General features: G+C 71.9%; 51 protein-coding genes, 1 tRNA gene and 1 pseudogene (1 of these 53 running past the window's edge). 18 read left to right on the top strand and 35 right to left on the bottom strand.

The genetic code is table 11. The features are described from left to right. Positions 1–482: 482 nt before the first annotated feature. The 15 genes from tyrS to infC form a co-directional block, all read right to left on the bottom strand. A complete protein-coding gene (gene tyrS, locus ACIPYW_RS14835; protein WP_400414848.1) occupies positions 483–1,796 on the bottom strand; it encodes a tyrosine--tRNA ligase in 1,314 nt (437 codons plus the stop codon). A 39-nt stretch (positions 1,797–1,835) separates the two neighbouring features. Beyond that, on the bottom strand, positions 1,836–2,516 hold the full coding sequence (locus tag ACIPYW_RS14840) for a DNA-3-methyladenine glycosylase (RefSeq protein ID WP_400414850.1): 681 nt from the start codon (positions 2,514–2,516) through the stop codon (positions 1,836–1,838). Then, on the bottom strand, positions 2,513–3,961 hold the full coding sequence (argH, locus tag ACIPYW_RS14845) for an argininosuccinate lyase (RefSeq protein ID WP_400414853.1): 1,449 nt from the start codon (positions 3,959–3,961) through the stop codon (positions 2,513–2,515). The genes ACIPYW_RS14840 and argH overlap by 4 nt, the downstream gene beginning before the upstream one ends. A gap of 302 nt (positions 3,962–4,263) precedes the next feature. After that, positions 4,264–5,460: an argininosuccinate synthase gene (locus ACIPYW_RS14850; RefSeq protein ID WP_400414855.1), complete on the bottom strand. Its 1,197-nt coding sequence runs from the start codon at positions 5,458–5,460 to the stop codon at positions 4,264–4,266. A gap of 26 nt (positions 5,461–5,486) precedes the next feature. Beyond that, positions 5,487–6,494, bottom strand: coding sequence for an ornithine carbamoyltransferase (gene argF / locus ACIPYW_RS14855; protein ID WP_400414857.1), 1,008 nt, complete (start codon positions 6,492–6,494; stop codon positions 5,487–5,489). Further along, the gene (locus ACIPYW_RS14860) at positions 6,491–7,675 is read right to left on the bottom strand and encodes an acetylornithine transaminase (protein WP_400415246.1); all 1,185 of its coding nucleotides are present in this window, start codon (positions 7,673–7,675) and stop codon (positions 6,491–6,493) included. Before ACIPYW_RS14860 ends, argF begins: the two co-directional genes overlap by 4 nt. 50 nt (positions 7,676–7,725) lie before the next feature. After that, on the bottom strand, positions 7,726–8,799 hold the full coding sequence (gene argB, locus ACIPYW_RS14865) for an acetylglutamate kinase (RefSeq protein ID WP_400414859.1): 1,074 nt from the start codon (positions 8,797–8,799) through the stop codon (positions 7,726–7,728). Further along, the gene (gene argJ, locus ACIPYW_RS14870) at positions 8,799–10,031 is read right to left on the bottom strand and encodes a bifunctional glutamate N-acetyltransferase/amino-acid acetyltransferase ArgJ (protein WP_400414862.1); all 1,233 of its coding nucleotides are present in this window, start codon (positions 10,029–10,031) and stop codon (positions 8,799–8,801) included. Before argJ ends, argB begins: the two co-directional genes overlap by 1 nt. Next, positions 10,028–11,125: an N-acetyl-gamma-glutamyl-phosphate reductase gene (locus ACIPYW_RS14875; RefSeq protein WP_400414864.1), complete on the bottom strand. Its 1,098-nt coding sequence runs from the start codon at positions 11,123–11,125 to the stop codon at positions 10,028–10,030. The genes argJ and ACIPYW_RS14875 overlap by 4 nt, the downstream gene beginning before the upstream one ends. A gap of 73 nt (positions 11,126–11,198) precedes the next feature. Further along, positions 11,199–13,691, bottom strand: coding sequence for a phenylalanine--tRNA ligase subunit beta (gene pheT, locus ACIPYW_RS14880; protein ID WP_400414866.1), 2,493 nt, complete (start codon positions 13,689–13,691; stop codon positions 11,199–11,201). Further along, positions 13,691–14,731 (bottom strand): phenylalanine--tRNA ligase subunit alpha, encoded by a 1,041-nt coding sequence (gene pheS, locus ACIPYW_RS14885; RefSeq protein ID WP_400414868.1) that lies wholly within the window; start codon positions 14,729–14,731, stop codon positions 13,691–13,693. The genes pheT and pheS overlap by 1 nt, the downstream gene beginning before the upstream one ends. Positions 14,732–14,802: 71 nt before the next feature. Then, positions 14,803–15,699 (bottom strand): TrmH family RNA methyltransferase, encoded by an 897-nt coding sequence (locus ACIPYW_RS14890; RefSeq protein WP_400414870.1) that lies wholly within the window; start codon positions 15,697–15,699, stop codon positions 14,803–14,805. A 74-nt stretch (positions 15,700–15,773) separates the two neighbouring features. Continuing rightward, positions 15,774–16,157 (bottom strand): 50S ribosomal protein L20, encoded by a 384-nt coding sequence (gene rplT / locus ACIPYW_RS14895; RefSeq protein ID WP_058726112.1) that lies wholly within the window; start codon positions 16,155–16,157, stop codon positions 15,774–15,776. Positions 16,158–16,184: 27 nt separating this feature from the next. Next, the gene (rpmI, locus tag ACIPYW_RS14900) at positions 16,185–16,379 is read right to left on the bottom strand and encodes a 50S ribosomal protein L35 (protein ID WP_022903519.1); all 195 of its coding nucleotides are present in this window, start codon (positions 16,377–16,379) and stop codon (positions 16,185–16,187) included. Positions 16,380–16,441: 62 nt separating this feature from the next. Next, positions 16,442–17,098 carry a translation initiation factor IF-3 gene (gene infC, locus ACIPYW_RS14905; RefSeq protein WP_290133788.1) on the bottom strand — a complete coding sequence of 219 codons (657 nt, stop codon included), beginning with the start codon at positions 17,096–17,098 and terminating at the stop codon, positions 16,442–16,444. 274 nt (positions 17,099–17,372) lie between these two features. Here infC and ACIPYW_RS14910 point away from each other — a divergent pair, with 274 nt between their 5' ends. Then, positions 17,373–17,726, top strand: a complete 354-nt coding sequence (locus tag ACIPYW_RS14910; protein WP_058726113.1) for a DUF1844 domain-containing protein — start codon at positions 17,373–17,375, stop codon at positions 17,724–17,726. A gap of 97 nt (positions 17,727–17,823) precedes the next feature. On the opposite strand, the gene ACIPYW_RS14915 is transcribed toward ACIPYW_RS14910, so the two are convergent. Then, positions 17,824–19,071 (bottom strand): phosphotransferase, encoded by a 1,248-nt coding sequence (locus ACIPYW_RS14915; protein ID WP_400414873.1) that lies wholly within the window; start codon positions 19,069–19,071, stop codon positions 17,824–17,826. Positions 19,072–19,168: 97 nt separating this feature from the next. Between ACIPYW_RS14915 and ACIPYW_RS14920 the strand changes: the two genes are divergently transcribed. The 3 genes from ACIPYW_RS14920 (at position 19,169) to ACIPYW_RS14930 (ending at position 22,848) form a co-directional block, all read left to right on the top strand. Next, positions 19,169–19,624, top strand: a complete 456-nt coding sequence (locus ACIPYW_RS14920; RefSeq protein WP_400414875.1) for a MaoC/PaaZ C-terminal domain-containing protein — start codon at positions 19,169–19,171, stop codon at positions 19,622–19,624. A gap of 70 nt (positions 19,625–19,694) precedes the next feature. After that, a complete protein-coding gene (locus ACIPYW_RS14925) occupies positions 19,695–21,551 on the top strand; it encodes a glycoside hydrolase family 2 protein (protein ID WP_400414877.1) in 1,857 nt (618 codons plus the stop codon). A 91-nt stretch (positions 21,552–21,642) separates the two neighbouring features. Then, entirely contained in the window at positions 21,643–22,848 is a 1,206-nt protein-coding gene (locus tag ACIPYW_RS14930) for a hypothetical protein (protein WP_400414878.1), read from the top strand. Between the two features lie 172 nt (positions 22,849–23,020). On the opposite strand, the gene ACIPYW_RS14935 is transcribed toward ACIPYW_RS14930, so the two are convergent. Further along, the gene (locus ACIPYW_RS14935; RefSeq protein ID WP_400414880.1) at positions 23,021–24,067 is read right to left on the bottom strand and encodes an amidase domain-containing protein; all 1,047 of its coding nucleotides are present in this window, start codon (positions 24,065–24,067) and stop codon (positions 23,021–23,023) included. A 109-nt stretch (positions 24,068–24,176) separates the two neighbouring features. Between ACIPYW_RS14935 and ACIPYW_RS14940 the strand changes: the two genes are divergently transcribed. Together ACIPYW_RS14940 and ACIPYW_RS14945 are read left to right on the top strand one after the other, a co-directional pair. Beyond that, positions 24,177–24,560, top strand: a complete 384-nt coding sequence (locus tag ACIPYW_RS14940; RefSeq protein ID WP_400414882.1) for a hypothetical protein — start codon at positions 24,177–24,179, stop codon at positions 24,558–24,560. Positions 24,561–24,826: 266 nt separating this feature from the next. After that, a complete protein-coding gene (locus tag ACIPYW_RS14945) occupies positions 24,827–26,326 on the top strand; it encodes a hypothetical protein (RefSeq protein ID WP_400414885.1) in 1,500 nt (499 codons plus the stop codon). Positions 26,327–26,333: 7 nt separating this feature from the next. On the opposite strand, the gene ACIPYW_RS14950 is transcribed toward ACIPYW_RS14945, so the two are convergent. The 5 genes from ACIPYW_RS14950 to galU form a co-directional block, all read right to left on the bottom strand. Beyond that, entirely contained in the window at positions 26,334–28,196 is a 1,863-nt protein-coding gene (locus ACIPYW_RS14950) for a hypothetical protein (protein ID WP_400414887.1), read from the bottom strand. Positions 28,197–28,322: 126 nt separating this feature from the next. Continuing rightward, positions 28,323–28,398 (bottom strand) — tRNA-Ala (locus ACIPYW_RS14955). 78 nt (positions 28,399–28,476) lie between these two features. After that, complete coding sequence (locus ACIPYW_RS14960; protein WP_400414889.1) at positions 28,477–29,583, bottom strand: hypothetical protein; 1,107 nt, start codon at positions 29,581–29,583, stop codon at positions 28,477–28,479. 109 nt (positions 29,584–29,692) lie between these two features. After that, a complete protein-coding gene (locus tag ACIPYW_RS14965; RefSeq protein ID WP_290133779.1) occupies positions 29,693–30,352 on the bottom strand; it encodes a GNAT family N-acetyltransferase in 660 nt (219 codons plus the stop codon). Between the two features lie 71 nt (positions 30,353–30,423). After that, on the bottom strand, positions 30,424–31,314 hold the full coding sequence (gene galU / locus ACIPYW_RS14970; protein ID WP_290133778.1) for a UTP--glucose-1-phosphate uridylyltransferase GalU: 891 nt from the start codon (positions 31,312–31,314) through the stop codon (positions 30,424–30,426). 114 nt (positions 31,315–31,428) lie between these two features. Here galU and ACIPYW_RS14975 point away from each other — a divergent pair, with 114 nt between their 5' ends. The 3 genes from ACIPYW_RS14975 to mscL are packed head-to-tail and all read left to right on the top strand — an operon-like array spanning position 31,429 to position 32,891. Then, complete coding sequence (locus tag ACIPYW_RS14975; protein ID WP_290133777.1) at positions 31,429–32,013, top strand: 5-formyltetrahydrofolate cyclo-ligase; 585 nt, start codon at positions 31,429–31,431, stop codon at positions 32,011–32,013. A 1-nt stretch (position 32,014) separates the two neighbouring features. Beyond that, complete coding sequence (locus tag ACIPYW_RS14980) at positions 32,015–32,335, top strand: FmdB family zinc ribbon protein (RefSeq protein WP_400414892.1); 321 nt, start codon at positions 32,015–32,017, stop codon at positions 32,333–32,335. A gap of 55 nt (positions 32,336–32,390) precedes the next feature. Continuing rightward, a complete protein-coding gene (mscL, locus tag ACIPYW_RS14985) occupies positions 32,391–32,891 on the top strand; it encodes a large conductance mechanosensitive channel protein MscL (RefSeq protein ID WP_400414894.1) in 501 nt (166 codons plus the stop codon). Between the two features lie 143 nt (positions 32,892–33,034). On the opposite strand, the gene ACIPYW_RS14990 is transcribed toward mscL, so the two are convergent. Together ACIPYW_RS14990 and ACIPYW_RS14995 are read right to left on the bottom strand one after the other, a co-directional pair. Continuing rightward, positions 33,035–33,622: a CDP-alcohol phosphatidyltransferase family protein gene (locus ACIPYW_RS14990; RefSeq protein WP_400414897.1), complete on the bottom strand. Its 588-nt coding sequence runs from the start codon at positions 33,620–33,622 to the stop codon at positions 33,035–33,037. A 376-nt stretch (positions 33,623–33,998) separates the two neighbouring features. Continuing rightward, positions 33,999–37,697 carry an AAA family ATPase gene (locus ACIPYW_RS14995; protein ID WP_400415248.1) on the bottom strand — a complete coding sequence of 1,233 codons (3,699 nt, stop codon included), beginning with the start codon at positions 37,695–37,697 and terminating at the stop codon, positions 33,999–34,001. 316 nt (positions 37,698–38,013) lie between these two features. Between ACIPYW_RS14995 and ACIPYW_RS15000 the strand changes: the two genes are divergently transcribed. The 4 genes and pseudogenes from ACIPYW_RS15000 (at position 38,014) to ACIPYW_RS15015 (ending at position 41,718) form a co-directional block, all read left to right on the top strand. Next, positions 38,014–38,886: an HpcH/HpaI aldolase/citrate lyase family protein gene (locus ACIPYW_RS15000; RefSeq protein ID WP_400414900.1), complete on the top strand. Its 873-nt coding sequence runs from the start codon at positions 38,014–38,016 to the stop codon at positions 38,884–38,886. A gap of 1 nt (position 38,887) precedes the next feature. Next, positions 38,888–39,358: pseudogene (locus tag ACIPYW_RS15005) on the top strand (DUF6264 family protein); the annotation flags it as partial. 76 nt (positions 39,359–39,434) lie between these two features. Further along, positions 39,435–40,682, top strand: a complete 1,248-nt coding sequence (locus ACIPYW_RS15010) for an FAD-dependent oxidoreductase (RefSeq protein WP_400414901.1) — start codon at positions 39,435–39,437, stop codon at positions 40,680–40,682. A gap of 160 nt (positions 40,683–40,842) precedes the next feature. Beyond that, a complete protein-coding gene (locus tag ACIPYW_RS15015) occupies positions 40,843–41,718 on the top strand; it encodes an aldo/keto reductase (protein ID WP_400414903.1) in 876 nt (291 codons plus the stop codon). Between the two features lie 69 nt (positions 41,719–41,787). On the opposite strand, the gene ACIPYW_RS15020 is transcribed toward ACIPYW_RS15015, so the two are convergent. After that, positions 41,788–42,264 (bottom strand): hypothetical protein, encoded by a 477-nt coding sequence (locus ACIPYW_RS15020; protein ID WP_400414905.1) that lies wholly within the window; start codon positions 42,262–42,264, stop codon positions 41,788–41,790. 103 nt (positions 42,265–42,367) lie between these two features. Continuing rightward, positions 42,368–43,261 carry a polysaccharide pyruvyl transferase family protein gene (locus ACIPYW_RS15025; RefSeq protein ID WP_400414907.1) on the bottom strand — a complete coding sequence of 298 codons (894 nt, stop codon included), beginning with the start codon at positions 43,259–43,261 and terminating at the stop codon, positions 42,368–42,370. Between the two features lie 85 nt (positions 43,262–43,346). Here ACIPYW_RS15025 and ACIPYW_RS15030 point away from each other — a divergent pair, with 85 nt between their 5' ends. Next, entirely contained in the window at positions 43,347–44,312 is a 966-nt protein-coding gene (locus tag ACIPYW_RS15030) for an NAD(P)H-quinone oxidoreductase (RefSeq protein WP_400414910.1), read from the top strand. 220 nt (positions 44,313–44,532) lie between these two features. On the opposite strand, the gene ACIPYW_RS15035 is transcribed toward ACIPYW_RS15030, so the two are convergent. From ACIPYW_RS15035 to ACIPYW_RS15060, 6 genes are all read right to left on the bottom strand, one after another. Beyond that, positions 44,533–45,249, bottom strand: coding sequence for an amino acid ABC transporter ATP-binding protein (locus ACIPYW_RS15035; RefSeq protein ID WP_400415250.1), 717 nt, complete (start codon positions 45,247–45,249; stop codon positions 44,533–44,535). A 155-nt stretch (positions 45,250–45,404) separates the two neighbouring features. Next, a complete protein-coding gene (locus tag ACIPYW_RS15040; RefSeq protein ID WP_400414912.1) occupies positions 45,405–46,283 on the bottom strand; it encodes an amino acid ABC transporter permease in 879 nt (292 codons plus the stop codon). Positions 46,284–46,288: 5 nt separating this feature from the next. Next, complete coding sequence (locus tag ACIPYW_RS15045) at positions 46,289–47,110, bottom strand: ABC transporter substrate-binding protein (protein ID WP_400414915.1); 822 nt, start codon at positions 47,108–47,110, stop codon at positions 46,289–46,291. A gap of 315 nt (positions 47,111–47,425) precedes the next feature. Further along, positions 47,426–47,929, bottom strand: a complete 504-nt coding sequence (locus tag ACIPYW_RS15050; protein ID WP_400414917.1) for a cupin domain-containing protein — start codon at positions 47,927–47,929, stop codon at positions 47,426–47,428. Next, positions 47,926–49,374, bottom strand: coding sequence for an amidohydrolase family protein (locus ACIPYW_RS15055; protein ID WP_400414920.1), 1,449 nt, complete (start codon positions 49,372–49,374; stop codon positions 47,926–47,928). Before ACIPYW_RS15055 ends, ACIPYW_RS15050 begins: the two co-directional genes overlap by 4 nt. After that, positions 49,371–51,056, bottom strand: a complete 1,686-nt coding sequence (locus ACIPYW_RS15060) for an adenosylhomocysteinase (RefSeq protein ID WP_400414921.1) — start codon at positions 51,054–51,056, stop codon at positions 49,371–49,373. The genes ACIPYW_RS15055 and ACIPYW_RS15060 overlap by 4 nt, the downstream gene beginning before the upstream one ends. A gap of 180 nt (positions 51,057–51,236) precedes the next feature. Here ACIPYW_RS15060 and ACIPYW_RS15065 point away from each other — a divergent pair, with 180 nt between their 5' ends. Together ACIPYW_RS15065 and ACIPYW_RS15070 are read left to right on the top strand one after the other, a co-directional pair. Next, complete coding sequence (locus tag ACIPYW_RS15065; RefSeq protein WP_290133759.1) at positions 51,237–51,500, top strand: glutaredoxin family protein; 264 nt, start codon at positions 51,237–51,239, stop codon at positions 51,498–51,500. Positions 51,501–51,613: 113 nt separating this feature from the next. Further along, on the top strand, positions 51,614–51,892 hold the full coding sequence (locus ACIPYW_RS15070; protein ID WP_290133758.1) for a GlsB/YeaQ/YmgE family stress response membrane protein: 279 nt from the start codon (positions 51,614–51,616) through the stop codon (positions 51,890–51,892). Between the two features lie 69 nt (positions 51,893–51,961). On the opposite strand, the gene ACIPYW_RS15075 is transcribed toward ACIPYW_RS15070, so the two are convergent. Then, on the bottom strand, positions 51,962–52,600 hold the full coding sequence (locus ACIPYW_RS15075) for a TetR family transcriptional regulator (protein WP_400414924.1): 639 nt from the start codon (positions 52,598–52,600) through the stop codon (positions 51,962–51,964). Then, positions 52,572–54,737: an MDR family MFS transporter gene (locus ACIPYW_RS15080; protein ID WP_400414928.1), complete on the bottom strand. Its 2,166-nt coding sequence runs from the start codon at positions 54,735–54,737 to the stop codon at positions 52,572–52,574. Before ACIPYW_RS15080 ends, ACIPYW_RS15075 begins: the two co-directional genes overlap by 29 nt. Before the next feature lie 119 nt (positions 54,738–54,856). Between ACIPYW_RS15080 and ACIPYW_RS15085 the strand changes: the two genes are divergently transcribed. Together ACIPYW_RS15085 and ACIPYW_RS15090 are read left to right on the top strand one after the other, a co-directional pair. Further along, complete coding sequence (locus tag ACIPYW_RS15085; RefSeq protein ID WP_400414929.1) at positions 54,857–55,801, top strand: phosphotransferase; 945 nt, start codon at positions 54,857–54,859, stop codon at positions 55,799–55,801. 57 nt (positions 55,802–55,858) lie between these two features. Beyond that, complete coding sequence (locus ACIPYW_RS15090) at positions 55,859–56,260, top strand: hypothetical protein (protein WP_400414931.1); 402 nt, start codon at positions 55,859–55,861, stop codon at positions 56,258–56,260. Positions 56,261–56,284: 24 nt separating this feature from the next. Here ACIPYW_RS15090 and ACIPYW_RS15095 read toward each other — a convergent pair whose 3' ends face one another. After that, positions 56,285–57,101, bottom strand: partial view of an SPFH domain-containing protein gene (locus ACIPYW_RS15095; RefSeq protein ID WP_400414933.1) — the 3' portion only. 638 nt of this gene lie beyond the right edge of the window; only the last 817 of its 1,455 coding nucleotides appear in the window; its start codon lies beyond the right edge, outside the window; the stop codon is at positions 56,285–56,287.

The raw sequence follows: 57,101 nt of genomic DNA on the forward strand, positions 1-57,101 counted from the left end.
TTGTCTCCGAACCGAGCAAGCTCGGCCACGGGGTCAATAAATTGGCATTGACAATGTGCACGCTGTTGAGTTCTCAAGGACCAGACGCACTCCCCGCTCCACCCCGAACACGAGGCTTCGCCAGAGAGGCTTTCGATCTTGGTTTGACCACCGATGTGTCGTCGGACCAGGAGGCCCAGTGGCTCATCCCTGACGGGAGAGAACCGGTGGAGTAGTCATCCTAGGCGTCGAAGCGATCCAGCGCAAGGCCAGTTCTGAACTTCAGTGGAGGATGGTCCCGCTTGAGGCCGGCAGGCTCTGGGCTCTCGCTCCAGCCGCTCCGCCGCACCTTTGGGGTGACGAGTAAGAACTCTACGTGCGGACCGTGGGGAGCGCCAACCGGCCGCGCTTCCCGGGCGTGTCGCGTTCTGCAACACCTGGCCCCGGAACGCAGCGACGCCCGGCTCCCACAGGGGGAACCGGGCGTCGGCGTTCTCGGGCGATCAGCTGATCGACACACCCGCGAGGGTCTTCTTGCCACGACGGAGCACGAGCACTCCCCCCGGCAGCACGAGGTCCCCCACCGGTGCGGTCGGGTCCTCGGCCCGGGCATTGTTCACGTACACCCCGCCCTGGTCGATCGCTCGCCGGGCTTCGCCGAGGGACTTCACGAGACCGGTCTCGACGAGGGCGCGCGCGACATCGGCATCGCCGGGCAACGTCGTCGACCCCGGGAGCTCGGCGATCGCGGACCGGAGGGTCTGCTCGTCGAGGGTCGTCAGGTCGCCGTTGCCGAACAGGGCAGCGGCGGCGTCGATCGCGGCCTGGGTCGCCTCGACCCCGTGCACCACCGCAGTCACCTCGAACGCGAGGGCGCGCTGCGCCTCACGGCGGAACGGTTCGTCCGCGACGGCCTGCGCGAGTCGTTCGACCTCTGCCCGCGACAGGAACGTGAACTGCCGGAGACGCTCGACCACGTCGGCGTCCGAGGTGTTGAGCCAGAACTGGTAGAAGGCGTACGGCGACGTCATCTCCGGGTCGAGCCAGATGGCGTTGCCCTCGCTCTTGCCGAACTTCGTGCCGTCGGAGTTCACGATCAGGGGCGTCCCGAGCGCGTGCACGGCAGCGCCCTCGGTACGCCGGATCAGCTCTGTCCCCGAGGTCAGGTTGCCCCACTGGTCGGAGCCGCCGGTCTGCAGGGTGCACCCGTACTGCCGGAAGAGCTCCCGGTAGTCGAGGCCCTGGAGGATCTGGTAGCTGAACTCGGTGTAGCTGATCCCTGCGTCCGAGTTGAGGCGCGCGGCGACGGCGTCCTTCTTGAGCATCGAGTTGACGCGGAAGTACTTGCCGACGTCCCGCAGGAAGTCGATCGCGGACAGCGGTGCCGTCCAGTCGAGGTTGTTCACCAGCCGGACGCCGTTGTCACCCTCCGGGCTGAGGAACCGCGACACCTGGGCACGGAGACGGTCGACCCAGTCGGCGACGGTCTCCGGGGTGTTCAGCGTGCGCTCGGCGGTCGGGCGCGGATCGCCGATCAGGCCGGTCGAACCGCCGACGAGCGCCAGCGGCTTGTGCCCCGCCAGCTGGATCCGGCGCAGGGTCAACAGCTGCAGCAGGTTGCCGCAGTGCAGTGAGGGCGCGGTCGGGTCGAAGCCGCAGTAGTAGGTGATCGGCTCGCCGTCGAGGGCCTCCTTGAGTGCGGTCTCGTCGGTCGAGACGTGCACCAGACCACGCCAGCGCAGTTCGTCCCACACCGAGGCGAAGGTGGGGTCGTTCTGCTGGCGCGTCAGGACATCGAGCGCGGTATCACTGGACACCCGGCAATCGTAGCGGCCGGGAGGAGCGGCGCGGCTCCGCTAGTCGAGGGCACCCTTGTGCCGTCGGTACGTCGAGACCGTCGGGTCGCCCGTCAGCCAGAAGCGCCAGGGGAACCGCGCGCCGCCGGCGATGCCGCCGACGCCGGTGCGCGGTCCTCGCGAGATGCGGGGCACGCCTGCGGCGTCCCGCTCCGCCAGGAGCGCCTCGACGACCGCGGCCGGCGGGGCCGAGGCGAGCCGTGCCTCCAGGCCGGGTGCCAGCGTGAGTACGAACGGACCGGACCCGTCCAGGAGCGACGTGCCGTCGTCCGTGCCGAGGACGGCGCCGAGCGCGACGCCGAGGTTGCCCGGTCCGCGGGCGAGCGCGACGTCGGCGGGACGCGGTCCGCGGCGTTCGCGGGCGGTGTCACTCCCCGCGACGACCTCGCCGCCCCGGAGGAGTGATCCGGCTGACGTGCCCTCCGGGCCGCTGACGACGTTGACGCACGTGTGGATGCCGTACGAGCGGTAGGCGTAGAGCGTGCCCGGTGGGCCGAAGAGGTGGCGGTTGCGCTCGGTCATCCCGCGGTGGCCGTGGGAACCCGGATCGGTCGGGCCGTGGTAGGCCTCCACCTCGGTGATGCGGATCGCGACGCCGCGGCCGACGATCGTCGCGCCGAGCAGGGCCGGGGCGGAGATCGGAGCGGGCTCGGCGAGCAGTGCCCGCAGCGCGTCGGTCATCGGGTGAAGGGGGCGCCCTCCGCCAGCTCGCGGACGCGCTGGGTCAGGGACGTGAGCTGCTCCGCCACACGGTCCGGTGCGGTGCCGCCGGCTCCCGTGCGGGAGGCGACGCTGCCCTCGATCGTGAGGACCGAACGGACCTCGGGCGTGAGGTGCTCCGACACGGACCGGTACTCGTCGTCGGTCGGTTCGTCGAGCTCGATGCCGCGCTCCTCACAGTGGCGGACGAGGGCGCCGGAGACCTCGTGGGCGTCACGGAAGGGCACGCCCTGCCGGACGAGCCACTCGGCGACGTCGGTCGCGAGCGAGAAGCCCTGCGGCGCGAGCTCGGCCATCCGCCCGGTGTCGAAGGTCAGCGTCGCGATCATGCCGGTGAACGCCGGGAGCAGGACCTCGAGCTGCTCGACCGAGTCGAACACGGGTTCCTTGTCCTCCTGCAGGTCTCGGTTGTACGCCAGCGGCAGGCCCTTGAACGTCGCGAGCAGGCCGGTGAGGTTGCCGAGGAGCCGCCCGGACTTGCCGCGCGCGAGTTCGGCGATGTCCGGGTTCTTCTTCTGCGGCATGATGCTCGACCCCGTCGAGAACGCGTCGTGCAACCGGACGAAGCCGAACTCCTTCGTGTTCCAGAGGATGACCTCCTCGGCCAGGCGCGAGACGTCGATGCCGATCTGGGCGAGGACGAACGCGAACTCCGCCACGACGTCACGGCCGGCGGTCGCGTCGATCGAGTTCTCGGCCGGCCGGGCGAACCCCAGCTCGTGCGCGATCGCCGTCGGGTCGAGTCCGAGCGAGCTGCCGGCGAGGGCACCGGCGCCGTACGGGCTCACGCCAGCGCGGGCCGACCAGTCGCGGAGCCGCTCGAGGTCACGCACGAGCGGCCAGGCGTGCGCGAGCAGGTGGTGCGCGAGGAGCACGGGCTGCGCGTGCTGGAGGTGCGTGCGGCCCGGCATGATCGCGCCGGGGTGCTCGTTCGCCTGCTGGCTGAGGGCGTCCACGAGGTCGATCACGAGGTGGCCGATGCGCCGACCGTGGTCGAGCATGTGCATGCGGCCGAGCGTGGCGATCTGGTCGTTGCGGCTCCGGCCGGCGCGGAGCTTCCCGCCGAGTTCCGGACCGAGGTCGGCGATGAGCAGCCGTTCGAGCGCGCCGTGGACGTCCTCGTCGGAGTCGTCGGGCTGCAGCTCGCCCGTCGCGTGCGCGTCGGCCAGGCGGTCGAGGCCGGCGAGCATGCGCTCCAGCTCGTCCTCGGTCAGGTAGCCCGCGGCCTGCAGTGCCCGCGCGTGGGCGCGGGACCCGGCGATGTCGTAGGGCGCGAGCTGCCAATCGAAGTGCGTCGACTTCGAGAGGGCGGCCAGCTCGGCGCTCGGGCCGTCCGCGAAGCGGCCGCCCCAGAGGGCGCCGGTGTTGGTGGCGTCGGTCTTGGCGTGCGGGGCTGCGTCGGTCATGTCGTCCTGCGTCGTGTGGGTTCGTTCTGGGTGGTGGTCCGAGGGAGGCGACCGGCGGGTCGGACGCGGGTCGTGCCTCCAGGCCGGTGGTGGGACGGGGTCGGCCGATGGTGGGGCGGGGTCGGCCGGCGGTGGGGCGGGGTCGGCCGGCGGGGGGGGGGGGGGGGGGCGGGGGCCCCCCCCCCCCCGGGGGGGGGGGGGGGGGGGGGGGGGGGGGGGGGGGGGGGGGGGGGGGGGGGGGGGGGGGGGGGGGGGGGGGGGGGGGGGGGGGCCCCGGGCGGGCCCCCCCCCACCGGGGTCGCCTAGTTGGCGGCGTCGCGCCGGGCCGAGATCTTCGACGGCAGCGACCACAGCTCGATGAAGCCCTTCGAGAGGGACTGGTCGAACGTGTCGCCCGTGTCGTAGGTCGCGAGGTCGAAGTCGTAGAGGCTCTGCTCCGACTTCCGGCCCGTGACCGTCGCACGACCACCGTGCAGCTGCAGGCGGATGTCGCCCGACACGTGCTGCTGAGTGTGGTCGATGAACGCGTCCAGGCTGCGCTTCAGGCCGCCGAACCACAGGCCGTCGTAGACCAGGTCGGCCCACTCCGACTCGATGCCGCGCTTGTAGCGGTTCACGTCGCGCTCGAGGGTCAGGCTCTCGAGCTCCTCGTGCGCGGCGATGAGCGCCATCGCCGCGGGGGCCTCGTAGACCTCGCGCGACTTGATGCCGACGAGGCGGTCCTCGACGACGTCGATGCGGCCGACGCCGTGCTTGCCGGCGAGGGCGTTGAGCTCCTGCACGATGCGGAGGACGCTGAAGCGCTGGCCGTCGATCGCGACCGGCACACCCTGCTCGAACGTGATCGTGACCTCGTCGGCGTCACGCGGGACCGAGGGGTCCTGCGTGTACGAGTAGAGGTCCTCGATGGGAGCGTTCCACGGGTCCTCGAGGAAGCCGGTCTCGACCGCGCGGCCCCAGACGTTCTGGTCGACCGAGTACGGCGACTTCTTCGACTGCTCGATGGGCAGGTCGTGCTCGTTCGCGTAGACGATCGCCTTGTCGCGGGTGAGCGCGAGGTCGCGGACGGGCGCGACGCTCGTCAGGTCGGGCGCGATCGCGGCGACGGCGGCCTCGAAGCGGACCTGGTCGTTGCCCTTGCCGGTGCAGCCGTGCGCGACGCTGTCGGCACCGAGCTGCTTCGCGGTGAGGGCGAGGTGCTTCGCGATGAGCGGACGGCTCAGCGCGGACACGAGCGGGTAGCGCTTCTGGTAGAGCGCGTTCGCCTTGAGGGCGGGCACGAGGTAGTCGTCGGCGAACTCGTCCTTCGCGTCGACGACGACCGATTCCACCGCGCCGCAGTCGAGCGCGCGCTGGCGGATGGCGTCCATGTCCTCGCCGCCCTGGCCGACGTCGACCGCCAGTGCGACGACGTCCTTGCCGGTGGCGTCCTTGAGCCAGCCGATGCCGACGGAGGTGTCGAGGCCTCCGGAGTACGCCAGTACGACGCGGTCTGCCATGTGGTTTCTCCTTGGGGGTGGGGGTGTCAGTTGGTGGGGGCCGCGGCCGGTTCGACCGTGTTCGCGGCCGCGGCCGGTTCGACCGTGTTCGCGGCCGCGGCCGGTTCGGCCGCGTTCGCGGCCAGGAGCCAGGCGAGGAGCGCCTTCTGGGCGTGGAGGCGGTTCTCCGCCTCGTCCCAGATGATGCTGCGCGGGCCGTCGATGACCTCCGCCGTGACCTCGAAGCCACGGTCGGCGGGCAGGCAGTGCATGAACACGGCGTCGTCGGCGGCGTGCGCCATCAGCTCGTCGTCCACGCGGTAGCCGGCGAATGTGTCGAGCCGCGCCTGCTTCTCGTCCTCCTTGCCCATCGAGACCCAGGTGTCGGTGACGACGACATCCGCGCCGGAGACGGCAGCGACCGGGTCGGTGACCACGAGGACGGAGCCCCCCGTGACCGCGGCGCGCTGCTCGGCGTCCGACACGACCGACGCTGCGGGCGCGAAGGACTCCGGCGCGGCCACGCGGACGTGCATGCCCGCGGTCGCCCCGGCCAGCAGGTACGACTGCGCCATGTTGCTCGCGCCGTCACCGACGAACGCCACGGTCTGACCCGCGAGCGTGCCGCGGTGCTCGCGGATGGTGAGGAGGTCGGCGAGGAGCTGGCATGGGTGGAAGTCGTCCGAGAGGGCGTTCACCACGGGGACACGGGTGCCGGCCGCCATCTCCTCGAGACCCGACTGGGCGTAGGTGCGCCACACGATCGCGGACACCATGCGCTCGAGCACGCGTGCCGTGTCCGACGGGGTCTCCTTGCCGCCGAGCTGGCTGTTCGCCGTCGTGATGACGAGCGGGCTGCCGCCGAGGTCGGAGATGCCGACGTGGAACGAGACGCGGGTGCGGGTGGAGGACTTGTCGAAGATGACCGCCACGGACTGCGGCCCGGCGAGGGGCTTCGCGGCCCAGCGGTCGGCCTTCATCTGCGCCGCGAGGTCGAGGATCGCGGACTGCTCGGCCTGGCTCAGGTCGTCGTCGCGGAGGAAGTGGCGGGTCATGCGGAGGTCTCCTGGTCGGCGGTGCCCTGCTCGGCCGCGACCGCGGCCAGACTCTCACCGAGGATCGACACGAACTCGTCGATCTCGGCGTCGGACACGACGAGCGGCGGCGCGATGCGCAGACTCGACTCGTTCGGGGCGTTGATGATGAGGCCACGGTCGAGCGCGGCCTGGTTGACGGCGGGGCCGACCGGACCGGTCAGCCCGACGCCGATGAGCAGGCCGGTGCCCCGGACCTCCTGCACGAGCGGCGAACCGATCGACGCGATGCCCGCACGGATCCGCTCGCCCTTCGTCACCGCACCGGCGACGAGGTCCGCACGCTCGATCTCCTCGAGCACGGCGTTCGCGACACGGGTGCCGAGCGGGTTGCCGCCGAACGTCGAACCGTGCTGGCCGGCCGAGAAGAGGTCGGACGCCCAGCCGAACGTGACGAGGGCGCCGATCGGGAAGCCGCCGGCGATGCCCTTCGCGATGGTGATCGCGTCGGGGGTGAAGCCGTGCCCCTGGTAGGTGAACCAGTTGCCCGTGCGACCGACACCGGTCTGGATCTCGTCGAGGATGAGCAGCGCGCCGTGCGCCTCGGTCAGGCGGCGTGCCGCGAGCAGGAAGCCCTCGGGCAGGTCAACCACACCGGCCTCGCCCTTGATCGGCTCGAGGATGAGCGCGGCGACGTGGTCGTCGAACGCGGACTCGAGCGCCTCGACGGTGGAGTCGACGTGCTCGACACCCGGGACCATCGGCAGGAAGTCCTGCTGCAGCGCGGGCTTGCCGGTGAGTGCGAGCGCGCCCATGGTCCGGCCGTGGAAGCCCTGCTTCAGTGCGAGGATCCGGGTCTTGCTCCCGTCAGCGCCCTTGTTCAGGCGCGCGAGCTTGAACGCGGCCTCGTTCGCCTCGGCGCCCGAGTTGCCGAAGTACACGCGACCGGCGTCCCCGGCACCCGTGATGCGCTTCAGGCGCTCCGCGAGCTCGAGCTGCGGCGGCGTCGCGAAGTAGTTCGAGACGTGCACGAGCTTCGCGGCCTGGTCGGCGACGGCCTCCACGAGCGCCGGGTGCGCGTGCCCGAGCGAGTTCACCGCGATGCCGGCGAGGAAGTCGAGGTACTCGTTGCCGTCGACGTCCCACACCCGACAGCCCTCGCCACGCTCGAGCATGATCTTCGGCGGGGTCAGGGATCGCATGAGCGACGCCCCGAACCGGTCGTTCCAGGTCTCGGTCTGCGTCTCGGTGCTCACTGCTCGTGCCCCTTCTCGGTCGTGGCTTCGTGCTTGCCCGCGGTGCGGTCCGCGGCGCTGGACGTGGTGGTGCCGTGGTCCGTCGCGCTCGACGACGCGGACGCTGCGACGCGGCGGCCGATCTCGGCGTGGGTCATCTGGTTCTCCGTGCGTCGGCTCGGGTCCGGGATCACCTCGGTGCCCGCGCCGCGGAGCGTGAAGACCTCGAGCAGGATCGAGTGCGGGATGCGGCCGTCGATGATCGTCGCCCCGCCGACCCCGCCGACCACGGCGTCGAGGCACGCGGTCATCTTCGGGATCATGCCGGACTCGAGCGACGGCAGGAGCTCGCGGAGTTCCTCGACCGCGATGAGGTCGACGATGGAGTCGCGGTCCGGCCAGTTCCGGTACAACCCGGGGACGTCCGTGAGCATCATCAGCTTCGCGGCCTTGAGCGCGATGGCGAGCGCGCCAGCGGCGGCGTCCGCGTTCACGTTGAGCGCCTGGTCCGGGTGGGCGTCGTCGATCGCGATGCTCGAGACGACCGGGATCCGGCCGGCCTCGATCGCTGCGAGGACGCCGGACGGGTCGACGTGCGTGATGTCGCCCACGTGGCCGAGGTCGAAGTGCTCGCCGTCGACGACGACGCCCTTCTTCTCGCCCGTGAACAGGGAACCGCCGTCGCCGAACACGCCGACCGCGAGGCCGTCGCCGTGCTCGTTCACCAGCTCGACGATCTCGCGGTTGACTTCGCCGGCCAGGACGTCACGGACGACGGTGATCGCCTCGGTGGTGGTGACGCGGTACCCGCCGCGGAACTCGGACTCGATGCCCTGCTCCTTGAGCGCAGCCGAGATCTGCGGCCCGCCGCCGTGCACGACGACCGGGTGCAACCCTGCGTAGCGCAGGTACACCATGTCCTCGGCGAAGGCCCGCTTGAGGTCCTCGTTGATCATCGCGTTGCCGCCGAACTTGACGACGACGACCTTGCCCGAGAACCGCTTCAGCCAGGGCAGGGACTCGATGAGCGTCGCGGCCTTGACGGCGGCGAGCTCGTGCTCTTCTTCCTTGGTGAGGTCGTGGTCGCTCATCAGCTGGAGTACGCGCTGTTCTCGTGGACGTAGTCGTGCGTCAGGTCGTTCGTCAGGATCGTCGCCATGTGCGGCCCCACCCCGAGGTCGATGAGCACGTGGGTCTCCCGGCCGGTCAGGTCGACGGAGTCGCTCGGCTCGTCCGGCGCGCCCGCGTGGCACACCCGGACGCCGTTCATGCTCACGTCGACCGCGTACGGGTCGAAGTCGGCGTCGGTCGTGCCGATGGCCGCGAGCACGCGGCCCCAGTTGGGGTCGTTGCCGAACACGGCGGCCTTGAAGAGGTTGTTCCGCGCGACGCTCCGGCCGACGGTGACGGCGTCGTCCTCGCTCGCGGCGCCGACGACCTCGATCGCGATGTCGTGGCTCGCGCCCTCGGCGTCCTGCTGCAGCTGCTTCGCGAGGTCGGCGCAGACCGCGGTCAGGGCCTCCTGGAAGTCGCCGACCTCCGGGGTGGTCCCGCTCGCCCCGGAGGACATCAGGACCACGGTGTCGTTCGTCGACATGCAGCCGTCCGAGTCGACGCGGTCGAAGGTCACGCGGGTGGCCGCGCGGAGCGCCTGGTCGAGTTCGTCAGCGGGCAGCAGGGCGTCCGTGGTGATGACGACGAGCATCGTCGCGAGGCCGGGCGCGAGCATCCCGGCGCCCTTCGCCATGCCGCCGACGGTCCAGCCGTCCTCGGTCACGACCGACTGCTTCGGCTTCGTGTCGGTCGTCATGATGGCCGTGGCCGCGTCGTGCCCGCCCGTCGCGGACAGCGCCGCGGACGCGAGGTCGACGCCCTTCAGGACGTTGTCACGGAAGGTCTGGTCCCCGACGCCGATGAGGCCGGTCGAGCAGACGACGACGTCCCCTGCGCCGAGGCCCAGGGAGTCGGCGACCGCCTCGGCGGTGAGGTGGGTCGTCTGGAAGCCGAACGGACCCGTGAAGCAGTTCGCGCCTCCCGAGTTGAGGACGACCGCCCGGGCCACACCGTCGCCGACCACCTGGCGCGACCAGATGACGGGGTGCGCCTGGGCGCGGTTGCTCGTGAAGACGGCGGCGACCGCCGCCTCGGGGCCGTCGTTGACGACGAGCGCCACGTCCGGCTTGCCGCTCGCCTTGAGACCGGCGGTCACACCGGCGGCGCGGAAGCCCGCGGCCGCGGTGACGCCCTGTCCGGACGACCCTGCCTGGAGGCCCGGCTCGGTTCCGACAGGCTGACCTGCGTCGTGCTGGTTCGCGTCGGTCACGGTGCGACTCCGTCCACGCTGAGGCCGAGGGTCTCGGGGAAGCCCAGGGCGATGTTGGTGGACTGGACCGCTGCCCCGGCGGTGCCCTTCGCGAGGTTGTCGAGCGCGCTCACCGCGACGACGCGACCGGCTGCTTCGTCGACGACGATGCCGACGAGGCACGTGTTCGCCCCGATCGTGTCGGCGACCCGCGGGAACTCGCCCTCGGGCAGGAGGTGCACGAACGGCTCGTCGGCGTACGCCTGCTCCCACGCGAGCCGGACGTCACGGGCACTGACCCCGGGCGCGAGCTTCGCCGTCGTCGTCGCGAGGATCCCGCGGGACATCGGGACGAGCACCGGGGTGAACGAGATCGTCACGTCCGAGGCGCCGGCGACCTGCAGGTTCTGCTGGATCTCCGGGATGTGCCGGTGCTTCCCCCCGACCTGGTAGGCGCTCGCGGAGCCCATGATCTCGGAGGCGAGGTACGTCGTCGCGAGCTTCTTGCCGGCACCGCTCGGCCCGACGGCGAGCACCGCGACGATGTCGTCCGACTCGACGAGCCCGGCCTGGATGCCCGGCTGGATCCCGAGCGTCACCGCGGTGACGTTGCACCCCGGGACCGCGATCCGCTTCGTGCCGGCCAGTTCCGTGCGCTGCCGGCCCTGGGAGGCGATGTCGTCCTCGTCGCGCCACTCCTCCGCGGAGCCGGGCGCGGGTGCCGCGTGCAGGAGTTCCGGGAGCCCGTACGTCCACGCACCGAACCAGTCGCCGCCGTAGAAGGCCTCCCACGCCGCCGGGTCCGTCAGCCGGTGGTCAGCGCCGCAGTCGACGACGAGGGTGTCGTCGTCGAGCTCGACGGTGATCGCCCCGGACTGCCCGTGCGGCAGGGCGAGGAACACCACGTCGTGTCCGCGGAGGTTCTCGGCCGTCGTCTCCGCGAGCGTCAGGTGCGCCAGCGAGCGCAGGTGCGGCTGCGTGGCGATGAGCGGCTGTCCGGCGTTCGAGAACGCAGTCACCGTCCTGACGTCGAACTCGGGATGGGCGGAGAGCACGCGCAGGAGCTCACCGCCCGCGTAGCCGGAGGCTCCCGCCACGGCGACGGATACGGACATGGGATTCCACCTTTGGGTCGGACTGGTCGTCGAGAGAGTCGGAGGCGGCGGCCCCGGGCGGTGATCCTGTGGATCAGTCGCGCAGGGTCGCCCCGAATCGCTCGCCGGCACGTCGGACAGCGCCGTCACGGGCCTCGGAGGCCTCGGCAGCGGTCAGCGTGCGGTCCGTGGCACGGAAGCGCAGCGCGAACGTCAGGGACTTCTGTCCCTCGCTCACGCCGGTGCCCCGGTAGTCGTCCACGAGGCGAGCATACTCCAACAGCTCGCCGGCACCAGAGCGGACGACGTCGAGGACGTCACCGGCCGGAACGTCCGCGTCGACCACGAGGGAGAGGTCCTGCGTCGCCGCCGGGTAGGACTCGATCGGGGTGACCGACACGAGCTCCGGGGCCGCCGCGCCCAGGGCGTCGAGGTCGAGCTCGAGCACGGCGACCACGCGGGGCAGCACCGCGGCCTCGCTCAGCTCCGGCAGCAACTCGCCCGCGACGCCCACGACGGAGTCGCCGACGAGGAGCGACGCCGCGCGCCCCGGGTGCAGCGACGGGTGGGTCGTCTGGGCCACCGTCAGCTCGACGCCGACGGCCCAGGCGACCTCGTGGGCGGCGTCGAGCGCGTCCGCGATGCCGTACGGCTCCGCTGCGGCGCCCGGCTGCTTCGCGACCCGGTTGCCCGTGAGGAGCGCCGAGACGTGGAACGGCTGCGCCGGCAGGGACGCGTCGAGGGCGGCGAGGGTCTCGCGGTCCGGGAGCGCGGCGCCCGCGGGGACGTCGACGGTGCCGAGCTCGTGCCCGTCCGTCGGGAGGAAGACCCGGGAGGTCTCGTACACCGCGACGTCGACGAGTCCGCGCGACACGTTGCGCCGCGCGACGTCGACGAGTGCCGGCAGACCGCTGCGGCGGAGTCGGTTCTGCTCGCTGTCGAGGGCGTTGGCGAGCACGACGCTCGGACCGCCGTCGCCGTCGATGCCCGGGTAGGCGTCCTGCGTGGCGGCCGAGACGAACGGTGCGGTGACGACCTCGACCAGGCCGGCGGCGGCCAGGGCGTTCGCGACCCGGCGACGAGCCTGCTGGTGGCCGGTGAGTCCGCGGCCGGGCGGGGCGACGGGCAGGACGCTCGGGATGCGGCCGTAGCCGACGATCCGGGCGATCTCCTCGACCAGGGTGGTGTCGTCGCCGAGGTCCGGGCGCCACGTGGGCGGCGTGACCGCGAGCAGCTCGCCGTCGACCTCGACCGTGGCGCCGATCGCACGCAGGGTGTCGATGACCTCGGCGTCGGTGTACTCCACACCGATCAGCTCCGCCGGGCGCCCGATCCGCATCGCGATGGTCGGTCGGGGCGTCGAGTCGACGAGGGTCGAGCCGAGCGGGTCCGCGCTGCCCCCGGCGAGCTCGACGAGGAGCTCCACGGCGCGGTTCGCGGCCGCCTCGGACACGAGCGGGTCGACGCCGCGCTCGAACCGGCGGGACGCCTCACTCGGGAGCTTGTGGCGACGAGCGGTCCGGGCGATCGACACCTGGTCGAACACGGCCGCCTCGATGAGGACGTCGGTGGTCGTGTCGGAGATCTCCGTCCGGGCACCGCCCATGACGCCCGCGAGGCCGACCGGGCCGTCGCCGTCGGTGATGACGAGGTCTTCCGGGTCGAGCCTCCGCGTGACGTCGTCGAGCGTGACGAGGGTCTCCCCCGTGTGCGCACGCCGGACGCCGAGCCCGCCGACGACCTTCGCGAGGTCGTACCCGTGCAGCGGCTGGCCGAGCTCGAACATGACGTAGTTCGTGACGTCGACGGGGAGCGAGATCGAGCGCACACCGGCGAGTGCCAGGCGCGACACCATCCACGCCGGTGTCTTCACGGTCGGGTCGATGCCGCGGACGACCCGGGTCACGAAGGTCGTCGCGCCCTGACGGCCACGGATCGGCGCCTGGTCGTCGATGGCCACCGGGAAGCCCTCGGCGGCGCGGGGCGTCACGCGGTCGACCGGGTCGCGGAACGAGGCTCCGGTGGCGTGCGCGTACTCGCGGGCGACACCGCGCATGCTCATGGCGTAACCGCGGTCCGGGGTGACGTTGATCTCGACCGCGGCGTCGTCGAGGCCGAGCAGGGCGATGGCGTCCGCTCCGACCTCGGGCTCCATCCCGAGGTCGGCGAAGCGCAGGATGCCGTCGTGCTCGTCGCCGAGGCCGAGCTCGCGCGCCGAGGCGATCATGCCGTCGGACACGTGGCCGTACGTCTTGCGGGCGGCGATCGGGAACGGGCCGGGCAGCACGGCGCCGGGCAGCGTCACGACGACGAGGTCACCGGCGACGAAGTTGTGCGCGCCGCAGACGATGCCGCGGGGCTCCGGCTCGCCGACGTCCACCTGGCACCAGTTGATCGTCTTGCCGTTCTTCTGCGGCTCCGGCTCGAGCGACAGCACCCGGCCGACCACGATCGGGCCGGTCAGGTCGTAGGTGTGGACGTCCTCTTCCTCGAAGCCCACCGACACGAGCGCCGCGTGGACGTGCTCGAGGGTGGCGTCTTCGGGGAGGTCGACCGACTCACCGAGCCAACGAAGTGGGACGCGCATCAGACCACCGTTCCGAACTGCTGCGAGAAGCGGATGTCGCCCTCGAGGAAGTCACGCATGTCGTTCAGGCCGTTGCGGAACTGCAGCGTCCGCTCGATGCCCATGCCGAACGCGAAGCCCTGGTACTCGTCCGGGTCGATGCCGGCGGCGCGCAGGACGTTCGGGTTGACCATGCCGCAGCCACCCCACTCGACCCACCGGGCGCCACCCTTGGCGTTCGGCTGCCAGACGTCCATCTCGGCGCTCGGCTCGGTGAACGGGAAGTAGTTCGGGCGGAGACGGATCTGCGCCTCGGCGCCGAACATCTGCCGGGCGAAGTGCTCGAGCGTGCCGCGCAGGTGCGCCATCGTCAGGCCCTTGTCGATCGCGATGCCCTCGACCTGGGTGAAGACCGGCAGGTGCGTGGCGTCGAGCTCGTCGGCCCGGTACACGCGCCCGGGCGCGATGACGTACAGCGGCAGTTCTCGGGAGAGCAGGGAGCGGACCTGCACGGGCGACGTGTGCGTCCGCATGAGCAGGTGCCGTTCGACGGGCTCGACGAAGACGGTGTCGGCCATCGCTCGGGCCGGGTGGTCCTGGTCGAAGTTCAGCGCGTCGAAGTTGAACCACTCGTGCTCGAGCTCGGGGCCCTCCGCGACTTCCCACCCCATGCCGACGAAGATGTCCGCGACGGCGTCGTTCAGGAGCGACAGCGGATGACGCGACCCCGGTGTGCGACGCGACGGCAGGGCCGTGACGTCGACCCGCTCGGACTCGAGCCGTGCGCGCTCCTCGGCCTCGGCCAGGACGGACTCCTGCTCGGCGACGGCCTGGTTGACGCGACCGCGGGCCTGGCCGACGAGCTTGCCCGCCGCGGCCTTCTGCTCCGGCGGCACACTGCGCATCGACGCGTTCATCCGCGCCAACGGCGACTGCTCACCGGTGTGCTCGGCCCTGGCCTGCTTCAGCTCGGCGACGGTCGTCGCAGCGCGGACGGCCGCGAGGGCGGCGTCCACGGCGGCGCTGACGGCCGGTTCGCTGATCTCGAGGTGTTCTGACACGAGGCCCAAGCCTACCGGCCGATGGGATACCGCCGTCCTGTACCCGTCGGACGGTGGAGGGAGACGACGCGTCAGCCGGCTGTGGAGGAAGCAGCCGCGGCCCGCTGCGCGAACGCGCTCTCGTACAGGCACACCGAGGCCGCCGTGGCGAGGTTCATCGACTCCGCCTGCCCGTAGATCGGCACCTTGACGGCACGGTCGACGAGCGCGAGGTCCTCGTCGGTCAGCCCGCGGGCCTCGTTGCCGAAGACCCACGCCGTCGGTCCGTCGAGCATCCCGTCGGCACGGACCTCCGGGAGGTCGTCGCCCGATACGTCCGCCGCGAGCACCGTGTAGCCGAGGGCTTTCGCCCGCCCGACCGCGTCGGCGAGCGTCACACCGACCGAGACCGGCACGTGGAACAGCGAGCCCGTGGTCGAGCGGACCACCTTCGGGTTGTACGGGTCCACCGAGCGCCCGGTGAGGACGACCGCGTCGGCGCCGGCGGAGTCGGCGGCGCGGATGATCGTGCCGGCGTTGCCGGGGTCCCGCACCTGCTCGAGGATCGCGACCAGCCCGGGGAGGGAACCCTCCGTCGCGGAGTCGCCACGAGCCTCCAGGCCGTCCGACGGGTCGACGGGAGCCACGTCGACGGAGGCCGGATCCGGGAAGACCGACCGCACCGACGTCGGGAACTGCTGGCAGACGGCGACGACGCCCTGCGGCGTGACCGTGTCGGCCATGGAGTCGAGCACCTGCTCGGTCACGAACCAGGTGTCGACCGGCGCGTCGTCGAGCGCGTAGCGCGCGGCCGCGGTCGGCGTCACGTAGAGCTCACGGAGGAGCTCCGGGCGGTACTCGAGCGCCTCCCGGACGGCCTGCGGCCCCTCGAGCAGGAACAGTCCGGTGTCGGCGCGGACGTCCTTCTTGGCGAGGGCGGCCACGGCACGGACACGGCCGGCCTTCGGGTTCTCGAGGAGATCGCTCACGGGCACCAGTCTAGGAACGCACGAAGCCCCCGCTCCGCGGACGGAACGGGGGCTTCGTGGTGCAGCTGGCGTGACTACGCGGCCTTCGGGGCCGAGGTGTCGGCCGGCAGGGCCTTCTTCGCGGTCTCGACGAGCGCCGCGAACGTGTCGGGGTTGTTCACCGCGAGGTCCGCGAGGATGCGACGGTCGACCTCGACGCCGGCCAGGTTCAGACCCTGGATGAGGCGGTTGTAGGTCAGGCCGTTCGCACGCGACGCAGCGTTGATGCGCTGGATCCAGAGGCGACGGAACTCGCCCTTCTTGGCGTGACGGTCGCGGTACGCGTAGACGAGGGAGTGGGTGACCTGCTCCTTGGCCTTGCGGTACAGACGCGAACGCTGACCGCGGTAGCCCTCGGCGCGCTCGAGAACGACGCGGCGCTTCTTGGCGGCGTTGACCGCTCTCTTTACTCGTGCCATTGATCTATTCCTTTACGTTCCGCCGGCTCAGTGGCCGAGAAGCTTCTTGACGTTCTTCGCGTCGGCCTTCGCGAGGACCTGGTCCTCGTTGAGGCGGGCCTTGCGCTTGGCGCTCTTGACCTCGAGGTTGTGACGCATACCGGCCTGCTGCTTCATGATCTTGCCGCTGCCGGTGACCTTGAAGCGCTTCTTCGACCCGGAGTGGGTCTTCTGCTTGGGCATGGAGTGCCTTTCCGTGGGATGGGTGTGGGGAGCCGCGTCGTCGCGGGTTCGGTCGGGGAGACCTACTCGGCCGGAGCGGCCTGCTGCTCGGAAGCGGCGGGGGACTCCTCGCCGTTCTTCGCGGCGTGCTCCGACGCGCGACGCTCGGCCTTCTGTGCAGCACGCTTGGCGTTCTGCTCGCCCTTGACGTCGGACTTGTTCTTCAGCGGAGCGATGATCATCGTCATGTTGCGGCCGTCCTGGGTCGGACGCGACTCGACGACACCGAACTCGGCGATCTCCTCGGCGAACCGCTGCAGGAGGCGGACGCCCTGCTCCGGGCGCGACTGCTCGCGACCGCGGAAGAGGATCATGGCCTTCACCTTGTCGCCACCGAGGAGGAAGCCCTCGGCGCGCTTGCGCTTGGTCTCGTAGTCGTGCTTGTCGATCTTCAGGCGGAACCGGACCTCCTTCAGGTCCGTGTTCACCTGGTTGCGACGCGCTTCCTTGGCCTTCTGCGCAGCCTCGTACTTGAACTTGCCGTAGTCCATGATCTTGGCCACGGGCGGCTTCGAGTTCGGGGCGACCTCGACCAGATCCAGTTCGGCTTCCTGCGCGAGACGCAGGGCCATGGCGATCGGGACAACGCCGACCTGCTCACCCTGGGGGCCGACGAGTCGGACCTCGGGAACGCGGATTCGGTCGTTGGTGCGGGGATCGGTGATGCGGAGCTCCTTCAATCAGGTGGTTGGCCGTCCGGGGCTGTTGCCCTGGACGACGGCACGAGAGAGGAGGTCTGACGCACGGATCGGAACCCGTTGCACCGCCCGACGTCGTCCCTTGCGGGAGGACCTGCCGTGCTCGTGGTGCTGAGCCCGGCGGAGCGATGGGGACCCGGTAGCCTGGTGGTGCACAGCCGCGGGTGGGAGAGACTCCTCTTTCGCAAGACGCCGTTCGAGCCCCCGAGGGCGCACGGACAGCATCTGCCGCGACAGAGTCTAGCAGAGGAGCACCGTGACCGACACCCCGCCGAACGAGCCCACCGGAGCCGACGAGGCGCGTGACATCGCGGAGGTGCCGGCGGTCGAGCTCATCAACACCGTCGCGGTGCACCTGCTCAGCGCCGCGGCCGTGAAGGTCGGGCTGGCCGACGACCCGCAGGAGCAGACCGACCTCGACGAGGCGCGGAAGCTCATCACCGCCCTCGCCGGCCTGGTCACCGCCGCCGCGACGGAGATCGGCGACCACCACGCCCGTCCGCTGCGCGACGGGCTCCGCTCGGTGCAGCTCGCGTTCCGCGAGGCCTCCTCGATCCCGGACGCCCCGGGCAAGGGCCCCGGCGAGAAGTACACCGGCCCTGTCAACTGACGTGACCGGATGACGGCCTGGAGGCCCGTGGCGGCGTCGCCACGGGCCTCCAGGCCGTCAGGTGGGTGCGTCGGCGAGCGCTGCGCGCGCGGACCCGTCAGCCAGCGCTGCGCGCGGCCAGCCGCGCGACGGCCGCCAAGGGGATGCCGACCCAGTCCGGCCGGTTGCGGCTCTCGTAGACGACCTCGTAGACGGCCTTGTCGAGCTCGAAGGCGTCGAGGACCTCGCGGTGTGCGCGGAGGTCGCCGCCGGTCCCCTGCTCGTAGCCGGTGAGGAACGCGCTGCGGGCCTCGTGCGCCCAGTCGCCCGTGTCCACCGGGTCGACGTCACGGGCGAGCGCTCCCGCCACGTAGTCGAACGACCGCAGCATGCCCGCGACGTCGCGCAGCGGGACGTCGGGCACCGAGCGCTCGGCGAGCGGGCGGAGCGGTTCCCCCTCGAAGTCGAGGAACACCCACCCCCGCTCTCCCGGCGCCGCGAGCACCTGGCCGAGGTGCAGGTCACCGTGGATGCGCTGCAGGTCCGGCCACGACGCCTCGGCGGCCCGTGCGTACACGGCACGCACGGCGTCGGCGTGCTCGGCGACCGCCGGCGCCTCGCGTTCGGCCGCGGCGAGGCGGGCGTGCATCGTGGCGAGGGCGTCACGGCGGCGGTCGTCCGTCGCGGGTGTGGTCGGCAGGACCTCCGCGAGCGTGCGGTGCACCTCGGCGAGCGCCGCGCCGAGCCGTGTCGCGTCGTCGGCGAAGGCGACACCTGCGCGGGCGTCGTCGAGCGCCACACGCCAGGCGTCGCGGGTACCCGGGAGGAACTCCTGCGCGACGGCGAGGTGGCCGGTGGCGGTGCCGTCCGGTCGCCCGGTGTCGGGCCAGCTGCCGCGGAGCGCACCGTAGACCGCCGGCACCCGGGTGCTGCCGGCCGCGGAGAGCGCGAGCTGCGTGGTGACGTCGGGGTTGTCGCCGTGGTGCAGGACGCGGAACACCTTGACGATGACCTGCTCGCCGGCCTCGGTGTCGCAGATCACGGAGGTGTTCGACTGCTCGCCGGACAGCACGCGCGCGGCGGTCACGGTGCCGATCGGGCGGAGCGACCCGGGGTCCGCGTCGATCCGGGCGGCGAGCCCCCTGACCCACTCGAGGTCGGCCGTGGCGTCGGTCAGGCCGCCGTCGCGGACCACGACGGGCGCCTGGTAGAGGACGGCACCGGTCGCGGCGTCGTCGAGGACCAGCCGGGTGTCGTCGTCGGTCGACAGCGTGCGGAGCGTCGGGCCAGCGCCTCCCTTGGCGGCGTACCAGCGCTGTGCGGCGATCCACGGGGCGAGGTCGTGGTCGGACGGAGCGTCGCTCATGCCGCGGAGGCTACGCGCCCGGCGCTGGGGAGGTGGGGGACGCCGGTGCTCGCGGTGCTCGCGGTGCTCGCGGTGCTCGCGGTGCGAGGATGGCTGGGTGCCGCACTACCTCGAGGACCTCGCCGCCGGTCAGACCTTCACCACCCCGGGGCGGACGATCACGGAGGCCGACGTCGTGTCGTTCGCCTCGTGGACGAACGACAACAACCAGGTGCACACCGACGTCGAGTTCGCGGCCCGCACCCGCTACGGCCAGCGCGTCGTGCACGGACTGCTCGGGACGTCGCTCTGCCTCGGCCTCATCGCGCGGACGGGGGTCTTCGAGGGTTCGGCCGTGGCGCTGCTCGGCATCGACCAGTGGCGGTTCACCGCTCCGGTGTTCATCGGCGACACCGTGACGTGCACGGTGGAGATCCTCTCGACGCGGCGGACGAGTTCGGGGACGACGGGCATCGTCGAGCGCGCGGTGTCGCTCCGCAACCAGCACGGCGAGGTCGTCCAGCAGGGCCGGATGGACGTCATGGTGCTGACACGGGACGCCGCGATCGCGTGACGAACGACACCGGACCCGCTCGTTGCCACACCTCTTTACAACGATGTACGAACGGGTCCAGCATGGACGCATGAGCACGCTCGCCGGCAACGACGCCGCCCCCACCGCCCTCCCCGTCGCGACCGAACAGGACGGGACGTACCCGCGGCCGCAGCTCCTCCGCCCCGCCTGGGCAGACCTCGACGGCACGTGGTCGTTCCGCAACGACGGGGACGACGCCGCCTGGCGCTCGGGCTTCCCGGACGCGCGGGACATCACCGTGCCGTTCCCGCCGGAGTCGGTCGCGTCCGGGATCGACGAACCGGGCTTCCACCCCGTGGTCTGGTACTCCCGGCAGCTCACCGCAGCCGACCTCGTCGCCGCCGGGTACTCGTCCGCGCAGCCCCGGCTGGTCCTGCACTTCGGAGCCGTCGACCACCGTGCGCGCGTCTGGGTCGACGGGCAGTTCGTCGGCGAGCACGAGGGCGGTCACACGCCCTTCGCGTTCGACGTCACCGACGTGCTGACGGCCGACCCCGACGCCGTGCACACCCTCGTCGTCCGTGCCGAGGACGACCCGCTCGACCTGACGCAACCCCGGGGCAAGCAGGACTGGCACGAGGAGCCGCACGCGATCTGGTACCGCCGGACCACCGGCATCTGGCAGACCGTGTGGCTCGAGGCGGTGCCGACCGTGTCGATCGCGGCGCTGCGCTGGACGAACGTCGACCACGCCACGGTCCGGCTCTCCGTCCGGCTCGCCGGCACCCGTCCCGGCGGCGAGCGCCTCCGCGTCGAGGCGTGGTGGGCCGACGAGCACCTCGCGACCGTCGAGTCCGCGCTGGGCGACGTCGCCCGGTCGAGCGCGATCGACACCGAGTTCGACGTCGTCGTGCCGCTCCCCCGGCAGACGAACGGCCAGGCCGAGGACGAGCTCGTCTGGACGCCCGAGACGCCGCGGCTCGTCGACGCGACCGTCACCCTGCTCGACGCGGGCGGCACGACGACCGACGCGGTCGCGAGCTACTTCGGTGTCCGCACCACCTCCATCGGCCAGGGCGCGTTCCTGCTCAACGGGCACTCGTACGACGTCCGCAGCGTCCTGAACCAGGGCTACTGGCCGGACTCGCACCTCGCCGCCCCGTCCCGCGAGGCCCTCCGGCGCGAGGTCGAGCTCATCAAGGAGCTGGGCTTCAACGCCGCGCGGAACCACCAGAAGGTCGAGGACCCGCGCTTCCTCTGGTGGGCCGACAAGCTCGGACTGCTCGTCTGGGGCGAGATGCCCGGCGCCTACGCGTTCTCCCCCACGGCGGTGCAGCGGTTGGTACGGGAGTGGATGGACGCCGTCGAGCGCGACGCCTCGCACCCGTCGATCGTGACCTGGGTCCCCGCGAACGAGAGCTGGGGCGTGCAGCACATCGCGGACGACCCGGCCCAGCAGGCGTACGCGCGTGCACTCGCGGACGTCGCCCGGGCCCTCGACCCCACCCGCCCGGTGATCTCGAACGACGGCTGGGAGCACCCCGCGTCGGACATCCTCTCGGTCCACGACTACGAGGGCGACGGCGCCGTGCTGGCCCGGACCTACGCCGATGACGCGGCCCGCACGGCGCTCCTTCGAGGGATGGGACCGGCCGACCGGCAGATCCTCGTCGGTGGCGCGGTCGACGAGGGGCAGCCCGTGATGCTCACCGAGTTCGGTGGCGTGAACTACCAGCCCGGCGTCCAGCGCGAGGACGGCTGGGGGTACACCTCAGCGTCCGACGGGGACGACTGGATCGCGCGCATCACCGGCCTGTACGACGCGATCCGCGCGAGCACGTTCCTCGCCGGCTCCTGCTACACCCAGCTCACCGACACGATGCAGGAGACGAACGGGCTGCTCAACGCCGACCGCACGCCGAAGGTCCCGATCGAACAGATCCGCCGAGCCGTCACCGGTCGGTGACCGACGGTCCGTCGCCGTCCGGCTGGCGCGACCGCGTCTGCCGGACGGCGACGGCAGCGACCGCTGCTGCGCAGCGTGCGAGGATCGTGCGGTGACCGACGTGGCGGAGACGACCCGCGCCTCCCGGCTGGGTTCCGTCCTGGAGGCGCGCCACAGCGGGTGGTCCGCTCCCCTGCTCCTGTGGCTGGCCTCACGGGCGTTCAGCACGCTGCTGCTCGGCTCGCTCTACTGGGTCGCGACCGCGGCCGGGTGGCCGTTCGCGTCGTACCGACGCGACCCGTCGTTCTTCACGTTCTCCGGGTCGTGGGACGCGTCCTTCTACCGGATCATCGCCGAGCGCGGGTACCCGACGGCGATCCCGGTGGACGACGCCGGGCACGTGCTGCCGAACGCGTGGGCGTTCCTGCCGGTGTTCCCGTGGCTCGCTCGCACGGTGGCGCCCGTCGTCGGCGGGTCGTTCTGGGTCGCCGGGGTCCTCGTCGCGACCCTGGCGGGCGCCGGTGCCTGCGTGGCGCTGTACCGCTTGGTCCGGGCGGTCCGCGGCGACCGGGCCGCGCGGTGGGCCACCGCCCTCTTCGCCTTCGGTCCGACCGGGTTCCTGCTCCAGGTGGCCTACGCGGAGGGCCTGTTCCTCCTGCTGTTGTTCGCCGCGCTGCTCGCGCTCGTGCGCCGACGGTACTGGTGGATCGCGCCCCTCGGGGTCGTCGCCGCGTTCACGAAGCCGGGCGTGCTCGCCCTCGCCGTGGCGCTCGCGGTGCACCTCGTCGTGCGGTGGGTGCAGGACCGGGCGCGGTTCCGGTGGCGGGACCGCGTGGTGGTGGTCGTGTCGGGGCTGCTCATCGCGGCCGCAGGGCTCGCGTGGCCGGTGATCGCCTCCGCCGTGACCGGCCGACCGGACGCGTACCTCGACACCGAGCTGTCGTGGTGGGTCGGGTTCGTCGGGCGGCAGCACTTCGCGCCGCTCACACCGTGGTTCACGATGGCGGGCACGTGGCTCGGGCCGGCGGGCATCGTCCTCGTGCTCGTCGTGCTGGCCGCTGCCGTGTGGTTCTGGTGCCGGCGGGACGTCCGGGCCGTGGGCACCGACGTGTGGTCGTTCACGGCCGCGTACGTGCTCTACCTCGTCGCGGTGTTCCTGCCGCAGCAGTCACTGCCCCGGCTGCTGATGCCGACGGCGCCGCTGCTCGGGTCGGACGTGTTCGTCGGCACGCGGCGGCGGGCGGTGGCGTGGCTCGTGGTCGGGATGTGCCTGCAGCCCGTGGCGGTCGTGCTGCTGTGGTTCCTCGGGTACCCCTAGGCGCGGGCGGCGCGTAGAGCCGGTGCCGGTGCCGGTGCCGGTGCCGGCTCCTTTCGCATAACCAAGGCCACGCCGAACCACGGGCCTCCGCGGTGCGAGCCGACTCCGGTTGTGCGAACGCAGAACGCGCCGCCGCGCCTGCGCCACCGCGCCTGCGCCGCCGGGCCCGCGGCTACGCGTCGAACGTGTGGAACCAGGCCTTGCCGCCGGGGTGCTGCACCGTGATCATCTCGTCGAGGTCACGGTAGGGCCCGTCCTGGTTGTGGCTCGCGGACTTGATCCGCACGGTGCCGTCCGGCTCGGTGAAGACCTCGGACACGATCGTGGTGTGGTCGGGCGAGGCGTTGTCGTTCCAGTCGAAGAACACGATGTCGCCGACCTTCACCTTGTCCCGCTCGTCGATCGACCGCTTCGTCAGGCCGAACTCGGCCGCGTGCTCGCTGAGCCACGGGTCCATCGCCGGGCAGTACGTCCACGTGGGCGAGTGCGCGGCGCCGGCGTCGCGGTTGTACCAGTCGTCGCGCTGCTCCCACCCGCGGGCGATCAGGGTCTGGCTGACGTAGTTCGCGCAGTCCCCGCCGATCGGGTTCATCGTCCCGTACTCGGCGAGGTTGTAGTCCTTCCAGTACCGCATCGCGTAGGCGAGCTGTCGGTCCGTCGCGGTGAGTGCTGCGTACGCGAGCGAGGTCGTCGCGACGGCATCGGCGGCGTCCGGCGTCGGGGCCGCGGTCGGCGTCGGCGTGGCGGTCGCGGAGTCCTGCGTCGCACCGGACTGGCCGTCGTTCGCGCTGCTGCCGTTGCCGTCGGAGGACTGGTTCGCCGAGGGCGACGGCTCGACGGTGTCGGTGAAGAGCGCGACGTCGGCGTCGCCGGCGGTGTACATCGCCTGGTGCGGGGCCGTGAAGGTGACCTTCCCCGCGGTGGCGCGGACGTCGCGAGCAGCGATGCCGCCCACCGTCACGCCCTTGACGACGTCGAGCCCGGTCCCGTGGACGGTGACGGTCACCCCGCCCGCGAGCGGGACCTGCGTGGGCTCGAGCTTCGAGGCGGCCGGCTCCGCGGCGGACGAGCTCCCCGTCGATCCGGATCCCGCCGTGCCCGGCTGCTTCGTCGCCGAGGCCTTCCCCCCGCCGTCGGAGGAGCACGCGGCGACCGCGAGACCGACACCGGCGACACCGGCGAGCGAGAACAGGATGCGGCGCGTGTACGAGGCAGTCATGACCTCCCCAGGGTAGGCGACGCCCCCGACGGACGGTCCGTTGCCTCGCGCAACCGGGGAGGAACCGGCATGATCGATCCGCAGCAGCCGAACGAGAGGATCCCTCCACATGCCCGAGAGCCACGACTTCTTCGTCGCAGCCGACCCGGGGACCGCTCGCGCTCGGACCCGCGACGCCCTGGTGCGCGAGGGCTACACCGTCGACGACGCCGATCAGGGCGGACTCCGCGCGACCCGCGGCAGCCTAGGACTCACGCTCCTGATCGGGGCCTGGGCGAACGACCGCACGTTCCACACCCGCCTCGACGTGCAGGTCATGGTGACCCCGGACGGTCGCACCGTCGTCCGACTGCTCCGGGGATCGGGACGCTCGATGGTGAAGGGCGGCGCGATCGGCCTGGCGCGTGGCAACCGGGCGTTCGAGCAGGCCGCGAACGCGATCCACACCGTGTTCGCGCAGGCGGGCGTCCTCACGGCGAGTGTCCCCGGCTGACGCGGCGTCGCGTGCAACATGGGCTCGGGTCGCGAGACTCGATGCCGATCGGCCAAGATCGAGCGAGAAAGTAAAGACGGGAGCGGCCCGAGGGCGACTCCCGTCTGTCAGAAGGTCGGAGCCGAAGCTCCTGGTCGTAACGATAGCGGGGAAACTTGGGAAGTCAACTCGAGACGCAGAGCTTGGTAATCGCGCGGATGAAGGAGCTCGCGGACGGCCGCACTCCGTGGCACCGAGCGCTGTGGCAAGCCGGTTCAGTCGTTCTCGTGCAGGAAGTACTCGAGGCTACTGAGGCAACGTGGGCCGGCACGATCACCTCCGACGAAGCGATGCGCGACGTGATCCAGAGCGCTCGGGAGCAACTCCGGCGGGACGCTGGCGCCGGTTCTCCCGAGCGGCGTGGAGACCTCGACCAACTCATCGCGTCACTCGAGCCGACGAAGAATGCCAAGGCGCGCTCCACACCCGCCGGCAGTCGCGACCTCGATCAGATCCGCGACCACCTTGCAAGCATCCGACGCGGATACCTGGACCGATGGTGCGAGCACCTTGCCGCAGCTGCTGTGGATGAAGACGAGGTCGAGCTCGCAGCCCGACTGATCGTCGCTCATCTGATTGATGAGGGTCTCCATCGGAGTCACATCCATGGCTGGCTGACTAATCTGGACGACGAAGCAACATTGCTCGACGTCATCCAAGCGGCACGAACAATGCTGCTCGAGGACGCACGGGTCTTCGACTTCCTCGTCGAAGTGCACCGGGCGGATGCGGACGTCGTCGAATCCTTCGGAGATCGATGGCGTGACTCCGACACCTTCTTGAACGCATTCGACGATGTCGGGGACACGCGCGCCACTCGTCCGCGGGCCGGAGCCGGCGCCGTGAGTTGGACCGTCGTAGCTCGTGATCCGCACTCAGCGATGGCGCAGCTGAGCGCATGGAAGGAACGCGTTCTTGCTCGCGTTCGAATCGGCTTCGGGGAGACGAACAAGCTCGAATTCGGCCCGGTCGTCCTCGACGTGGGCGGTGGACGAGTCAGAACTCACCGTGCCGAGCAGCGGCGCATCAGGATCCCCTCGATCCAGCGCCATCGTCTGTTCGATGCCGACGCCACGATTGGTGACCAGGTGGACGACGCGCTCGGGCTGCTCGCAAGCCACTCCACGAACGCGTACGGCCCGTCGATCGCTTCCGTGTGGGCTGCTGCAGAAGGTCTCCTCGGGCGTCCAGGTGGGCGTGGCGTGGACGTCGCGGACGCACTCGCAGACATCATCACGTGCAGCTTCCCGCGAGCGGAAGTGAACGATCTTGCGAGGAAGTGGGCTAAGAACGGAGGTGATTCTCTGGCGCGCGAACTGAGATCCGAGCGAAGCAGTACGCGACGGGCCGAACGGATGGCGGAGTCCCTCGGACTCGGGGGTCCGACCTTCACAGAAGACGCCGACCGCGCGGCCGCTGCCCGTTACGCCGAGATCCTTCGCGACCCAGCTGGGGTTCTGGGGCGAGTTCGTCGCTACTACCGCACGACGTTCCGTCGGCTCTACTACCAACGGAACTTCATCATGCACGCCGCCCGCTTCGACTCGGTGACGCTGGCGGTTGCTTCAAGAACTGCGCCACCACTCGTCGCCGCGGGCGTCGATCGGATCGTGAACGCCATTGCGGCAGAGGGGGTCCGTCCCCTCGTTCTCGCCGCTCGAGCGCGAAACGAGATCGCGCTCCTCGGGCGCGAAGGAGGGCGACCGATCCACGCTTTGCTGGAGTGAGCTCAGTTCAGCTGCAGGACCAGTCGCGGTCGATCTTCCCGGAACCGTAGGCGGTCACGTACTGCGTCATCGCGATCTTGCCCGCGGTGAGGGGCTTGCCGGTGCAGGCGGCCTGCGCCTGGTCGAGGCGCGCCGTCCCGAGGGCGATCCAGCTCGGCAGCGGGCGGATCGGGCTCGTCGTCTGCACCGTACCCATGATCGTGGCGAACTGCGAGGTCGTCGAGTAGAGCCCGATGCTCGTGACCCCCGACGCCCGGAGCGCGGCGATCATGCCCTCGAGCGCGGCGCGGTTCTGCGCGGTGTCGGAGACGTACGACAGGCCGGTCTCGACGTCGAGCCACCAGCGGTACTGGCCGGGGTCAGTCACCCCGCGGGTGTTCGCCGCCTCGTACGCACGGGTGTAGCCGTAGACGTAGGAGCACGCGGTGGTCGTCTTCCACGTCGACTGCGCACCGCTCTGCGCCGTGCACTCCCCGTTCGTGTACTGCGTCGGGACGGAGACCGTCGGGCCGCCCGGCAGCGTGTTCGACGACGGCCACACGGACGCCTTCGCCGCACCCGGGTTCGTGAACAGCGAGTACACCTGCGCCTTCGGCTGCGCGGTCCCACCGGCGGAGCCCTTCGCCCACGCGAGCTGCTGGGCGAGACACGGGTTCGTGGTGTTCGCGAGCGAGCCGTTCACGCCGACGACGCCGAAGGACTGATCGGTCGGGACCGCCGTGCACGCGGGACCCTGGGGCCAGGAGACGTCGACGCCGGTGCCGGAGCCGCCGACCCCGTTCGTGAAGTAGCCGGAGACGTCGAGGGACAGCGTCGCCTTCCCGGCGAGGACCCTGGCGTTCACCGTGCCCGACGCACTCACGGGCAGCACGACGGCGTTCGCGAGCGTCCGCCCGGTCGCGGACACCTGCGTCGGGAGGGTCGACGCACCGAGCGACCCGCTCACCTGCACGGAGCTGGACGTCGACGCGCCGTTCACCTTGGCGTTCGCGACGACCGCCGTGGCGTTCCGTGGGACGCCAGCCGTCCCGGTCAGACGGACCGCGCGGTTCGTCGTGGTGAGGGCGGCCGTGGCGGCGCGCACGCCAGGGGTCGGGACGTACGACGACCCCGCGGCGCCCGGGGCCCAGTACCCGACGACGTCCGCGTTGACGACCGCCTTCCCCGCGCTGACGCGGGTCTGGAACGCGCCGCCGGCGAGCGTGACGGTCGTGGTGTTCGCGATGGTCGCGCCGGCGGTGAACGAGATGGCGGCGACGGACACGTCCTTCCCGGCCGGAGTGAACCGGGCGGACCCCGAGCCCGCAGGACGGGAGACGTCGGCCTGGAGCACCACGGCGGTCGCGTTCGCCGGCACGCCACCCCCGGTCACCGAGACCTTCCGGGGCGTCGTGGTCACCGTGGCGCGCAGGACCGACCTCGGCGCCACGGGCGTGTACGAGGACGCACCGCCGGAGCCGTACCAGCCGGCGAGGTCGAGCGACACGGTGCCCTTTCCAGCGGAGAGCCGCACCCCGACCCTGCCCGACGACAGCACGGCGTTCGTCCCGACCGACACCGAGCGTCCCGCCGTGACGTACTGCACGGTCTGCGACGACACGGCCAGCGTCCCCGACGCAGTCGGCTTCGCGACCGTCGCCGTGAGCGCCACGGCGGTCGCCGATGCCGGGATGCCGTTCCGGCCGGCGAGCGGCACCTGCACCGTGGTCGTCCCGACCGAGCCGGACCAGGCCCGAACCGGAGCGACGGCGGTGAAGCGACCGCTCGACGGGGGCGCTGCCGATGCACTGGGCGCCGGGCCGACGACGACCAGTCCGGCCACGACGGACGCGACCGCCCCGATCGCGACGACGACGTTCCTGATGTGCATGTTCCCCCCTCGACGCTGCAGTGCGCCTCGCGAGTCTAGGGCGACCGGGGCTGCCGACACAGCACTGCCGTGGAGAACCTCAGGCAACGACGAAGGGCCACCCGATTGGGCGGCCCTTCGTGTACCTGGTGGAGCTAAGGGGATTCGAACCCCTGACCTTCTCATTGCGAACGAGACGCGCTACCAACTGCGCCATAGCCCCAAGGACTCGTCAACCCTAGCACCACGGTCCGTGTGAACCGAAATCGACCGACCGTGTCCGGGCGTGCCGTGGCAGGGATCAGACCGCGCGGCGTCGACGCATGATGGCGTCGAGGTCGGCCTGCTGGTAGACGTCCTCGTCGATGACGCCCATGCCGGCCCACCGGCTCGGCGGCGCGGGCTCGACGGGCGTCTCGACGACGGGCTCGGTCGACGCCGACGCCGCAGACGCGGACGCGGACGCGGGAGCACGGAGGCCGAGTCGCTCGGCGAGCCGGCCCTGGTCGTGCGAGGACAACGACGCGGCCGCCTCCTCGACGTCGGGCCGCAGGCGCGAGACCGTCGCGAGCGACGGATCGGTGGCACCGGCCCGGATCGCCGCGGCCTCGGCATCGGCCTCGGCCTTCGCCTCGGCGACGCGCTCCTTGAGCCGCGCAGCGAGTTCGGCGGACGACTCCGGCGAGGCCTTCGGCGCGACGGGACGCTCCACGTACAGCGGCTTCGGCACGTGGTTCGGGGTCCAGCTGCGGTCGCGCGCGGGTTCGGCGGGCGCCTCCGTCGGCAGCGGCGGCGCCGGGTCCGTCCACGCGGTGGTCGGCCGGGAGGCACGGGTCGCGTCCGTCGCGGCGGCTGCGGCACGCGCCTTCCGCGCCTGGGCGACCTGGTGCAGCTGCGCGAGGACCGCGACGGACCCACCGGCGGCCACGAGCCCGGCGACGGCGATCAGCCAGAGTGCGGGTGCCGCGACGAGGACCACGACGGCGACGACGAGTCCGATCGTGCCGAGGAGCGTCGCGCCGAGCCGGGAGCGACGCATCCGCATCGCCGTCAGGGCCGGCACGTTCGAGGCGCGTTCGAGCACGGGCGCCTGTTCTGCGAGACGGCGGGTGATCTCCCGCTGACGGGCGGCCTCGTGCGCCCGGACGATGGCGGTGCGCTTCGCCTCCTCCGACCGGGCGACGCGCTGCGCCTCGGCGAGGGACTTCGCGTTCATCTCGACGCGGACCTCGTCGGGGAGCTCGGCGGTCTGCGCGAGGATGCGGAGCGTCTGCTGGAGTCGGATCGCGTTGCGCTCGGTCGCGAGGTACTGGCGCCGCGCCGCCCACGAGGGCACGAGGTAGACGATCCAGAGGACGGCCGCCAGGAGCAGCACGATGCCGCCGCCCCAGGAGCCGATACCTGCCATGCGCCAACGGTAGGGGCGGGGTCGCACGCGGAGCGTGATTGCCGGACGCGTGTTGCGCGTGTCGCGACGGATTCCGTCGGTGCCGAGCCGTGCCTCCAGGCAGGCCGCGTCAGAGGCGGGGCGTCGTGTGGATCGGCAACGCCGCCTCGTCGCGGGCCGACAGGGGCACGCTGCCGGCACCCGGCGGTACCCGTCCCTGGACCCAGCGCTCGAGGACGCCCTCGCGGACCTCCTCGGCGACGAGGGCGAAGCAGAAGTGGTCGCGCCAGTCGCCGTTGATGTGGATGTAGCGACGGCGGAGCCCCTCGTACCGGAAGCCGAGCTTCTCGACGACGCGGAGGCTCGGCGCGTTCTCCGGACGGATGCAGATCTCGATGCGGTGCACGCCGACCGACCGGAAGCAGTGGTCCACGGCGAGGGCGACCGAGATCGGGGTGACGTTGTGCCCGGCGGCGTCCTCGACGACCCAGTAGCCGATCGAGGCGCTCGCGAGCGACCCGTAGGTGATGCCCGACACGTTGAGCTGGCCGACGAACCGGCCGTCGAGCTCCATCGCGAACGGCAGCCCGAGGCCCGCACGCGCATTGGCCTGCAGCGCGCGGATGCTGCCGCGGACGTCGGTGGAGACGTGGCCGGACGGGTTGGTGGCCTCCCACGTCCGCAGCCAACCGCGGTTCGAGGCGAGGGCGACGTCGAGGTCACGGCTGTCCCGGAGCCGGAGCGGCCGGATGGTGACCCGCCCGTGGGACAGGGTCGGGATCGTCGTCATCGCTGTGGTTCCTCCGGATGCGCCGAACGGGTCCGGGGGAACTCCCCCGGACCCGTTCGACGACGGGTCGGCTATTCGCCCGCGTTGAACTCCTTGAGCCAGGACTTGAGGTCCGGCCCGAGGTCTTCGCGGTCCGAGGCGAGCTGCACGATCGCCTTGATGTAGTCGAGTTTGTCACCGGTGTCGTACCGACGTCCACGGAACACGACGCCGTACACGCCACCCGTCCATTCCTCGGCGCCGGCCATCTTCATGAGGGCGTCGGTGAGCTGGATCTCGCCACCCTTGCCGGGCTCCTGCTTCTCGAGGACGTCGAAGACCTCGGGGCGGATGACGTAGCGGCCGATGATGGCGAGGTTCGACGGGGCTTCGCCCTGCGCGGGCTTCTCGACCAGGCCGGTGATCTTCACGACGTCGTCGACGTCGGTCTCCTCGACCGTCGCGATGCCGTACATGTGCGTCTGCGACTCGGGGACCTCGAGGAGGGCGACGATCGTGGCGTTCTTCTGGCCCTGGACCTCGATCATGCGCTTGAGCAGCGGGTCGCGGGCGTCGATGATGTCGTCGCCGAGCAGGACCGCGAAGGGCTCCCGGCCGACGTGCATCTTCGCGCGGAGCACCGCGTGACCGAGGCCGAGCGGGTCGCCCTGGCGGACGTAGTGCATGTCGGCGAGGTCCGTGGACTGGTTCACCTTCTGCAGCTTCTCGTGGTCGCCCTTCTTCTTCAGGGTCTCCTCGAGCTCGGCGACGTGGTCGAAGTGGTTCTCGAGCGCGTTCTTGTTGCGGCCCGTGATCATCAGGACGTCGGTGAGCCCGGCGTCGACGGCCTCCTCCACCACGTACTGGATGGCCGGCTTGTCGACGACCGGGAGCATCTCCTTCGGCATCGCCTTGGTGGCGGGGAGGAAGCGCGTGCCCAGGCCGGCGGCGGGGATCACGGCTTTCGAAATCTGGAAGCCCATGCCTGTGAACGTACCGGACCAGTCCTGGAGGGCACATGTCGTCGCTGTGGAGGACACGGCTTCGCGCGGGCCGCGGCGGGAAGCCGCAAGAGCGGTCTCGGTAGACTCCCGGGCATGATCCCCGACCGAGGTGTCGAGAAGCGTGCGTTGCGGGCGGAGCTCCGGCAGCGGCGACGCACCAGGACCACCACCGAACGCGACGCCGACGCGGCAGCCCTGACCGAGACCCTGCAGCGGTTCGTCGAGGAGCGCCAGGTCGAGTCGCTCGCGCTGTACCTCTCCGCACCCGACGAGCCCGACGTCCGGCCGTTCCTCGACTGGGCGCACGCGCGGGGCATCCGCGTCCTGCTGCCGATCACCCGCGAGGACGGACTCCTCGACTGGGCGGTCGGCGACGGCGAGTCGGAGCACGAGGGGCTGTTCGGGATGCCGGAGGTCGTCGGCGAGGTCCTCTCCCCGCTCGCGCTCGGCGACGTCGACGCGATCCTCACCCCGGCCGCCGCGGTCGGACACGACGGGATCCGCATGGGCTGGGGCCGCGGCTACTACGACAAGACCCTCGGGTCCATGGCGAACCGCCCGCCCGTCTATGCTGTGATCTTCGACGCGGAGTACCTCGACGAGGTCCCGCGCGAGGCCCACGACGAACCCGTCGACGGCATCATCACGCCGTCGCGCATCATCACCTTCCGGAGCTAGCGTGCCCACCTACTCGTACCGGTGCACCGAGTGCGACAATGCCTTCGACGTCAAGCAGTCCTTCACGGACGCCGCCCTCACCGAGTGCCCAGTCTGCGGTGGTGCGCTCCGCAAGGTGTTCTCGCCGGTCGGCGTGACGTTCAACGGCGGTGGCTTCTACCGGACGGACTCGCGGGCGAAGCCGGCCGGCGGCTCGTCGGGTTCGTCGTCGGACGGCAGCTCGTCCTCTGCGTCGTCGAGTTCGTCGTCGGACAGCGGCTCGTCGTCGAGCACGCCGAAGAAGACCGAGTCGGGGAAGCCGGCCGCGCCCAGCGCCTCCTGACCTGCGGGCGGGCGTCTCGGTACGGTGGGGGCTCCTCGACCGGAAGGAGGCCCGCGTGAAGGGCTTCAAGGAGTTCCTGCTCCGCGGCAACGTCATCGACCTGGCCGTCGCAGTCGTCATCGGTGCGGCGTTCACCGCCATCGTGACGGCCATCGTCACGAACCTGATCAACCCGCTCATCGGCGCCGTCTTCAACGCGTCGAGTCTGGACAAGGCGCTCATCGTCGCGATCCCGACCGTGAGCGGCGGGAGCGCGAAGATCCTCTTCGGCGCAATCATCGGTGCGGTGATCAACTTCGTCATCGTCGCCGCGGTCGTCTACTTCGCGCTCGTCGTCCCGGTGAACCACCTCAAGAAGGTCGCGTTCGAGCGCGTCAAGAAGAACGAGGAGCAGACGCCGCAGGATGTCCCGCCGACGGACGTCGAGGTGCTGCTCGAGATCCGCGACCTGCTCCGTTCCCAGAACGGCGGCGCACTGCCGGCCGGCGGGGGAGCGCACGTGGCACCGTCGGACGCGCCCGAGGGCCCGGGCATCGGCGGCTCGACGAAGCTCTGACGCCGGCCCGGCGCTGCACCGCACAACCAAAGTCCGTCCGAACCACCCGTACGCGTGGTTCGGACGGACTTTGGTTGTGCGCAGGCGAACTGCGCCGGGACGCCGGACGCCGGAAGCCGCAGTCGCCGCCGGCCCCCGCGCGCTCAGGCCGCGGCAGCCACCGCGCGGCGCTTGCGGACCATCGCCACGGCGTACTGCGCACCGGCGAGCACGTGCCCGGCGGTACCGAGGTACACGAACACGAGGGCGACGATCCGGACCCACGGCGCGTTCTCGTCGACGGTGTGCACCGCCGAGAACAGCAGCACGGGAAGGCCGACGAACAGCAGCGCCGAGCGGATCTTGCCCGTCCAGGTGACGTCGAGGTCCGGGTTGCCGTGGAACAGCACACTCGACAGCACGGCGAGCACCAGGTCGGCCGCGACGACGACGATCACGACGAACAGCGGCAGCAGCCCGACCAGCACGAGCGACAGCACGATGGCGATGATCGCGAGACGGTCGGCGACGGGGTCGATCGCCTTCCCGAGCTTGGAGCCCTGGTCGAAGCGCCGCGCGATGAAGCCGTCTGCCCAGTCGCTCACGCCGATCACCACGAGCGACACGAGCGCCCATCCGGGGTGTCGGGCGACGACCAGCAACACGAACACCGGGATCAGCAGGAGCCGGAACAGCGTGATGAGGTTCGGCCACGTCTGCCAGTCGGGGCGCTGTCGCGCGGTCTCAGTCATCGCCTGCAAGGCTACCCGGCCTCACCAGTGAGGCGGGACGTCGCGTCGGAGCTGGTCGTCGTTCTCGCCGTCGCGGTGCCGCGCCGGCTCCGGCGGGGCGGCCGGCTCGTAGCCCGGGACCGGCTGGGTGGTGACGCGCCTGCGGCGGCGAGGCGCGCCTCCCGGCTGCTCGGACAGAGCGTCGTCGACGGATGCGACGTCGTCTACGGACCGGACGGGAGGCACGGCTGCGGACGCGTCGTCGGCTCGCGTCCACGAGCCCACCAGTTGGTCCGTCCCCGGCGTCACCGGACCGGCTGCGCGGGACGCGCGCCGGGACGGGCTCATCGGCGGGCGGGGCCCGCCGTGAGCACGCTGGGATGGAGATCCGACGTGTTCATCGGCGGGCCGGGATCGGTGGGATGGAGATCTCCTGGGTCGCGCCGCGGTCGACGCCGAGCACCGAGGCGACCGTGTTCGCCACCCGGTCCGGGTCGGAGAACAGCTGGAACGCGTGCACGCGCACGTAGTGCCACCCGAGCCGACGGAGCACCTCGGGCCGGAGCCGCAGCGACTCGCGCAGGGACCCCTTCACGAGCGACGCGTCGGTCTCGATCGTGACGCAGACCCCGCCGTGCGCCGCGACGAGCCCGAGCTTGCCGCGGTGTCCGAGCGCGACCGGGATGCCGCGCATCTCGAGTCGGCGGGCGAGGTCGACGAGCAGCGGGTCGGAGTCGTCCGGCACGTACTCGGCGCTCGTGCGGGCGCGGACCTCGGCGAGGATCTCCGCGAGCGCGACGGTGCCGTGGCCCATCCGCTCGGCCTCGATGTCGGACGGCTGGAAGCACGTGACGATGACCATCGAGCGGCGGGCACGGGTCATCGCGACCGCGAGCAGGCGCTCCCCGCCGGGCTTGCCGAGCGGACCGAAGTCGCGGAGGACCCGGCCGTGCGGCGTCCTCCCGTAGCCGATCGAGAAGATGACGCGGTCGCGGCTCTGGGCCACCGACTGCTCGAGCGTGGCGACGATGAACGGCTCGGCACGGTCGCCGATGACGAACTCGGTGAGGTCCTTGTGCCCCTGCGCCGCGGTGAGCACGGCCTGCTCGACGCGGACCGCGTGCTTGGCGGAGGCCGTGATGACCATGAGCGACTCGGTCGGACGGGTGCGGGCGTGCTCCATGACGAGCCGCACGACACGGTCCACCTCGGCGTCGACGCTCTCGACCGCTCCGGAGTCGGGGTCCGGCACGGCCTTGCCGGCGCTGACGTAGTCGAGTGCGATCGACCCGTGGCCGAGGAACGACCCGGCCCACGGCAGCGACTCGATCCGGCCGCCGTAGAAGCGTCGGTTGACGAGTTCCGCGAGGTCCTCGCCGCCGGCCCGGTACGAGCGGGTGAGCGAGAGCGTCGGGAGGAGCGTCGAGAGCTTCGCGAGCGCGGAGTCGGCGTGGAAGGCGTCGAGCGTCTGCTCGTCGACCTGCAGCGCCCGGTGGTCGGGGTCGACGGCGATGCGGTACGGTGACGGCGTCTGCGTCACCGGGTCGCCGAAGACGACGGTCTGGCGGGCACGGCGGACGGCACCGACGGTCTCCGCGATCGTGACGGCACCGGCGTCGACGAGGATCACCGTGTCGAACGGCATCGTGTCCGCGATCTCGGACACCTCGTACGGGCTCGCGAGCCACACTGGCGCGATCGACCGGGACAGGTGCGGTGCGGAGTCCTGCAGCAGACGCGAGGTGATCGCGCCCTCCTTGAGCTGCGTCTTCAGCGCCGTGGCCTCGTCCGGCCAGTCGACGAGCCCGACCTTCCAGTTCTCGGCGAGCTGCCACGCGAGGCCCTGGGACACCCCGGCCGCGTGCGCGTCGTCGACGAGCCGGAAGTCGGCCTCGACCCGGTCGAGCATGTCGGTGTTCGCCCCGAGGAGCGCCCGGTCGGACTCGAGCATCGACTCGAGGGCGGACTGCCACCACGCGAGTTCGAGCTCCGCGGGGACCTGCGTGTCCGGGACGTGCCGGTTCGCGAGGTCGGTGATGAGCGGCTCGAGCTGCAGGTCGCGCAGGGTCTGCATGAGCTCCGTGCGCTCCTGCAGGTTGTGCAGGACGTCGGAGTCCTCGGCGAGCCGGGCGATCGTCGGGACGAGCTGGTCGACGGGCAGGTTCGCGAGCTGGTCCTCGCGTGCGGTGCGACCGAGCGGCTCGTCGAGGCGCGCGAGGTCCTCGACGACGTTCGAGAACAGCACCTGGACGTCCGCGATGCCCGTGGGCACCTCGGGGTTCACGCCGGCGGCGACGTACCGCTGCCAGAGCACACGCTGCTGCTGCACGCGGGTGAGTGCCTCGTGCAGGTCGGACACGTGCACGCCGGGGCGGACGTACTCGCGGGCGAGCTTCTTCAGTCGACGGCGGTTCGTCGACGACATCGGTGCGCCCTCGCCGCGAGGGGCGGTCGCGGCCACGAGCTCGGACACCGAACGGTCGAAGACGACGGGCAGGAAGCGGTCGAGCGTGTCACGGATCTCGGTGAGCAGGCGGAGGTAGATCCCGAGCTCGTTGATCGTCGTGAACTGCCGCATGTGGGTGGTCGCGACGAGGTCGTGCGCGCGGCGGAGCAGCGTGGGCAGCCCGTCGGCGTCGAGGTCCTTCGCGGTCTTGTGCGCCCGCTGCGCCCCGTCGCTCGAGGAGAACTTCGCGCCGTACCAGGGCGAGTCGTCGGGGCCGTAGCGGAACTCGCCGAGGTTGGCCGCGCTGACCATGGTCTCGGCGACCCGGGAGCGTCCCTCGACCATGGACGCGACCGACGACTGCGAGAGCCGTGCGGTCGTCGACGGCGGGACGGGCAGCAGCGAGAGCCGGGAGAGCTCGACGAGGCAGTCGAGCACGGAGACGCCGAACGACGGGTCCACGCGCGTCAGTGCACCGCGGTAGTCGATGAGCACCTTCCGGAGCCGGACGAGCGCGTCGTCGACCTCGCGGAGGTTCGGGCGCTTCGCCTTCTCGTTGCGGGCGATCGCGCGCACGACGTCGCGGCGGAGCGTCGACGGCGTGACCGCGACCCCGGGCAGGTGCACCTCGCCGAAGCGGGCGGCGATGCCACGGAGGGTCGCACGCCGGGGGCTCACCACGAGGACGCGCTTGTTCGCCGCGACGAGACCGCCGAGGGCGTTGACGATCGTCTGCGTGCCGCCGGTCCCCGGGAGGGTCTTCACCACGATCGAGTTGCCGGCCGTGATCTGCGCGATCACGTTCTCCTGCTCGTCGTCCGCGTCGAGGAGCAGCGTGTCGGTCTCCGGGCTGCGCTCGTCGGACGGCGTCTGCTCGACGGGCCGGTAGGACTGCTCGACCTGCCACTTCGCGCTCGGGTTGCCGGCGAGGGCGTCGAGCACGGGGTGCGAGAGGTCGCCGGTGTCCTCGACCATGCCGGTCGCGACCTCGGCGAACGTCGACACGACGAGGCGTGCGTGCACCGCGAAGCCGGGGATGTGCGCGGTGAGCCCGCGGAGCCGGTCGATGACCGGGTTCGGGGTGAAGGATCCGTCCTGCTGCGCGAGCGCGACGAACGACTGCGCGTCGAGGATGACGCCGTACTGCTCGTGCAGGGCGTCGGCGAGCCCCGGGTTGAGCACCGGCTCGCCGAGCAGGCGCACCTCGAAGTCGCGGCCGTGGCGTCGGATCGCGAGCGGACGCAGCAGCACCGGCCCGCGGAAGTGGTCGTCGCCGTGCTTCCAATCGGCCATCCCGATGCCGAGCTTGACCGCGTCGATGCCGCGCACCGTCGCGAGTTCGGTGCCCTTCGCCTCGACGTGCGCCGCGGCGATGCGGGCCGCACGGAGCGCGACCTCGTCGCGGATGAGGCTCGACAGCAGCGTCGTCTTGCCGGTGATGAACTGTGCGAGGCCGCCGGGGTGCGTCGTCGAGAGCTCGATGCGGGCACGCGGGTGGTCGGAGAAGCGGGTCAGCGGGCTCGTGCCACCGACACCGGTGAGCTGCTTCCGCCACGCGTCCCACGCGGGCTCCGCCGCGTTGCCGGCCTGGAGGCGCGGGTCGCCCAGGCTGATCGCCTGCGGACTCGTCAGCTGCAGCTCCGGCCGCAGGGTTCGGTCCGTCTCGTCGGTCGCGTCCGGACCACGGTCGGGCGCGCTCGACGGTCGCTGTCCGACCGGGGCCTGCGACCCGGTCGCGCCCGTCGTCTCGTCCTGTTCCTGCTGTCCGTTCCGGGGGCGCGCGTCGGCACCCTCGACGGGGACGTCGTCGTTCACGTCGTCCTCACCGTCGGTCACCCTGTCCGCTCGCCACACATCGGACACTGTAGGCGGAACCGGACCCGTGCTCCTGCAATGAACCGGAGGTTTCCGGATTCGTCGCCCGTGACACGCGGCCTGGAGGTCACGGTGTGGTACCAACGTGGACATGGCCATCGACGACCGAACCGCTCCGCCCACCCCGACCCCGTCCCGTCGACGGGCGGTGGCGCCGGACATCTCGCGGTCGTGGCTCCTCGTCTCCGGCAACCACGCCGACCGCTTCGACCGGGCGCAGCGATCCCGCGCCGACCAGATCATCCTCGACATCGAGGACGCCGTCGACCCCGCCGCCAAGCCCGCCGCCCGCTCGACCGTGGCCGCCTGGCTGGCCGGGGGCGGCGAGGCCTGGGTCCGGATCAACGACGTCACCACCGACTTCTGGGCCGACGACGTCGAGGAACTCCGCGGGCTCCCCGGGCTGCAGGGCGTCATGCTCGCGAAGACGGAGTCGCCCGCGCAGGTCACCGACACGTGGCACCGGCTCGGCGGCCAGATCCCGGTGGTCGCGCTCGTCGAGTCGGCGCTCGGCATCGAGGAGGCGACGTCGATCGCCCGGGCGCAGGGCGCGTTCCGCCTGGCGTTCGGGTCCGGCGACTACCGACGGGACACCGGGACGAGCGCCGACACGCTCGCGATGGCGTACCCGCGGTCGCGGCTCGTCGTGGCGTCGCGCGTCGGCGGGCTCCCGGGGCCGATCGACGGCCCCACGGTGGGTTCGGCGCACGCCATCCTCCGCGAGCAGTCGCAGATCGCGGTGTCGCTCGGGCTCACCGGCAAGCTCTGCCTCGACACCGAGCAGCTGCCCGTCATCAACGAGGTGATCTCGCCGACGCCGACCGACGTCGCGTGGGCGCAGGACTTCCTCGACGACTTCGAGGCCCGCGGCCGCGTCATCCGCGACGGCTCGGACCTGCCGCGCCTCGGCCGGGCGCAGAAGATCCAGAAGCTCGCCCAGGCGTTCGGCGTGGAGGCACGGTAGGACTGGTGCCATGACCTGGTCGAACGTGCCCGGCGGGCAGCCCACCCCCTCCTCCGGCGACGAGCAGCGTGCCGCGGCGTGGGAGCGCGGCGGCACGACGCTGTTCCCGGCCGGACGGGTCGCGGACCGGGTGACGACGATCCTGCTCCTCGCGTTCGGCGCGGTGATGACCGTCGTCACGGCGGTCGTCGGCGTCGTCGCGCTGATCTCGGCGACCGCGACCTGCGACGCCGCCACGGGCTGCTCCCCCGGCGGGTACCTCGGCGGCACCGCGATCGCGGTCGGCGGGGCGTTCGTCATCGGCGTCGTGACCGTCGTCGTGGCGATCGGGGCATGGCTGCGCCGCCGGACCTCCTGGTGGATCGCGGCCGTGGGCTTCGTCCTCGCGGTGGCGTGCATCACGTGGGGCGGCGTCGTGTTCGCGCAGGCCGCCGACCACGGCACGGCGTCGTCGTCGGTCGGGACTGCCTGACGGACCGGACCCGGCACGCCGGAGCCGCTCCGGGCCTCCCGGCGGTCGTCCGCGGGACGGGCGTACCGTCCGCTGCATGGTGACCACACGGCGGACCACGGTGGCGGTGGTGGGAGGCGGCCCGGCCGGCGTCGTCCTCGGGTTGCTGCTGGCTCGGGCGGGCATCGCCGTCGAGGTCGTCGAGCGGCACGACGACTTCAACCGCGACTTCCGCGGCGACACCGTGCACGCCTCGACGATCCGGCTCCTCGACGAGCTGGGTCTCGGCGAGGCGTTCCGGTCCCTGCCGCAGTCGCGTCTCGACGACTTCTCGCTGCCGATGCCCGACGGCTCCCGGCTGCTGCTCGGCGACTTCTCGCGGCTCGCGCCGCCGTACGACCACGTCGCGATGGTGCCGCAGTGGGACCTCCTCGACATGCTCGTCACCGCTGCCCGCGCAGAGCCGTCCTCCACCATCACGATGGGGACGGCCGCGACCGGGGTGATCGTGGAGAACGGGGTCGTCACGGGCGTGCACCTCGCTCCCCGCAGCGGCGCCGGCGAGCGCACCGAGCTGCGGGCGGACGTGGTGGTGGCGTGCGACGGCCGCGGCTCGACGGTCCGCGACGCCGCCGGGTTCCGACCGGTGTCGTCGTCCGTGCCGTTCGACACGTGGTGGTTCCGGCTCCCGCGGCGCGACGGCGACACGGCGAGCGCCCTCGTGCCGGCGTTCTCCGAGCGGGACGTCCTGCTCTCGTTCCCCCGCCCGGACTACCACCAGGTCGCGTACTTCGCGCCGAAGGGGTCGGACGCGCGGCTCCGCGCCGAGGGCGTCGAGGCGTTCCGTGCCCGGGTCGCGCGTCTGCGGCCGGACTTCGCGGACCGGGTCGGGGCGATCGGCTCGATGGACGAGGTGCACGTGCTCGACGTCCGGATGGACCGGCTGCGGCGCTGGTGGCGGTCGGGGCTGCTCTGCATCGGCGACGCCGCGCACGCGATGTCCCCGGCGGGCGGGGTCGGCATCAACCTCGCCGTGCAGGACGCCGTGGCCGCGGCGACCGTGCTCGCTCCGGCGCTCCGGGTGGGCCGCTCCGGGGCAGGTCTGGACCGGGACCTCGCACGGGTGCAGCGTCGTCGGGCACCGTCCGCGGTGGTCGTGCAGGCGGCGCAGTCGGTGCTGCACCGGGTCGTGTTCGAGCGGGCGTTCGCGGGACGGCTCGGGGACGGGCCGCCGCTGCTGCCCGTGCTCCTCGCCCGGTACGTCCCGCCGGTGCGCGGGCTCTACGCACGCGGGGTGGCGTTCGGGCCGCTGCCGGAGCACGCACCGGCGTGGGCGCGGCGGTAGCCGAGGCGCGGCGGTGCCGGACGGGCGCGCGGCCGGCAGGCACGCGTGCCGTGGAGGGCGTGGGACCGGACGGGAGGCCCGTGGCGGGGCCGCCCCGCGCCTCCCGTCCGGTCCTGGTCGCGCTGGGCGCGACGCGGGCCGCGCGGAGCATGCTGGGCCGATGAAGCAACGAGTCATCGGAGACGTGTCCGTCAGCGCGATCGGTCTCGGCGGCATGCCGATGTCCATCGAGGGCCGACCGGACGAACGGCGCTCGGTCGCCACCATCCACGCCGCACTCGAGGCCGGGGTCACCCTCATCGACACCGCCGACGCGTACCACCTCGCCGCCCACGACGAGGTCGGGCACAACGAGTCACTCATCGCCAAGGCCGTCCGGGAGTTCTCCGGCGCCACCGACGAGGTCCTCATCGCGACGAAGGGCGGCCACCTCCGTCCGGAGCCCGGCCCGTGGGCGCAGAACGGGCACCCGGAGTACCTCAAGGAGGCGGCGAAGGCGTCCGCGAAGCGGCTCGGTGTCGAGGCGATCGGGCTCTACCAGTTCCACCGGCCGGACCCCGCGGTGCCCTACGCCGAGTCGATCGGGGCCCTCGCGGAACTGCTCGACGAGGGTGTGATCCGGATGGCGGGCATCTCGAACGCCGACCCGGAGCAGATCCGCACGGCGAACGAGGTCCTCGACGGGCGGCTGGCCTCGGTGCAGAACCAGTACTCGCCGCGGTTCCGATCGAGCGAGCCGGAACTCGAGCTCTGCGACGAGCTCGGCATCGCGTTCCTGCCGTGGAGCCCGCTCGGCGGCATCACGAACGCGGCCGACCTCGGCACCGCGTACGAGGACTTCGCGTACGTCGCCCGTGACCGCGGGGTGACGCCGCAGGTCGTGGCGCTGGCATGGGAGCTGGCGAAGAGCGACGTCGTCGTCCCGATCCCCGGGGCGTCCCGGCCGCAGTCGATCCTCGACTCGGTCACGGCCGTGTCGGTGAAGCTGCGCCCCGAGGAGGTGGCGCGGCTCGACGCGTCGCAGGCCGCCGCCTGACACCCTCCGACGCGATGCGCCCGCGCTCCTCACCGGGAGCGCGGGCGCATCGCGTGTGCGGTCGTCCGCTCAGGACGGGCAGTCCGCCGACAGGTCCTTCAGCGTGGCCTGCACCTTCTCCTGCGCGGCGACGGCCTCGGACGAGGTCTGCGACCCCGAGTCCTGGACCGTCTTCACGTAGTCCTTCGCGGCCGAGCTGAAGGCTTCGAAGTCCTGCTTGACCTCGTCGTTGGTCACCTTCGGCACGACGGCGTCGAGGCGCGAGGTGAGCCCCTCCACGACCTTTGCTCGGTCCTCGGCGCTGGTCGCCCCGGCCGCGGCCGACGACTGGGACGCGATGTACGACTGCAGCTCGTTCTCGACGAGGGTGCAGGCCTCCTGCTTCGTCTGCGCGGGCGCCGCCTGGGTCGGCTTCGTGCTCGCCGCGCTGGACGACTCCGCACCCGATCCGGCGTCGCCGCCGCCCGAGTCGCCGCCGCCCGAGCAGCCGGCGAGGAGCGTGGCGGCGAGGACCGCCGTGGTGATGGTCAGGTACTGCTTGCGCATGGTGGTGCGTCCCCCTTCGATCGCCGCACGCCCCCGTGGGTGCGGCCGCGTCCGAGCGTACCGATCCCACGATGTGCGGTGCCGCGTCGCGAACCGCTCCGGCTCAGACGGACCGCAGCGGTGCAGCAGCGGCGAGCAGTCCGGTGACGAGCGCGTCGATCGCGCCGTCGGCACGGTGGACGTCCTCGTTCCCGACTTCGCGCGCCGCGCGGAGGCCGGCGGGCGTCATCAACGACGACCAACGGGTCAACCGAGCTTCGAGCCCGACCGATCGGTGGTAGTCGTGGTACTTGAACGACGGAGACCCTGCGGCCGCGGCGCCGAGCGACACGAGCGTCGCCGGCGTCCGGAGCGCGTGCGAGAGGATCACACCGTGCATCCCCGCGCTCAGGACGTGCTCGGCGGCGCCGATCTCGCGGAGCATCTCGTCGGGAGTGAGGGTCGGGGGGAGGACCCGGACCCCTGTCGACCGGAGCGCACTGATCGCCGACCGGTCCGTTCGGCGAGCGTGCGAGGTGAAGTGCGTGATCAGGACCGTTCCGGATCGTCGGTCCTGCGGTCGTCCCGGTCGCAGGATCCGCGCGATGAGACCTGGGTCCCCCATCGGCGTCGATGCGTCCAGCCCGAGCGCGCTGCGGGCGAGCGGACCGCGGATCGCGAGGACGCGGTCACGGAACGTGCTGGCAGCTTCGACGTCGACGTCCGGTGTGTGCAGGCCCGTGCCCCAGATCATGCCTCGTCCGTTCCTGCTGAGGTACGGCACCATCGCGCTGCCGATGGCGACGACGTCCTCGCGACCGAGGGGCGCCCACCGCACAGGGCGGCCGAGCACCTCACGGAGGACCAGGGCCGAGAGTTCGTCGCCGTGGTTCGTGAGCGCCCGTCCTCGCGCGAGGCCGAGACGGACCCACGCGTCGCCGTGGTCGCGTACCTCGTGCGCGAAGACTCGCGGATCGCGGCGGGGTGACCACCAGAACGCGTGAACGGGTCGGGGCACGGTGCCCTCCTCTCGATCTGTGGAATGAAAATATCACATGACAAGAGTTCGGCACAGCGGAGACGGCCCGCGTACCGTCGAGGACATGCGAGCGATCAGCCACGACGACGGCACCCTGACCCTGCGCGACCTCCCGGACCCCGAGCCCGGTCCGGGCGAGGTGCTCGTCGAGGTCGCGGCGGCCGGTGTGAACAACGCCGACCGGCAGCAGGTCGCGGGGAACTACCCGCCGCCACCCGGGGCCTCCCCCGTGCTCGGGCTCGAGGTCTCGGGCACCGTCCGGTCGCTCGGCCCCGACGTCACCGGGTGGTCGGTCGGCGACCGCGTGTGCGCCCTGCTCGCCGGCGGCGGGTACGCGTCGCTCGTGGCCGTCCCGGCGACGCAGCTGCTGCCGGTGCCGGACGCGCTCGACCTCGTGTCCGCTGCCGCGCTCCCCGAGGCCGCCTGCACGGTGTACTCGAACGTGGGGATGCTCGCCGGACTCCGGCCGGGGCAGACCCTCCTCGTGCACGGGGGCACCGGCGGCATGGGCTCGCACGCCGTCGTCTGGGCGAAGGCCCTCGGTGCGACGGTGATCGCGACGAGCGGGGGTGACCGGAAGGTGCGGGCGTCCCGGGAGCTCGGCGCGGACCTCGCGATCGACCACCAGTCCGAGGACTTCGTCGCGGCCGTCCTCGACTTCACCGACGGCCGCGGCGTGGACGTCGTGCTCGACGTGGTCGGGGCGGACTACCTGGCGAAGAACCTCCGGGTGCTCGCCCCGAACGGACACATCGCGGTGATCTCGACGACGAGCGGCCCCAGGGGCGAACTCGACCTCGGCGCGATGATGGTGAAGCGCGCCACGATCAGCGCCACGACGCTGCGCGCCAGACCGCTCGACGAGAAGGCCGCGATCGTCGCCGCAGTCCGCGAGCACGTCTGGCCGTTCGTCGAGGACGGGAGCGTCCGCCCGGTGGTGGACTCGGTGCTGCCACTCGCCGAGGCCGGTGAGGCGCACCGACGGATGGCCGACGGCGAGCTCGTCGGGAAGGTCCTGCTGACGCCGTAGCGCGCGGTCGCGCGAGCGGCGCGGCCGGCCGCTGGCCGCGCCGCCGGCCGTGCCGCCCCGCCGGCCGCGCCGCCCCGCCGGCCGCGCCGCCCCGCCGGCCGCGCCGCACAACCAAAGTCGTCTCGAACCGTGGATTCCCGTGGTTCGAGACGGCTTCGGTTGTGCGCGGACCGTCGACGCCGCACCACGCCGCGAGCCGCGAGCCGCGGCGCGGCGCGCGTCAGGCGTGGACGCGGGCCAGGAACTCGACGAGCGCCGGGTGCTCCGGGTGGTCGAGCACGTCGGCCGGGGCTCCCTGCTCGACGACCTCGCCGCGGTGCAGGAACACGATCCGGTCCGCGACCTTCCGCGCGAAGGACATCTCGTGCGTGGTCATCAGGATCGTCGAGCCCTGCCGCTTCAGCTCGGTGACGAGGTCGAGCACCTCGCCCACGAGCATCGGGTCGAGGGCGCTCGTGACCTCGTCGAGCAGGAGCAGTTCGGGGTCGGACGCGATGGCCCGCACGATGGCGACGCGCTGCTGCTGCCCGCCGGACAGCCGGTCCGGGTAGGCACTGGCGAAGTCCGCCAGGCCGATCCGATCGAGCAGCCGCCGCGCCGTCTCCTCCGCCGTCGCCTTGCCGATGCCGTGCACCTGCCGCGAGGCGAGTGTCACGTTTTCGAGCACGCTCATGTGCGGGAACAGGTTGAACTGCTGGAACACGACGCCGATCCGCGCACGGGTGGCGTCGACGTCGATCCGGGGGTCCGCGATGTCGGTGCCCTGGAGCAGGACCTCACCGTCGTCGATGCCCTCGAGCAGGTTCACGGTCTTGAGCAGCGTCGACTTCCCGGAGCCGGACGCGCCGATGACGCAGATGACCTCGTGGCGGTGCACGGTGAGGTCGATGCCGCGCAGCACCTCGTGCTCGCCGAACGCCTTGCGGAGGCCGCGCAGCTCGAGGACGGGGGCCGACGTCGGCGGCTCGCGCCGTGCCTCTCCCCGCCGGCTCGGCCGATCTGCCGCTGGCGAGTCAGCTCGGAACCGGCGGCGTGGGCCCTGACCGTCGACCGGACGGGAGGCACGACCCGCGTCCGCCTCGTTGGTCGCGTTCACACCGTGCCCCCGATCTGCTCGCGCTGCTGCTGCCGCCTGGCGATCGCGTCGGTGACGCGGATCAACGGCAGGCTGATCACCACGAACAGCAGACCGGCGACGAAGTACGGCGTGAAGTTGTAGCTCTCCGCCTGCGCGATCTGGGCCGAACGCACCGCGTCGACGGCGCCGAGGATCGAGACCAGGCCGACGTCCTTCTGCATCGAAACGAAGTCGTTCATGAGCGCCGGGGTGACCTTGCGGATCGCCTGCGGCAGCACGACGAGCCGCAGGGTCTTCGCGTGCGACAGGCCGAGCGACCGGGCGGCGAGGCGCTGCGACGGGTGCACTGCCTCCATGCCGGCGCGGAGGACCTCGGCGATGTACGACGAGTACGTCAGGACGATGGCGATCGTGCCCCAGAACTCGGCGGGGAGTCGGGGGAAGACGCCGAGGCCGGGGATCCCGTAGCCGACGAGGTAGAGCACGATGATGAGCGGCAGGCCACGGAACAGGTCGGTGTACCCGGTCGCGAGCATCCGCAGCGGGAAGAACACCGGGCTGCGGAGGCCCCGGACGACGGCGAGGAGCGTGCCGAACACGGCGACGCCGATGGCACTGAAGAACAGGATCCGGACGTTCAACCACAGGCCGGCGAGGATCGCGGGGAACGAGTCGACGGCGGTCTGCGGGTCGAAGAACGACTGCTGGACGGCGGCCCACCCGGGGGTGTTCACGACGCCGAAGTACACGACGGCGACGACCACGAGCGTCGACACCACCGACACCGCGATCGACCGGCGTCCGCGCTGCCGACGGTAGAGCCGACGCTCCAGCTCCACCTGGCTCGGCGCGGGTGCGGCGACCGGGGTGCCGGTGCCTGCGGGGACGGACACGCGCGCTACTTCAGGACGGGCGTGCCGGTCTCCGAGGAGAGCCACTTCGTCTGCAGGTCCTGCAGCGTGCCGTCGTCCTGCAGCGCGGCGAGCGCCTTGTCGACCTTGCTCGTGAGCTCGGAACCCTTGGGCAGCACGAAACCGAACTGGTCCCCGGCGCCGTCGTCGGGGAACTGTGCCGACACGGTGCCCTTGCCGTCGAGCTGCGCGCCGGCCATGTAGAACGCGGTCGGCAGGTCGGTGACGATGGCGTCGATCTGGCCGGACTTCAGCGCGAGGACCGCGTCGTCGTTCGAGTTGAACACCTGCGGCGTGACGCCGAGGACGTCCTTCACGCGCTGGATGCTCGTGGATCCGGTGGCGACGCCGATCGCGTCCTGCTTGAGCGCGCTGATCGTGGCGTCGCCCGCGGCCTTGGAGGACTTCGTCGTCACGACGGCCTGGGTCGTCGTGTAGTACGCGGTGGACATGTCGACGGCCTTCTTGCGCTTGGCGTCGATCGAGAACTGCTGGATGTTGAGGTCCCAGTCCTTCGGGCCCGGAGCGATCGCGCTGTCGAAGGTGCTGCGCTTCCAGACGACGTCGGACTTCGCGTAGCCCATCTCCTCCGCGACGGCGTACGCCACAGCGGCCTCGAAGCCCTTGCCGGACGCCGGCTTGTTGTCCTCGACCCACGGCGAGTAGGCGGGCTGGCCCGTCGCGATCGTGAGCTTGCCGTCCGTGACGGTCCCGGCGGCGTTGCTGCTCCCGGCCGAGCACGCGGTCAGGGCCAGGGCGGCGACGGCGGCCGTCGCGACGGCGAGGGTGAGGCGGAGGGAACGGGTCACGGGCGGGCCTTCGCTCGAGGGGTGGGGGCGATGCGATCGTACGCGGAACTGGTACACCAGCGCGAGCCGACGGCGACGCGGACCGTCGTGGTCAGCGTCCCGAACAATGCATTCCGGTTGCAGGAATACTGAACGGGAATCGGTGGGAAAGCCGCAACCGAATCTCACGAAATGATCACGACGACATTTCCGGCGCATTCTTCGTGCATGATCGGTCCCGCAGCACGTTGCTCCGGCGGCGGGTGGCGGACAACGGCGTCCGGTGCCCGCCGCCGGCAATGCTGTTCCCCACCACGATCTGTCGGCTCGGTCCTGCTACCGCTCCTCGGCCAGGCTGAAGTCCTCGAACGAGAAGCTCGGTGACACGAGGCAGCTCAGCAACACCTCGCCGTCCTGCGGGAGTGTGCGCTGCCAGACACCGCCGCGGACGAAGGCCTGCGCGTCGTTCACCCGGTCACGTCCGGCGTCCGGCCCGAGGGTGATCGTCGCTCCCGGCACCGGTTCGTCACCGTCGCCGCCGAGCTGGAGGTCGACCACGTCGGGTCCGTGCCACATCCAGATCTCGTCGTTCGCCACCCGGTGCCAGGCCGAGGCCTCGCCGGGCGGGAGCAGGAAGTGGATGAGCGTCGCGGCAGGACGTTCCCCCGCCGGGGTCTGGACGGTCGCGGGCGACGTCCACGTGCGGACGTACCAGCCGCCCTCGGGGTGTGGCTCCATGCCGAGGGCGACGGCGCGCTTCGGGACGTCGAGCCACTCGACGAGCTCGCCGGAGACGGTGCGGCGGGCTGCCATGCCGGGTCGGGGTGCGGTCTCGGTCATGCGGGTTCCTCCTGGTGGGACGACGACGGGTGGGACGACGACTGGTGGGACGACGACTGGTGGGACGACGACGGGTGGGACGACGACGGGCGGGTGGGCGACGGGGTCGGCTGCGGTCCGGCCTGCCCGACCAGTGCGCCGTCGACCGCACGCACCACGCCCCGGACGACGGTCGCGACGGCGCGCCCGGCACCGTCCTCCACGAGCTCGGCGAGCGCGTCCGGCACGGTGCGCGCGTCGACGTCGAACACCGCGAGGTCCGCTCGGGCCCCGACGGCGAGGTGCCCGATCCGGTCCGGTCCGACGGCCAGCCCCATCGCGTGCGCGCCGCCGAGGGTCGCCGCGGCGAGCAGCCGCTCGTGCAGGTCGTGCCCGCGGTACCCCTGGGCACGGGCGATCCGGTGCAGCGCGGTGACGTCGGCCATCAGGTCGAGGGACGGCGACGACGACAGCGAGTCGGTGCCGATCGCGATCGGGCTGCCTTCGCGCAGGTAGTCGGCGACGGGCGGCGGGTCGAGCCCGATCACGGCGTTCGACCGGGGGCAGAGTGCGACGGCCGTGCCTCGGGCCCGGAGCAGCGCCCGGTCGGCGGCCGTCATGTAGACGCCGTGCGCGACGTGGCAGTCCGGACCGAGCACACCGAGGCGATCGACGAAGGAGGTCGCGCTGGCACCGAACCCGAGGGCCCGCATCGCACGGAACGAGGGCACGTTCGCGAGGTGCCAGTCCGCGCCGTGCCCGACGCCGACGACCCCGTCGAGTCCCGGGACCGGTTCGATCGCGGTCCGCTCCCCCTCGAAGGCCGCCTCGCCGAGGTGCAGGTGCAGGCGGAGTCCACGCTGCCGGACGATGTCGGGGAGCTCGAGCAGCGGCCCGACGTCGAGCGAGTACGGCGCGTGCGGCGACAGTCCGGCGCCCGGGTCCGTGGGGATCCGGGCGAGTTCGGCGAGCACCTGGTCGCGGCCGTGCTCCTGCCACGCCGCGTTCTCCCAGTCCATCACCTCCCAGTAGGCGATGCCGCCGAGCCCGGCGTCCTCGAGTGCGGTCGCCGCCTCGATGTCGGTGACGACGTCCGCGACGCTCGTCACCCCGGCCAGGAGCGACGCCCGAGCCCCGTCTGCGGCCTCGGCCCGCCAGTCGTGCGGCACCGCGTACTCCGAGTTGAACGCGGCCGCCCAGTCCTCGAAGCCCGCGTACTGCCGGCGCCCGACACTGGACATGCCGGTGTACTGCAGGTGCGTGTGCGCGTTGACGAGCCCGGGCAGGAGCGCGCCTCGCCACCGGCGCTCGGTGGTCGGCACGCCGCTCGCGGCGAGCTGGTCGACGACCCACGAGCGGTCGCCCACGTGCAGGATGCGGTCGCCCTGCACGGCGACCGCACCGTCGGCGATGGGCGGCGCGGTCATCGGGACGACGACCCGTGCGGAGTGGACGACGACGCTCACGACGGGTCCCCGAAACGGTGGGTCCGGACGTCGGGCTCGCGGTCCGCCGGGTGCTCACCCATCCGGCCGGGAGGCGCGGGTCGGGTCCCGAACGCGGCGAGCGCCGTCCGGGCGGTCGCCTCGTCCACCGCGGGGTCGATCGGCACGACCGAACGGTCGAGCTCGTCACCGCGCTCCAGGAGCATGCGGACGGCGCCGAGCTGTGCGGCGAAGGACAGGTCCATGATCTCGACGGGGTTGCCCTCGGCGGCCGTCACGTTGATGCACCCCCCGCGGTCGAGCACGACGACGTGGTGGCCGTCCGGGAACGTGAACCGTTCGACGTCGGGCGCCTCGGTCGCGGGGGTGGCACCGGCGCCGAGGGCGTCCGTGACGGCGATCTCCTGGTCGACCCCGCCCGCGACCGACACGACCGCGCCCGCTGCCGTCGCCCGGAGGACCTCGAGCGAGATCGTGTCGCGGACCCCGGTGGCGCTCACGACGAGGTCGGCGTCCCGGACGGCGTCGGCGAGCGGAGCGACGACGTGCCCGGCGAAGGCGGCCTGCAGGGCTCGGACCGGGTCGGTCTCGGCGACCACGACGGCGAAGCCGAGCGCGCGGAGCACCATCGCGACCCCCTCGCCGACCGGACCGAACCCGGCGACGACGGCCGTGCCTCCCGGGCGGACCCGGTGCGCGCCGGACGGGAGCCGGTCGACCAGGTCGAGCGTCGCGGACACCGTCGACTGCCCGGTGCCGTACCGGTTGTCGAAGAACGTCTTGGTGCGGGCGTCGTTGACGGCGACCACCGGGATGCCCAGGGTGCCGCGCTCGGCCATGGTGCGGAGCGGCCGGAGTCCGCTCGTGGTCTCCTCGGCCGCGCCGAGCATCACGGGGAGCAGGTCCGGCCGTTCCTGGTGGAGCAGGCGGATGACGTGTGAGCCGTCGTCGAGGACGATGTGCGGCGCCGTGTCGAGCATCGCGAGGGCGAGCGTCTTCTGCTCGGCGAGCGACACACCTGCGCGGGCGAACACGGGGAGCCCGGCGGTGCGGAGGACCTCGGCCACGGCGTCGTCGGTCTCGTCGGCGTGGGCGTACACGACGACCTCGGCGCCGGCGTCCCGGAGGAGCAGCGTGAGCACCGCTGTCTTCGGTTCGAGCACCATGGCCACGGCGATGCGGGTGCCGCGCAGCAGTCCTCCGTCCCCGAGCTCGCGCGCCACCGTCCGGGACACCGGCATCCAGCGCCGGGCCCACCGGATGCGGGCCGAGGCGGCCGGGTCGGTCTCGGGGTCGCGGCCGGTCGAGACGAGGAAGACGTCGTCCGACAGCGAGGGCACGCCGAGGACGCCCGGTCGGACGGGGGCGACCGGGCCGAAGGCGTCCTCGTCCACCGCGGGTAGGTGCCTCCCGGCGTCGACCACGACGAGGGCGGCGCCGCGGGGACGGTCGGCCTCGCGCTCGACCGCGAGCGTGGTCTCGGCGGGATCGCCGAGGCACCAGAGCTGGTCGACGGGTTCCTGTTCACCCGCCGGCCGCGCGCCGAGCCCGGTCAGGACCGCGCCGAGGGCCGCGACGTCGGTGGGGTCGCCGCCGACGATGCGGAAGCGGCGCGCGGCGACGAGGAGGTTCGTGGCGGCGGCGAACCGGCGGACGGCTGCGGAGGCCCAGGCGGCCCGCGCGGGGTCGGGTCGCTGCGGCATGGGGACATCGTAGGGCGCGCGGGTGTCGCGCCGGTGCCCGGTGTCAGTGCGCGTGCGGGGGCGGTACTGGTGGCGGGGCCGCGTCGACGGGAGGCCCGTGCACCGATCGTGCTCCCGTCCGACGGAGCGTGTCCCGGTGTGCGCGGGAATGCACTGCGGCCGTCGAGCGTCGTACCCCACATGGCTGAAGCGACGTTCGACAAGGTGACCATGTTCGGCGCGGACTGGTGCCGCGACTGCCGGCGTTCCAAGGCGCTGCTCGACGGACTCGGGATCGACTACGACTACGTGGACGTGGAGGCAGACCTGACCGCTGCCGACCGCGCCGAGGCGATCAGCGGGCGGAAGAACATCCCCGTGGTGGTGCTGCCGAACGGCAAGCACTTCGTGGAGCCGTCGGACGCCGAGCTCCGGGGTGAGTTGGAGGCGTCCGGGCTGGTCTGACCGCCCTCGCGGGGGCTCCCTGGGAGGACGCCGAGCGAGCGGGGAGTTGTCTCTGGTCCTGGTCGCACCCGGTACCCGCCGAGTGGGCCGACCCCCACACAAGGAGGCACACCGTGTTCGGTCTCATCGTCAGCCTGATCATCATCGGACTCATCGCCGGCGCGATCGCGCGCCTGGTCATCCCTGGCAAGCAGAACATCGGCATCCTGATGACGATCGTCCTCGGGATCGTCGGCTCGTTCGTCGGCGGTTTCCTCGGCTACCTGATCTTCAACCACGACGGGAACGACGGGTTCTTCCAGCCCGCCGGCATCATCGGGTCGATCATCGGCGCCATCATCGTGCTGTTCATCTACACGCGGTTCGCCGGGCGCGGAGCGCGTACCCGCTGACGCGGGAACCGGACGGGAGGCACGGTGCGCGTCGGACGCGCACCGTGCCTCCCGTCTGTTCCCTGGCCGTCAATCCGAGGCAGCGAGCCGCCCCATCTCGGCCACCACGTCACGGAGCCGCGTCGCGAGTTCCGCTCGCGACGACACCGCGTACCGGTGCGTCGCCTCGATCACCGCGGCCATGACGAGCGTGACGGCCGTCCGCGCAGTGTCTGCACCGGCCCGTTCGGCGGCGACCTCGGCGACCCGGGCGCGGGCCTCCGACATCCACTGGAGCATCGTCGGGACCATCTCCGGCCGGGCCTGGACGAGCTGCTTCATCCGGCGGCGGTCCTCCGGCAGGGTGACCGTGCGCGCGACGAGGTCGCAGCAGTCCGCGACGAGCGAGCCCGTCCCCGCGAGGAACGCCGCGCGGGCGTCCTCCGGGACCGTCGACGGGCCGAGTCCGAGTGCGGCGTCGCCCTTCGACGGGAAGTAGTTGAAGAACGTGCGGCTCGACACGCCCGCGGCCGCACAGATCTCCTCGACGGTGACCCCTGCCAGCCCGTGTTCGGTCACGAGCTCGAGCGCGGCACCGTGGATGGCGGCGCGGGTCTGCTGCTTCTTCCGCTCGCGCAGGCCGCATGCGCCGGCGTCCGGACCGGAGCCGTCCGCGGTGGTGCGGACGGCTCCGGTCGGGTCAGGCGTCCGTACGGTCGCGCTGGACACTGATCGACCCGGTCGTCGGTGCCGTGGGCGAACCCATGGCGTCGGCTGCACGGACCGCCTGGACCTCGAGGTCGTCAGCGGTGCCGGCGGAGTCGGCCTGTTCCTGGAGCGCCGAGCTCTTCCGGAGCGGCGGCGCCTTGAAGAACCAGCTCAGCACGAACGCGAGCAGGATCACGGCGAACCCGACCCAGTACACGGTCACGGCCGAGGCGTTGAACCCGGTCATGAACGGACGGGTGAGTGCCGGGTCCGCACCGTTGAGGTACGACGTGTCGCTCGTCTCGGAGCTGCTGCTCGAGCCGCTCGACGACGCCTGGTCCTCGATGGTGCTCGACAGCTTCGGGGTGAGCTGGTGGACCCAGTACGAGCGCTGCGAGGCGTCCGCCCAGTCGACGGAGACGGTGCCGTCCTGGACGCTGGCGTGTGCCTTGTCCGCGACCGCGGCGAGGGCCTGCTGCTCGGCGGCAGGCGTGGCCGCGGCGACCTGCTGGTCGATCACGGTCTGCGCCGCCGCTGCCGGCACGGCTCCGGCCGCGACCTGCTGCTGCACGGCCGCCGTCACCTGCTTCGTGACCGCGGCGTCGGCTGCGCTCTTCGCCTGGGTCGATGCGGAGTCGAGCTGCTGCTGCACGTTCTCCTGGACCGGCTCGACGATCGGGTTCCAGATCTGGTCCATCACGTCGTGGTTCGCCTTGGCCGAGGCGACGGTCGGGTTCAGGGCTGCGTCGAGCGCGGAGGACAGGTTCGACCGGTCCGCCGTGGCGTGCAGGATGTTCGTCGGCATGATCGAGAACAGCACGGAGAGCAGCACCGCGGTGCCGAGCGTGCCACCGATCTGCCGGAAGAACGTCGCCGACGAGGTCGCGACACCCATGTCCCGCGGCTGCACCGAGTTCTGCGACGCCAGGGTGATGCTCTGCATGAGCTGGCCGAGGCCGAGCCCGATGAGGAACATGCCGATCATGAGGAACCAGAGCGGCTTGTCGATCGTCATGAACGTCAGCACGACGTAGCCGACCGAGACGAGCGCGGTGCCGATGACGGGGAAGATCCGGTAGCGGCCGGTCTTCGCGACGATCTGGCCGGAGGCGATCGAGGCGATCATGAGCCCGCCGATCATCGGGAGCGTGGCGAACCCGGACTCGGTCGGGGTGAGGCCGGTCACGATCTGCAGGTACAGCGGGATGGTGAGCATCGCGCCGAACATCGCGAACCCGACGAGGAAGCCGAGGCCGGTCGCCATCGAGAAGACACCGGAGCGGAAGAGCTTGAGCGGGATGATCGCGTCGTCCTTCATGAGCGACTCGATCACCAGGAACGCCACGAGCCCGAGTGCACCGATCACGTAGCAGGCGATGGCGGCCGCGGAGCCCCAGCCCCACGTGCGGCCCTGCTCGGCGACGAGCAGCAGCGGCACGAGCGTCACGATGACCGAGGTGGCGCCCCACCAGTCGATGCGCGGCTTCGCCTTGGCGTCGCCGAACTTCGGGAGGTGCAGGAACGCGATCACCATGATGAGCGCGCCGATGCCGATCGGGACGTTCACGAGGAAGACCCAGCGCCAGCCGGTGATCCAGAGGATCTCGTTCGCGCCCGAGAACAGGCCACCGATGAGCGGTCCGATGACGCTCGAGATGCCGAACACCGCGAGGAAGTAGCCCTGGTACTTCGCACGCTCACGCGGAGCGAGGATGTCACCCATGATCGCGAGCGGCAGCGACATCAGCGCACCCGCACCGATGCCCTGGAACGCGCGGAACGCCGCGAGCATGATCATCGACGTCGAGAGCGTCGAGAGCAGCGACCCGAGGATGAACACCGCGATGCCGAAGATGTAGAGCGGCCGGCGGCCGAACACGTCGGAGAGCTTGCCGTAGATCGGCGTCGTGATCGTCGACGCGATGAGGTACGCGGTCGTGACCCAGGCCTGCTGGTCGAGGCCGTGCAGGTCGTCACCGATCGTGCGGATCGCCGTCCCGACGATCGTCTGGTCGAGCGACGACAGGAACATGCCGGCCATCAGGCCGTAGATGACGAGGAGGATCTGCCGGTGCGACATGATCGGCTTCGCCGGCGTGGCCGCCGGAGCCGACGATCGCCCGCGCTGCACCTCGACCGGTGCGGTGGCAGTGGACATCTGGTTCCCAACTCTCAAACTTGCAGACCGCGCAACTTTACATCAGCAGCATCGTTGCTTGCAATGCATGTTTGCCATCGTGCACCTTTGGTGAACGGCTTCTCAGGTAGCGTGGCCGGATGGGGCGGACGAGCTGGACCGGAGTACCGACGACGCTGCGGGCACGGATCGAGGCGGCCCTCGGCAGTCCGGTCGTCCACGCGGTGTCGCAACCCTCGGGGTGGTCGCCCGGGAGCGCCGACCGCGTCGTCACGGCGGACGGCCACCGCGCCTTCGTGAAGAGCGTCGCCCGGTCCCGCAACGGCGACAGCGCCGACATGCACCGCCGCGAGGCGCGGGTGATGGCGGCGATCCCACCCGAGGTGCAGGCACCGCGGTTGATCGCCGCGTTCGACGAGGTGCACGACGGCGACGACTGGGTCGCGCTCGTGCTCGACGACGTCGACGGCCGACACCCGGGTGGCGACGGCCTCGGTGCGGACACCGCCGCCGTCCTCGACGCCCTCGACACGCTGCCGCTCGCCTCCGGGACGCTGACGGGTCTCCCCCGCATCGCCGACGACCTCCGCGACGAGTTCGCCGCATGGGACCGGATGCTCGTCACCGGGCTGGCCCCGGAGGTCCCGGAGGACGTCGCCGCCGCGGCGGACCTCCTCGCGGCGACGGCGCGCGGTGCCGACCGGCTCGTCGACGGCGACCACCTCGTGCACGCCGACTGCCGGGCCGACAACCTCCTGGTGGACGCGGACGGCCTGGTGTGGGTCGTCGACTGGCCCTGGGCGTCCGTCGGGGCGCACTGGCTCGACCCGCTCACCTACCTCCTCGACACCCTGGTCCGCGGTGAGGACGACGACGTCGACCAGTACCTGACCGCGCACCCCGTCTTCGCCGGGCTGGACGGTTCGACGGTCGATGCCGTGCTCGCGGCGCTCGCAGGGCTGTTCCTCGAGAAGGCGGCGCAGCCGGCGCCGCCCGCGATGCCGACGATCCGCGACTTCCAGCGGAGCGAGGGCGTCGCCGCCGCACGCTGGGTGCTCCGCCGCCGGGCCGCGACCCCGCGCTGACCCGAGGGGGACGCCCGCGTCCAGGGTCGGCGGAACGCGGAGCGTACCGTCCACGCCATGACCGAAGAGCACGCACACCACCGTCCCGAGGACGACGCCGCGCGCCTCGGGCTCGTCGTCGTCGGCGAGGCCGCCGCACTGCACGCGGGAGACGACGCATCACTCGACGCGAGCGAGCAGAACATCCGCGACACCGTCGACGACCTGGTCGACGAACCCCTGACCGACCGGCAGGAGGAGATCGTCGAACGCCTTGCCTCGGCGGGCGGCACCCTGACCGCCGGGCTGAGCGGCGCACTGGCCGCGCAGACGGAGCGGAGCGTCGACGACGTCCTCGAGGGCGCCGCGCGCAGCGTCGTGTGGCAGCAGCGGCTGTCGCAGGAGCGCGAGGACGCCGGCCGACAGCACGACCGCTCCGACGATGACGGGCGCCGTGAGGACGGGCGCGGCGAGGACTGACCCCGCCACACCCGTCGTCGGCCCTCAGTCGGCGTCGGCGGCCGCGGGCTCCTGCTCGCGTGCCACAGCGCGCGCTGCGGCCTGACCCGTCGTCGTGCTCTTCACGATGTCGCTCAGCGTGAAGCCGGCGGTCGTCCCGAGGAGTGCGTCGACCTCGCTGAACTGGCTCACGACGCTCTTCGAGAGTGAGCCGGCGCCGTCCGACGACACCACCGTCAGCTTGTCGATGTTGCCCATCGGCGCGGCGAGCTCGCGCGCGATGCTGGGGAGCGTCTCGATCGCCTTGACGCGGAGCACCGCTTCGGAGTGCTGCGCGAGCGCGTCGGCCTGCGCCTTGGTCGCGTCGGCCTCGGCCTGACCCTTGGCCCGGATCGCGTCGGCCGCTGCCTCGCCCTCGGCGCGCGAGGCGTCGGCGGCGAGCTTGCGGGCCTCGGACTCCGCCTGGGCCTCCGCGGCGACGGCCTCGGCGGAGATGCGGCGGGCCTCGGCCTGTGCGCGGGCCGTCTCGACCTGGGCACCGGCGGCGGCTTCGGCCTCGAGCCGGGTCTTGCGGGCGTTCGCCTCGGCCACGGCGGTGACCTCGGACTCGAGCTCGGCGCGACGGAGCTCGGCTCGCTTCTGCGCCGTCAGCTGCTCCTGCTCCACGACGCCCTGGGCGGCGCGGGCGTGCGCGAGCGGTCCCGCCGCAGCGGCTTCGGCCGAGGCCCGATCGGAGTCGAGCTGGAGGGCGGCTCGGCGGATCGCGAGGGCGTTCTCGGCCTCGGCGATCGCCTGGTCCGCGCGGGCACGGGCCTCACGGGCTTCGCGGTCGGCCTGCGCCTCAGCGTTCTCGGCCTCGAGC

This window comes from Curtobacterium sp. NPDC089689, from assembly GCF_044749145.1.
Classification (GTDB): domain Bacteria; phylum Actinomycetota; class Actinomycetes; order Actinomycetales; family Microbacteriaceae; genus Curtobacterium.

Excerpts from the sequence above, each read along its gene's own strand:
- ACIPYW_RS14925 (WP_400414877.1), top strand. The coding sequence starts at position 19,695 with ATGAGCACGCTCGCCGGCAACGACGCCGCCCCCACCGCCCTCCCCGTC.
- ACIPYW_RS14840 (WP_400414850.1), bottom strand. The coding sequence starts at position 2,516 with ATGACCGACGCGCTGCGGGCACTGCTCGCCGAGCCCGCTCCGATCTCC.
- argH (WP_400414853.1), bottom strand. The coding sequence starts at position 3,961 with ATGACCGACGCAGCCCCGCACGCCAAGACCGACGCCACCAACACCGGC.
- ACIPYW_RS15080 (WP_400414928.1), bottom strand. The coding sequence starts at position 54,737 with ATGTCCACTGCCACCGCACCGGTCGAGGTGCAGCGCGGGCGATCGTCG.
- ACIPYW_RS15050 (WP_400414917.1), bottom strand. The coding sequence starts at position 47,929 with ATGACCGAGACCGCACCCCGACCCGGCATGGCAGCCCGCCGCACCGTC.
- ACIPYW_RS14935 (WP_400414880.1), bottom strand. The coding sequence starts at position 24,067 with ATGACTGCCTCGTACACGCGCCGCATCCTGTTCTCGCTCGCCGGTGTC.
- ACIPYW_RS14960 (WP_400414889.1), bottom strand. The coding sequence starts at position 29,583 with ATGGCAGGTATCGGCTCCTGGGGCGGCGGCATCGTGCTGCTCCTGGCG.
- argF (WP_400414857.1), bottom strand. The coding sequence starts at position 6,494 with ATGACCCGCCACTTCCTCCGCGACGACGACCTGAGCCAGGCCGAGCAG.
- ACIPYW_RS14860 (WP_400415246.1), bottom strand. The coding sequence starts at position 7,675 with ATGCGATCCCTGACCCCGCCGAAGATCATGCTCGAGCGTGGCGAGGGC.
- ACIPYW_RS15065 (WP_290133759.1), top strand. The coding sequence starts at position 51,237 with ATGGCTGAAGCGACGTTCGACAAGGTGACCATGTTCGGCGCGGACTGG.
- ACIPYW_RS15085 (WP_400414929.1), top strand. The coding sequence starts at position 54,857 with ATGGGGCGGACGAGCTGGACCGGAGTACCGACGACGCTGCGGGCACGG.
- ACIPYW_RS14875 (WP_400414864.1), bottom strand. The coding sequence starts at position 11,125 with ATGTCCGTATCCGTCGCCGTGGCGGGAGCCTCCGGCTACGCGGGCGGT.
- pheT (WP_400414866.1), bottom strand. The coding sequence starts at position 13,691 with ATGCGCGTCCCACTTCGTTGGCTCGGTGAGTCGGTCGACCTCCCCGAA.
- ACIPYW_RS15090 (WP_400414931.1), top strand. The coding sequence starts at position 55,859 with ATGACCGAAGAGCACGCACACCACCGTCCCGAGGACGACGCCGCGCGC.
- argB (WP_400414859.1), bottom strand. The coding sequence starts at position 8,799 with ATGAGCGACCACGACCTCACCAAGGAAGAAGAGCACGAGCTCGCCGCC.
- rplT (WP_058726112.1), bottom strand. The coding sequence starts at position 16,157 with ATGGCACGAGTAAAGAGAGCGGTCAACGCCGCCAAGAAGCGCCGCGTC.
- ACIPYW_RS14965 (WP_290133779.1), bottom strand. The coding sequence starts at position 30,352 with ATGACGACGATCCCGACCCTGTCCCACGGGCGGGTCACCATCCGGCCG.
- ACIPYW_RS14975 (WP_290133777.1), top strand. The coding sequence starts at position 31,429 with ATGATCCCCGACCGAGGTGTCGAGAAGCGTGCGTTGCGGGCGGAGCTC.
- ACIPYW_RS14915 (WP_400414873.1), bottom strand. The coding sequence starts at position 19,071 with ATGAGCGACGCTCCGTCCGACCACGACCTCGCCCCGTGGATCGCCGCA.
- ACIPYW_RS14850 (WP_400414855.1), bottom strand. The coding sequence starts at position 5,460 with ATGGCAGACCGCGTCGTACTGGCGTACTCCGGAGGCCTCGACACCTCC.
- ACIPYW_RS15010 (WP_400414901.1), top strand. The coding sequence starts at position 39,435 with ATGGTGACCACACGGCGGACCACGGTGGCGGTGGTGGGAGGCGGCCCG.
- rpmI (WP_022903519.1), bottom strand. The coding sequence starts at position 16,379 with ATGCCCAAGCAGAAGACCCACTCCGGGTCGAAGAAGCGCTTCAAGGTC.
- ACIPYW_RS14950 (WP_400414887.1), bottom strand. The coding sequence starts at position 28,196 with ATGCACATCAGGAACGTCGTCGTCGCGATCGGGGCGGTCGCGTCCGTC.
- ACIPYW_RS15015 (WP_400414903.1), top strand. The coding sequence starts at position 40,843 with ATGAAGCAACGAGTCATCGGAGACGTGTCCGTCAGCGCGATCGGTCTC.
- ACIPYW_RS15060 (WP_400414921.1), bottom strand. The coding sequence starts at position 51,056 with ATGCCGCAGCGACCCGACCCCGCGCGGGCCGCCTGGGCCTCCGCAGCC.
- galU (WP_290133778.1), bottom strand. The coding sequence starts at position 31,314 with ATGGGCTTCCAGATTTCGAAAGCCGTGATCCCCGCCGCCGGCCTGGGC.
- ACIPYW_RS15030 (WP_400414910.1), top strand. The coding sequence starts at position 43,347 with ATGCGAGCGATCAGCCACGACGACGGCACCCTGACCCTGCGCGACCTC.
- ACIPYW_RS14990 (WP_400414897.1), bottom strand. The coding sequence starts at position 33,622 with ATGACTGAGACCGCGCGACAGCGCCCCGACTGGCAGACGTGGCCGAAC.
- ACIPYW_RS15000 (WP_400414900.1), top strand. The coding sequence starts at position 38,014 with ATGGCCATCGACGACCGAACCGCTCCGCCCACCCCGACCCCGTCCCGT.
- ACIPYW_RS14940 (WP_400414882.1), top strand. The coding sequence starts at position 24,177 with ATGCCCGAGAGCCACGACTTCTTCGTCGCAGCCGACCCGGGGACCGCT.
- ACIPYW_RS15020 (WP_400414905.1), bottom strand. The coding sequence starts at position 42,264 with ATGCGCAAGCAGTACCTGACCATCACCACGGCGGTCCTCGCCGCCACG.